The sequence below is a fragment of the Streptomyces sp. NPDC017529 genome (assembly GCF_044329785.1).
Classification (GTDB): domain Bacteria; phylum Actinomycetota; class Actinomycetes; order Streptomycetales; family Streptomycetaceae; genus Streptomyces.
In genome coordinates, this window is the sequence record NZ_JBIRJY010000020.1 from 56,742 (window position 1) to 103,074 (window position 46,333).

Annotated in this window: 55 protein-coding genes (1 of these 55 running past the window's edge); 46 read left to right on the forward strand and 9 right to left on the reverse strand. The window is 70.2% G+C overall.

The genetic code is table 11. The features are described from left to right. On the reverse strand, positions 1-18 hold the 5' end (the start) of the coding sequence (locus ACH4K4_RS32530) for a putative quinol monooxygenase (protein WP_398172325.1). 312 nt of this gene lie to the left of the window's left edge; 18 of the gene's 330 nt are visible here — the first part of the coding sequence; its start codon is at positions 16-18; its stop codon lies off the left edge, out of view. 633 nt (positions 19-651) lie between these two features. Here ACH4K4_RS32530 and ACH4K4_RS32535 point away from each other — a divergent pair. The 3 genes from ACH4K4_RS32535 (at position 652) to ACH4K4_RS32545 (ending at position 1,913) form a co-directional block, all read left to right on the forward strand. Next, positions 652-1,263, forward strand: coding sequence for a hypothetical protein (locus ACH4K4_RS32535; protein WP_398172327.1), 612 nt, complete (start codon positions 652-654; stop codon positions 1,261-1,263). Positions 1,264-1,435: 172 nt separating this feature from the next. Further along, entirely contained in the window at positions 1,436-1,636 is a 201-nt protein-coding gene (locus tag ACH4K4_RS32540) for a hypothetical protein (RefSeq protein WP_398172329.1), read from the forward strand. Positions 1,637-1,724: 88 nt separating this feature from the next. After that, positions 1,725-1,913, forward strand: a complete 189-nt coding sequence (locus ACH4K4_RS32545) for a hypothetical protein (protein ID WP_398172331.1) — start codon at positions 1,725-1,727, stop codon at positions 1,911-1,913. A gap of 122 nt (positions 1,914-2,035) precedes the next feature. Here the strand turns inward: ACH4K4_RS32545 and ACH4K4_RS32550 are convergent, their stop codons facing one another. Further along, entirely contained in the window at positions 2,036-3,322 is a 1,287-nt protein-coding gene (locus tag ACH4K4_RS32550) for an RNA-guided endonuclease InsQ/TnpB family protein (protein WP_398172333.1), read from the reverse strand. An 84-nt stretch (positions 3,323-3,406) separates the two neighbouring features. Here ACH4K4_RS32550 and ACH4K4_RS32555 point away from each other — a divergent pair, with 84 nt between their 5' ends. The 12 genes from ACH4K4_RS32555 (at position 3,407) to ACH4K4_RS32610 (ending at position 14,223) form a co-directional block, all read left to right on the forward strand. Next, positions 3,407-3,718 carry a WhiB family transcriptional regulator gene (locus ACH4K4_RS32555; protein WP_398172335.1) on the forward strand — a complete coding sequence of 104 codons (312 nt, stop codon included), beginning with the start codon at positions 3,407-3,409 and terminating at the stop codon, positions 3,716-3,718. A gap of 108 nt (positions 3,719-3,826) precedes the next feature. Further along, a complete protein-coding gene (locus ACH4K4_RS32560; protein ID WP_398172337.1) occupies positions 3,827-4,186 on the forward strand; it encodes a hypothetical protein in 360 nt (119 codons plus the stop codon). Positions 4,187-4,399: 213 nt separating this feature from the next. Continuing rightward, the gene (locus tag ACH4K4_RS32565) at positions 4,400-4,633 is read left to right on the forward strand and encodes a hypothetical protein (protein WP_398172339.1); all 234 of its coding nucleotides are present in this window, start codon (positions 4,400-4,402) and stop codon (positions 4,631-4,633) included. Between the two features lie 127 nt (positions 4,634-4,760). Then, positions 4,761-5,447, forward strand: coding sequence for a hypothetical protein (locus ACH4K4_RS32570; RefSeq protein ID WP_398172341.1), 687 nt, complete (start codon positions 4,761-4,763; stop codon positions 5,445-5,447). A gap of 239 nt (positions 5,448-5,686) precedes the next feature. Next, positions 5,687-7,366 (forward strand): DUF2637 domain-containing protein, encoded by a 1,680-nt coding sequence (locus ACH4K4_RS32575; RefSeq protein ID WP_398172343.1) that lies wholly within the window; start codon positions 5,687-5,689, stop codon positions 7,364-7,366. A 32-nt stretch (positions 7,367-7,398) separates the two neighbouring features. Beyond that, a complete protein-coding gene (locus tag ACH4K4_RS32580) occupies positions 7,399-7,560 on the forward strand; it encodes a hypothetical protein (protein WP_398172345.1) in 162 nt (53 codons plus the stop codon). A 316-nt stretch (positions 7,561-7,876) separates the two neighbouring features. After that, complete coding sequence (locus ACH4K4_RS32585) at positions 7,877-8,218, forward strand: hypothetical protein (RefSeq protein WP_398172347.1); 342 nt, start codon at positions 7,877-7,879, stop codon at positions 8,216-8,218. Between the two features lie 46 nt (positions 8,219-8,264). Then, a complete protein-coding gene (locus ACH4K4_RS32590; RefSeq protein WP_398172349.1) occupies positions 8,265-8,849 on the forward strand; it encodes a hypothetical protein in 585 nt (194 codons plus the stop codon). 296 nt (positions 8,850-9,145) lie between these two features. After that, entirely contained in the window at positions 9,146-10,867 is a 1,722-nt protein-coding gene (locus ACH4K4_RS32595) for a hypothetical protein (protein WP_398172351.1), read from the forward strand. Between the two features lie 21 nt (positions 10,868-10,888). Then, positions 10,889-11,269: a hypothetical protein gene (locus ACH4K4_RS32600; RefSeq protein WP_398172353.1), complete on the forward strand. Its 381-nt coding sequence runs from the start codon at positions 10,889-10,891 to the stop codon at positions 11,267-11,269. Between the two features lie 108 nt (positions 11,270-11,377). Beyond that, entirely contained in the window at positions 11,378-13,702 is a 2,325-nt protein-coding gene (locus tag ACH4K4_RS32605) for a hypothetical protein (RefSeq protein WP_398172355.1), read from the forward strand. 356 nt (positions 13,703-14,058) lie between these two features. Then, on the forward strand, positions 14,059-14,223 hold the full coding sequence (locus ACH4K4_RS32610) for a hypothetical protein (protein WP_398172357.1): 165 nt from the start codon (positions 14,059-14,061) through the stop codon (positions 14,221-14,223). 184 nt (positions 14,224-14,407) lie between these two features. Here ACH4K4_RS32610 and ACH4K4_RS32615 read toward each other — a convergent pair whose 3' ends face one another. After that, positions 14,408-15,058, reverse strand: a complete 651-nt coding sequence (locus ACH4K4_RS32615; protein ID WP_398172359.1) for a DCL family protein — start codon at positions 15,056-15,058, stop codon at positions 14,408-14,410. Positions 15,059-15,241: 183 nt separating this feature from the next. Between ACH4K4_RS32615 and ACH4K4_RS32620 the strand changes: the two genes are divergently transcribed. Genes ACH4K4_RS32620 through ACH4K4_RS32630 form a run of 3 tightly spaced genes read left to right on the forward strand, consistent with a single transcriptional unit; the run spans position 15,242 to position 16,736 of the window. Further along, entirely contained in the window at positions 15,242-15,715 is a 474-nt protein-coding gene (locus tag ACH4K4_RS32620; protein WP_398172361.1) for a hypothetical protein, read from the forward strand. A gap of 15 nt (positions 15,716-15,730) precedes the next feature. Continuing rightward, on the forward strand, positions 15,731-15,973 hold the full coding sequence (locus tag ACH4K4_RS32625; protein ID WP_398172363.1) for a hypothetical protein: 243 nt from the start codon (positions 15,731-15,733) through the stop codon (positions 15,971-15,973). After that, positions 15,942-16,736 carry an NUDIX domain-containing protein gene (locus ACH4K4_RS32630; RefSeq protein WP_398172365.1) on the forward strand — a complete coding sequence of 265 codons (795 nt, stop codon included), beginning with the start codon at positions 15,942-15,944 and terminating at the stop codon, positions 16,734-16,736. The genes ACH4K4_RS32625 and ACH4K4_RS32630 overlap by 32 nt, the downstream gene beginning before the upstream one ends. Before the next feature lie 129 nt (positions 16,737-16,865). On the opposite strand, the gene ACH4K4_RS32635 is transcribed toward ACH4K4_RS32630, so the two are convergent. Then, positions 16,866-17,435 carry a YrhB domain-containing protein gene (locus ACH4K4_RS32635; protein WP_398172367.1) on the reverse strand — a complete coding sequence of 190 codons (570 nt, stop codon included), beginning with the start codon at positions 17,433-17,435 and terminating at the stop codon, positions 16,866-16,868. Between the two features lie 348 nt (positions 17,436-17,783). Here ACH4K4_RS32635 and ACH4K4_RS32640 point away from each other — a divergent pair, with 348 nt between their 5' ends. The 5 genes from ACH4K4_RS32640 to ACH4K4_RS32660 all read left to right on the forward strand — a co-directional run bounded on the left by ACH4K4_RS32640 (position 17,784) and on the right by ACH4K4_RS32660 (position 21,427). Next, positions 17,784-18,725: a DUF4097 family beta strand repeat-containing protein gene (locus ACH4K4_RS32640; protein ID WP_398172369.1), complete on the forward strand. Its 942-nt coding sequence runs from the start codon at positions 17,784-17,786 to the stop codon at positions 18,723-18,725. A 157-nt stretch (positions 18,726-18,882) separates the two neighbouring features. Then, a complete protein-coding gene (locus ACH4K4_RS32645) occupies positions 18,883-19,353 on the forward strand; it encodes a hypothetical protein (RefSeq protein ID WP_398172371.1) in 471 nt (156 codons plus the stop codon). A gap of 123 nt (positions 19,354-19,476) precedes the next feature. Beyond that, positions 19,477-20,058: a DUF6919 domain-containing protein gene (locus ACH4K4_RS32650; RefSeq protein ID WP_398172373.1), complete on the forward strand. Its 582-nt coding sequence runs from the start codon at positions 19,477-19,479 to the stop codon at positions 20,056-20,058. 102 nt (positions 20,059-20,160) lie between these two features. Further along, positions 20,161-20,655, forward strand: coding sequence for a hypothetical protein (locus ACH4K4_RS32655; protein WP_398172375.1), 495 nt, complete (start codon positions 20,161-20,163; stop codon positions 20,653-20,655). Between the two features lie 295 nt (positions 20,656-20,950). Next, positions 20,951-21,427 carry a hypothetical protein gene (locus tag ACH4K4_RS32660; protein ID WP_398172377.1) on the forward strand — a complete coding sequence of 159 codons (477 nt, stop codon included), beginning with the start codon at positions 20,951-20,953 and terminating at the stop codon, positions 21,425-21,427. Here ACH4K4_RS32660 and ACH4K4_RS32665 read toward each other — a convergent pair. Further along, positions 21,414-23,720, reverse strand: coding sequence for a tyrosine-type recombinase/integrase (locus tag ACH4K4_RS32665; RefSeq protein WP_398172379.1), 2,307 nt, complete (start codon positions 23,718-23,720; stop codon positions 21,414-21,416). The two genes, ACH4K4_RS32660 and ACH4K4_RS32665, sit on opposite strands and share 14 nt — an antisense overlap. A gap of 157 nt (positions 23,721-23,877) precedes the next feature. Further along, a complete protein-coding gene (locus tag ACH4K4_RS32670; protein WP_398172381.1) occupies positions 23,878-25,098 on the reverse strand; it encodes a tyrosine-type recombinase/integrase in 1,221 nt (406 codons plus the stop codon). Between ACH4K4_RS32670 and ACH4K4_RS32675 the strand changes: the two genes are divergently transcribed. The 15 genes from ACH4K4_RS32675 (at position 25,084) to ACH4K4_RS32745 (ending at position 33,491) form a co-directional block, all read left to right on the forward strand. Next, entirely contained in the window at positions 25,084-25,233 is a 150-nt protein-coding gene (locus tag ACH4K4_RS32675) for a hypothetical protein (protein WP_398172383.1), read from the forward strand. The two genes, ACH4K4_RS32670 and ACH4K4_RS32675, sit on opposite strands and share 15 nt — an antisense overlap. Positions 25,234-25,283: 50 nt before the next feature. Next, positions 25,284-25,559, forward strand: a complete 276-nt coding sequence (locus ACH4K4_RS32680) for a hypothetical protein (protein WP_398172385.1) — start codon at positions 25,284-25,286, stop codon at positions 25,557-25,559. Next, on the forward strand, positions 25,556-25,756 hold the full coding sequence (locus ACH4K4_RS32685; RefSeq protein ID WP_398172387.1) for a hypothetical protein: 201 nt from the start codon (positions 25,556-25,558) through the stop codon (positions 25,754-25,756). Before ACH4K4_RS32680 ends, ACH4K4_RS32685 begins: the two co-directional genes overlap by 4 nt. Positions 25,757-26,032: 276 nt before the next feature. Beyond that, positions 26,033-26,749, forward strand: a complete 717-nt coding sequence (locus ACH4K4_RS32690; protein WP_398172389.1) for an NUDIX domain-containing protein — start codon at positions 26,033-26,035, stop codon at positions 26,747-26,749. A gap of 93 nt (positions 26,750-26,842) precedes the next feature. Next, positions 26,843-27,148 carry a hypothetical protein gene (locus tag ACH4K4_RS32695; RefSeq protein ID WP_398172391.1) on the forward strand — a complete coding sequence of 102 codons (306 nt, stop codon included), beginning with the start codon at positions 26,843-26,845 and terminating at the stop codon, positions 27,146-27,148. A 94-nt stretch (positions 27,149-27,242) separates the two neighbouring features. Further along, entirely contained in the window at positions 27,243-27,920 is a 678-nt protein-coding gene (locus ACH4K4_RS32700; protein WP_398172393.1) for a diguanylate cyclase domain-containing protein, read from the forward strand. Further along, complete coding sequence (locus ACH4K4_RS32705) at positions 27,917-28,357, forward strand: hypothetical protein (RefSeq protein WP_398172395.1); 441 nt, start codon at positions 27,917-27,919, stop codon at positions 28,355-28,357. Before ACH4K4_RS32700 ends, ACH4K4_RS32705 begins: the two co-directional genes overlap by 4 nt. A gap of 56 nt (positions 28,358-28,413) precedes the next feature. After that, positions 28,414-28,623, forward strand: coding sequence for a hypothetical protein (locus ACH4K4_RS32710; RefSeq protein WP_398172397.1), 210 nt, complete (start codon positions 28,414-28,416; stop codon positions 28,621-28,623). Beyond that, positions 28,620-29,105: a hypothetical protein gene (locus tag ACH4K4_RS32715; protein WP_398172399.1), complete on the forward strand. Its 486-nt coding sequence runs from the start codon at positions 28,620-28,622 to the stop codon at positions 29,103-29,105. Before ACH4K4_RS32710 ends, ACH4K4_RS32715 begins: the two co-directional genes overlap by 4 nt. Continuing rightward, positions 29,102-29,287 (forward strand): hypothetical protein, encoded by a 186-nt coding sequence (locus tag ACH4K4_RS32720; protein ID WP_398172401.1) that lies wholly within the window; start codon positions 29,102-29,104, stop codon positions 29,285-29,287. Before ACH4K4_RS32715 ends, ACH4K4_RS32720 begins: the two co-directional genes overlap by 4 nt. Positions 29,288-29,359: 72 nt before the next feature. Then, positions 29,360-29,593, forward strand: coding sequence for a hypothetical protein (locus tag ACH4K4_RS32725; protein ID WP_398172403.1), 234 nt, complete (start codon positions 29,360-29,362; stop codon positions 29,591-29,593). Between the two features lie 149 nt (positions 29,594-29,742). After that, a complete protein-coding gene (locus ACH4K4_RS32730; RefSeq protein WP_398172405.1) occupies positions 29,743-30,255 on the forward strand; it encodes a hypothetical protein in 513 nt (170 codons plus the stop codon). 759 nt (positions 30,256-31,014) lie between these two features. Then, complete coding sequence (locus ACH4K4_RS32735; protein WP_398172407.1) at positions 31,015-32,007, forward strand: 4-hydroxy-3-methylbut-2-enyl diphosphate reductase; 993 nt, start codon at positions 31,015-31,017, stop codon at positions 32,005-32,007. A 985-nt stretch (positions 32,008-32,992) separates the two neighbouring features. Continuing rightward, positions 32,993-33,115, forward strand: coding sequence for a hypothetical protein (locus tag ACH4K4_RS32740; protein ID WP_398172409.1), 123 nt, complete (start codon positions 32,993-32,995; stop codon positions 33,113-33,115). An 82-nt stretch (positions 33,116-33,197) separates the two neighbouring features. Continuing rightward, the gene (locus ACH4K4_RS32745; RefSeq protein ID WP_398172411.1) at positions 33,198-33,491 is read left to right on the forward strand and encodes a hypothetical protein; all 294 of its coding nucleotides are present in this window, start codon (positions 33,198-33,200) and stop codon (positions 33,489-33,491) included. A 214-nt stretch (positions 33,492-33,705) separates the two neighbouring features. Here ACH4K4_RS32745 and ACH4K4_RS32750 read toward each other — a convergent pair whose 3' ends face one another. The 3 genes from ACH4K4_RS32750 to ACH4K4_RS32760 form a co-directional block, all read right to left on the reverse strand. Then, the gene (locus ACH4K4_RS32750; RefSeq protein ID WP_398172413.1) at positions 33,706-33,876 is read right to left on the reverse strand and encodes a hypothetical protein; all 171 of its coding nucleotides are present in this window, start codon (positions 33,874-33,876) and stop codon (positions 33,706-33,708) included. Between the two features lie 450 nt (positions 33,877-34,326). Beyond that, a complete protein-coding gene (locus tag ACH4K4_RS32755; RefSeq protein WP_398172415.1) occupies positions 34,327-35,781 on the reverse strand; it encodes an ABC1 kinase family protein in 1,455 nt (484 codons plus the stop codon). Between the two features lie 34 nt (positions 35,782-35,815). After that, positions 35,816-36,061, reverse strand: coding sequence for a hypothetical protein (locus ACH4K4_RS32760; RefSeq protein ID WP_398172417.1), 246 nt, complete (start codon positions 36,059-36,061; stop codon positions 35,816-35,818). 928 nt (positions 36,062-36,989) lie between these two features. On the opposite strand from ACH4K4_RS32760, the gene ACH4K4_RS32765 reads away from it, so the two are divergent. The 8 genes from ACH4K4_RS32765 (at position 36,990) to ACH4K4_RS32800 (ending at position 46,259) form a co-directional block, all read left to right on the forward strand. Then, on the forward strand, positions 36,990-37,928 hold the full coding sequence (locus ACH4K4_RS32765) for a polyprenyl synthetase family protein (RefSeq protein ID WP_398172419.1): 939 nt from the start codon (positions 36,990-36,992) through the stop codon (positions 37,926-37,928). Positions 37,929-38,009: 81 nt separating this feature from the next. Further along, positions 38,010-39,839 (forward strand): 1-deoxy-D-xylulose-5-phosphate synthase, encoded by a 1,830-nt coding sequence (locus ACH4K4_RS32770; protein WP_398172421.1) that lies wholly within the window; start codon positions 38,010-38,012, stop codon positions 39,837-39,839. 5 nt (positions 39,840-39,844) lie between these two features. Continuing rightward, positions 39,845-40,945: a flavodoxin-dependent (E)-4-hydroxy-3-methylbut-2-enyl-diphosphate synthase gene (ispG, locus tag ACH4K4_RS32775; protein WP_398172423.1), complete on the forward strand. Its 1,101-nt coding sequence runs from the start codon at positions 39,845-39,847 to the stop codon at positions 40,943-40,945. A gap of 91 nt (positions 40,946-41,036) precedes the next feature. Continuing rightward, positions 41,037-42,137, forward strand: coding sequence for a hypothetical protein (locus ACH4K4_RS32780; RefSeq protein ID WP_398172425.1), 1,101 nt, complete (start codon positions 41,037-41,039; stop codon positions 42,135-42,137). A gap of 77 nt (positions 42,138-42,214) precedes the next feature. Beyond that, entirely contained in the window at positions 42,215-43,441 is a 1,227-nt protein-coding gene (locus ACH4K4_RS32785; protein ID WP_398172427.1) for a cytochrome P450, read from the forward strand. Positions 43,442-43,613: 172 nt separating this feature from the next. Further along, positions 43,614-44,849 (forward strand): cytochrome P450, encoded by a 1,236-nt coding sequence (locus tag ACH4K4_RS32790; protein ID WP_398172429.1) that lies wholly within the window; start codon positions 43,614-43,616, stop codon positions 44,847-44,849. Between the two features lie 299 nt (positions 44,850-45,148). Next, positions 45,149-45,568 carry a hypothetical protein gene (locus tag ACH4K4_RS32795; protein ID WP_398172431.1) on the forward strand — a complete coding sequence of 140 codons (420 nt, stop codon included), beginning with the start codon at positions 45,149-45,151 and terminating at the stop codon, positions 45,566-45,568. 547 nt (positions 45,569-46,115) lie between these two features. Continuing rightward, entirely contained in the window at positions 46,116-46,259 is a 144-nt protein-coding gene (locus ACH4K4_RS32800; protein ID WP_398172433.1) for a hypothetical protein, read from the forward strand. Positions 46,260-46,333 lie beyond the last annotated feature (74 nt).

Sequence of the window (46,333 nt, forward strand, 5' to 3'; positions counted from 1 at the left end):
TGCGTATCCGCTGGCCACGAAGCCTTCCTCTCCACATCGCGTAAGCATGCACACATTCTCACACCTAAAGCTAGAGTGCTAGGTAGCAGTTTTAGTGTTGACTCGCACTTCCAGTAGTGCTACTACTGTTCAAAGTGTTCCGCCCCGCAAGGAAGGGACCGCCAGAAGTCGCTTATTTGGCCTGCCCGAACGCCCCTGACCCGCCTCTGCGTGGGCTCCTAGCAGGGGGGCTCCACCCCATGACACCACCAGCCGCCGCGCCCCTCCCGATCGCGGCCTGACCCTCCCCAGCACCACCCGCCGGGTCTCTGGACCCGGCTCCCCCACCCGGAACCGCCCTGGGCGGCGCCGGATGAGGGAGCCGGAACGTCGGTCCCTTGCAAGAGCACCACCGCAGTAACCGCAGTAGTCGTCCGCCCTTCGGGGCGGCCGGGGTAGCCCTCAGCTCGCTGAGGGCACGTCATCAGGTGAGCTGAGGACGCGAGAGCACCATCGAACTCCCCCGGAGCCTGACGGCCGCGACGACTTGTGTGCACGTCGCAGCGCTGTGCGCTGTCTGTCCTGCGGGACGCCGGCCTCGCGCCGTGCGGCCCGGAGGGCAGAGAGAGCATCGCGACGCGCTCCCTGCCACTCCGCCTCCAAGGAGGTTCGATGTCTGCTTCGACCCTTGAGCGCACCGCCCGGCCCCGCCGGAGCCGGACCCGCTCCCGCACCGTCAACGCCCGCCCGGCGCTCGCCCTCACCACCCTCAAGCCCCACCAGTACGACCTGCGCCCCGCCTGCGCGTCGCTGATCTGCCCCGACTGCGAGACCTGGGTGCCGATCACCGGCCTCCAGACCAAGCGGCCCAAGGTCGTGCCGCACGACACGGGTTTGGCGGGCAAGGCCCCGGCCGTCCGCTGCCGCCTGGGCAGCAACCGCCTGGTCACCGTCGACGTCACGGTCCGGGAGTGGGAGGAGCGTTTGACAGACGGTACCTCGGAGACCGTGCACCGCCGCCGGACCACCGTGCGGCGCAAGCCCAAGGTCACGGTCGCCCCGGCCGTCAGCCAGATCGCCGCGCAGAAGCAGATGCCGGCGACGGACGACGACTCCGGCGACGGTCGGCCCCTGTGGCTGCTGCGCGAGATGAAATGGGCGTCGACCGCGGACGCGGTCCGCGACGCCGACACCCGCCGCGCGCAGCTGCCCGACGGTGAAGCACCGCTGGGCGCGCCGCCGGTGCCGCTCAAGACGCTGCACCCCGAGCGCCGCGCGAGCTGACCCGCTCCGGACGAACGACCAAGGCCCCGGCCGCCCCGCCGAGGGGTGGCCGGGGCCTTGGCTGCTCGTACAGCAGTCAGCTCCCCAATTGGGGAGTGATCGCGACAGCCCTTGGGATTGCGGCCCGACGGGCTGTCCAGGACCTGAATCGGAGGACCTGATGCAGCACAGCATGACACGCACCAGCCCCGCCCCGTCGAACGGCCTCTACGACGAGATGGAGGACGACGACAACCGGCGCGGCCCGGAGCGGGATGAAACCGACGCGTTCCACCGCCTGGTCCGCCACCTGGTGGCCGACGGCGACTGCCGCGCCGCGAAGGCCGGCCGTCGCGCCCGCCGCACCCTCACGGAGATGGGGGCGGTCCGGTGAACGCCGTCACCAGCCTGACCGACGCGGAGCGCGCCGAGCTCTCCCGGAAGAACGCGGAGCAGAACAGGCGATCGGAGAACCACCAGAAATGAGCAGTCAGCCGGTCGATGACCTGTATGCCCGCTACATGAAGGCGTACCGCGCGACCCTGGAGCACACGCAGGGCTGCGCGGCCTGCCAGGCCGGCGAGCGCTGTGCGGACGGGGAGCCGCTCCACCAGCGCTTCGCCCGGCTTCAGGACGCCTACCGCGCCCGCCAGGCGAAACAGCAGCGCTGATCCCCCGGCCCTGCCCGTCGTCCCCGCGCCTCCCGGCCGGGGCCGGCGGAGAGTGCCGGGAGCCCCCGTTCTGGCCCCCGGGTCGTCCCTCTGGGAGGCCCTGTTGACATCCTCCCCTCCCATTAGGGAAGGAACCCCGCCTGCCTGCCGGTTGTGTCTGGCTCAGGCTTCGGATGGGTTCCCCGTTCAACGGACCGTGCCTGGTGTGGGATCTCCACGCTGGGGCTTACCGGCCCTCCGGGGGCGTTTAGCCTCTCCGCCTGCCCGGCGGCGAGGATCACACGCGACGCATTGAGGTCGCGGTCGTGCACAGTCCCGCACCTACCGCATGTCCAGGTCCGGACGCCGAGGGGCTTCTTGCCGTCCACTACCCAGCACACCGAACACGTCTGGGAGGAGGGAAGCCACCGCGAGACAGCACCAACGTGTCGTCCATGCCTTGCAGCTTTCTCCTCCAGCACTCGGCGGAACATCCCCCAACCGGCGTCGTGAACGGACTTCGCGAGGCGGGTGCGCGCGAGGCCGGAAACCGCCAGGTCTTCGAGGTACACCGCTTGGTTCTCGTGGAGCAGCCTCGAAGCGGTCTGGTGGCACCAGTCCTTGCGTGCGTCGGCGACCCGGGCATGAGCCCTGGCCAGTCTGATACGCGCCTTTGCGCGGTTCGCTGAACCTTTCGCCTTCCGGCTGAGCTTCTGCTGTGCTTTGCGTAGCTTCCGCTCGGCACGGCGCAGGAAGCGGGGATTGTCGATCGTTTTACCGTCGGAGAGCACCGCGTAGGTGGACAGCCCAAGGTCGATGCCGACCTCGGTGTCCACTGGCTCCAGAGAAGTCGGTTCGGCCTGGACGACGAAGACGGCGAAGTATCGGCCCGACGCATCCAAGATCACCGTCACACTGGACGGGGCCGAAGGCAGGGGCCGAGACCACCGCACGCGCACATCGCCGACCTTTGCGAGGTTCAGCCGTCCGTTGTTTCGCAGGCGGAACCCATTCTTCGAGAAGCGGACTGCCTGCCGGTTATCGGACCTCTTCTTAAAGGTCGGCAGGCCCATCGGCCTGCCGCGCCGTTTTCCTGACAGTGAGTCGAAGAAGTTCTTATACGCAGCGTCCAGGTCCCTGAGCGAGGACTGGAGCGCGTCCACAGACACCTCCGCAAGCCACGCCCGCTGCGGTGTTCGCTTGCCCTCCGTGATCACTCGCCGGGCAAGCTCGCCTACGGCGATCTTGGACTGGTCCGCTTTCCACGCGGCCTTCCGCAAGGCCAGCGCGTCGTTGTAGACCACCCGGGCACAGCCGAAAGTGCGGGCCAGCGCGATGCGCTGCCCTGGCGTCGGCTCGATCCGGAACGAGTACCGCAGATACACGTGTTCAACGTACCGGTCGCCACTGACAGCGCCGTTCTGCCGCACGTGACCGGCTTTCCCGGTCCGGCTCCGCAGGGAGCGACCCTTTTTCTCCCCACTTGAAAGTGGGACATCCACGAAGGAGATCTGATGAACCGCTCCATCGTACGCACCGCCTACGCGCCCTCCGCCGACCTGCCGGTCAACGCGAACTGGCGCGAGCACGCGGTGTGCAAGGAAGAGGACCCCGACTTGTTCTTCCCCATCGGCAACACCGGTCCGGCCCTGCTGCAGATCGAGGAAGCCAAGGCGGTCTGCCGCCGCTGCCCGGTGATGGAGATCTGCGGCCTGTGGGCGCTGGAGAGCAGTGAGAAGCACGGCGTCTGGGGCGGGATGAGCGAGGACGACCGCCGCCGTATCAAGCGCCGCGCCGCCAGCCAGCGCTCCCGTAACGCTGCCTGACCCGTTCTGGCGGTTGCCTGATCCGCCCGCACCGGCCACCGAGTTCTGGTGGCCGGTGCGGGCGGTGATGGGAGCCGGACAGCCCGGCCGACAGTCGAGGGAGGCCCCATGGCCACGACGATGACCCCGCTCCAGCCTGGTACGGAAGCCGCCGCCCAGGCGTGCGCGTTCGCGATCTTCGGCAGCGACATCCCGCCGGCCGAGCCCGAGGACTACCACGGCAGCTGGCGCACCACCCTCCACGTCATCGCGGAGGAGTGGGTGGGCGAGGGCCGCTGCGCGCGGCACGCCGCCCGTACCGCGACCGTGATCAACGAGCTGGTCGCCACGCAGGAGCTGTTCGGTGTCGGCTCGCCCGAGGCGTGCGCGTGCGGCACCAGGCTCCAGCCGCTCATCGACCGGTGCCGTCACTTCGGCATCACCACCGACGACCTGCGGCGGCACGGCGCACGGCTCCCCACGAGCTGACGCTGTGGCTGCGGCCGCGGCTGCCTGCCGCGGCACCACTTCGCCGGGCTGACCAGCCCACTCCCCACGCTGCGCTGGATCTGCTGGATCTGCGGTCTGCGCGTGGACGACCACCTCACACACTGCTCCATCCAGCACCGACCCCTCCCGCTCGTACACGGCGCGGCCGCCGGCCGCGCCGCTTCGCATCACCGCTCCGAAAGGGCCCTTCCGATGTCGACGGTGACCAGCCTGGCCAGCAAGAAGTGGCACTACGTCCTGACGCTGCAGTTCCCCGCCCCCGGCGGCGGGATCGGCAACAACACGCGGCACGGCACGTTCAACCTGCCGCCGGAGTGGACGCGCGATGACGTGCTGCGGCGGCTCCTGGAGGAAGCCGCCCAGCAGGACCCGATGCTCCGCGGCGCCAACATCCTGTTCTTCGCGTTGGAGCCCAACGGCCTCTGACGGCTGCCTGCCGCGGCACCACATTCCACCGGGCTGACCAGCTGCTCCCCATTCTTCGGCGCGGCCGTCGGCCGCGCTGTTCCCGTACCGCCGATCTGCCCGGCCGTCCGGGCACAGGGGGTTTCTCATGATCTGTTTCATCAGCAAGCGCCGGCACACCGCTCGCCTGCAGGCAGCCCAGGGCCGCCTGGCCCGCATCAAGGGCCAGCGCGACGACGCCGACCGGACCGCCGACGCGCTGGCCGACGACGCCGTGCAGCGGACCGAGCGCATCGAGCAGCAGGCCAGCCGCATCGAGGAGCTGGAGCGCGCCCTGGCCGCCGCCCGGCGCGCGGCCCAGCAGTTCGACACCGACCTGGACCGCGCCACGGTCGAGGTCCGCGAACTGCGCCGCATCCGGTCCCTGCTGGAGGGCGCGCTCGGCCACTACATCGACGCCGACGACCAGCCCGTGCACATCCTGGTGCGCGACAGCCGGCTGCACAGCATCCACCGCTCGAAGGAGGCCGCCGGGCAGGCCGTACGCCAGGCCGACCCCAGCGTGCCGGAACTGATGACGTGGACCTTGCGAGCGGGAGCCGACCAGTCCACCGGCTGGTGGCACGCGGCACGCGCTCTGCCGCCGCTGCCGGACCCGCCGCAGGCCGCGGCGATCGACGCGTACTACCGGGCCCTGGAGGCCCGTCGGCCCGCCGCGCTGCCGTCGGAGTCGGCCGGCGGACACGGCAGCGACGATCCGGGCCAGCGCGTCGCGGCCCGTGACTTCGAGGCCGCGGATCCGGCGGTGCTCGCGCGGTCGCTCCCCACGGCCTGACTTCGCTCCCGCCCGGCGGGAGCGGCACGCAGTTTCGAGCCCGCCCCGCAGCACGCCGCAGACCGGCCGCCCGCCTCCCGGACGGCCGGTCTCTTCGCGCGCCCGCAGCGGGTAGAGCCGGTGCCTGATTCGCAGACAACCGCCCGCACCGGCCGCCGTTTCGGGAACGCCCCCTCGCGTTTCGGGAGCACCGGCCGCCGTTTCGCCCCCACCTGAACGTCCACCTCTCGGAGGCCCCCGTGACGATCACCGAACTGCCGCAGACCGCGGCCCCCGACACCCCCGTTTCGCGCCCGTCGGCCACCGTTTCGGATCCGCCGGAGGCGGCTTCGGAAGCATCCGGAACCGGTTCGCGCCCACAGAAGCGGAAGACGATCAAGCCGAGGCGTGACCGGCTGATGACGGTCCTGTCGCTCGCCGCCGCGATCGGCGGGACGGTGGTCGGCGTCATCGGCTTCGCGATGTCCTACAGCACCCTCGCCAAGGTGGCCTTGGCCTGGGGGTTCAGTGCGGAACTGGCCCCGTGGTTCCCGGTCGGCGTCGACGCGTCGATCATCGCGTTCCTGGCCCTGGACCTGTACCTGATCCGCCGGGACACCCCGTGGCCGCTGCTGCGCCTGGCCGCGCACGCCATGACCGGCGCCACGATCCTGTTCAACGCCTCGTCGCAGGGCCGCATCGGCGACGATCCGGTGAGGGCCGCCTCCCACGGCGTCATGCCGGTGCTGTTCGTCATCGGTGTGGAGGCCGCCCGCCGCCTGGTCATCAAGAAGGCGCAGCTCGAAGCGGGTACGCACGCCGACCGGGTGCCTCTGCACCGCTGGGTGCTCGCCCCGCTGGAGACCCCGCGGTTCTACCGCCGGATGCGGCTGTACGGGGTCACCAGCTACCCGGAGATGATCCGGCGCCAGCAGGACCTGATCGCCTACGAGCAGTGGCTCAAGCGCAAGTACGACGGCGACCTGTCCCGGGCGAGCGAGGACGAACGGCTGCCGATGAAGATGGCCCCCTACGGCTACACCGTCTCCCAAGCTCTTGCGATGCCTGAGCAGCAGGAACGTGCGGCGGAGAAGCGGGCGGAGGAAGCCGAGCGCCGCCGCCTGGACGCCGAGACGCGCCAGGAGCTCGCGCGCCGGCAGGCGGAAGCCGACCGGCTGGAGGCCGAAGGCCGGCTCGAAGCGGTCCGGGCCCGGGTGGCAGGCGAGACCGGCCAGGCCCGCGCACACGCCCGGGCCCAGGTCAGCGCCGCCGAACGGGCCGCTGAGCTGGAGGAGGCGGCGCTGGAGACCGCCGTCCTCGCCGAGGCCGCGGCCCGCACGGCCGAGGCGGAGCGCAAGAAGGCCGAGGAACGCGAGGCCAGGGCCGCCGCGGATGTTCGTGCGGCGGAGCTGGAGCGCCAGGCAGCCGAGAAACGGAAGGCCGCTGCGGAGGCCGACCGGGTCGCCGCGGCCGAGGCTCTGGCGATCGAGACGGCGGAGATCGCGGAGGCCCGGCAGCGTGCCGCCGAAGCCGACGAGCGTGCCGCCGAAACGGAGAGGGCCGCTGCCGAAAAGCGCCGAGCCGCTGCCGAAGCCGACCGGATCGCGGCGGAGGAAGCCGAGCGAGAGGCGATCGCCGACGCCAATGTCCAGGCGGCCCGCAAGCGTGAGGCCGACGCCGAGTACGCCGCTGCCGAAACGCGGCTGGCTGCCGCCGAAGTCGAGCGGCGCGCGGTCGAAGCCGAGGACGCCGCGAAGCTCACCCCGCGCGAACGCGCGGTCCGCAAGGTCGCCCGGATGCTCCTTGCCGCCGGATCGGCCCCGGCGAACGTGCCGCTGCTCGACATCCAGCGCGAGACGGCGGTCTCCCCCGGCACGGCCTCCGAGTACCGCCAGGAGGCGGCCGAGCTGCTCCGTGAGGGCTACCGCCCCGAGAACTGACCCGCCGTCCGCCGAGCTGAAAGGAACTCGTCATGAGCCTCTGGGAGTACGCCATGGGCTGGCTGCTGGTCCTGTGGCTGCTGGCCATGTTGCTGGTCACGCCGATGTTCCTGGCCCACCACCGCACATTGCGCGACCACGGCCCCGGCTGCTGGTGGTGCCACCCGCGCCTGCTGCCGCGCAAGCGGCGCTGACCTGCACGAACCGCTGTTTTGACGGTTCCACCGGCCCCCGAGCTGCTGATGACAACTCGGGGACGCGGTGAAGGCGCCGAAACGCCGACCCCAGCGTTCCACCGAACCGCACCTGTCCGCTAGCAGAAAGGAGCGCGGCATGAAACCCACGACGGCCGGGCCAGCGCCAGCCCCGTCTGGGAGCTTCCCCCGTACGACGACCCCGCCGGCGCCCGCGATGGCACCCCCCGCGGTGATCCCACCAGCCCTGGCGATCTGGGCGCCCGACCCCCCGACCTGGGGCCAGCGACTGATCCCCAAGGCGATCCGGTCCGCGATGGCTGACCTGGGGCTCTGGCAGGAGCCGCGCCCCTTGAAGCCCTCGTACCACCTGGTCCAAGTGATCGAAGTCCTGACCCGCTACGGCTGGTGCCAGTCCTTCGATTTCTCCCCCACCGGACGTATGTGCATCAGGGGTGCCCAGACCTTTCTGGAATCCACCGGGCATGTGACCACGATCGACCGGGGGAAAGCCGTGAATTACCTCCAGACCCAGCTGGCCCGCCAGGGTGTGAACATGCGGGTCTGGGAGTGGAACGACCTTTCCAGCAACACTTTTCGGGGCGTGGAGGCCACGATCTCTGCGGCCTCCGACATGGCGCGTAAGAACGGAGACTGAAATGACACCGGACGAAGAGAGGGCATTCGAAGGAATTCAGGCCGGAATGACCGCCGGAATGGCCTTCGGAAATGGTGCTCCGGACGCTTCGCCGTACGCCGATGAAGGGCCGTACGGCTCCCCGGTCGCAAAGCACAAGAAGGCCGGTCTGACCCGCCGGGGGAAGGTTGCCGTCGCGGTGGCCGGGGTGGCGATCGTCGGCGGCGGAACCATCTGGTTCCAGGTCCATTCGGCGGCCGTCGCGAAGGAGGAGAAGGAGGCCGCCGCTCTCCAGATCCAGATGAAGAAGCTGGAGCTGGAGGAAATGAAGATCCGGAACGAGAAGGCGAGCAGCGACAAGAAGGCCGCGGCAGCCTCCGCCGACAAGGTCCAGGCGGCCGTCGACAAGTGCGTGAAGGATTCTTCCGGCCTGATCGGCAAGGGGCTTGGGGCGCCCTCGAGGAGCGACGTCGTGGCGGACTGCAAGCGGCAGTACGAGGCGGCCACCGCCGGGCCCGGCATGGAGGCCGCCGGCAGCGCCCGGGACGCCGGTAACGGCGGGATCAGCTCCCCCGCCCTGCTGGGTCTCGTCGCTGGCGGCGGCCTGGCCGTCGCGGTGTTCGCACGCAAGGGCAAGAAGACCGACGCGTAGTAACGCGCCGTAGTCGAGGTGGTTACTCCTTACCTACTCCCGATCGCCTGAACGGCGAAAAGGCGCCCCTGGGGGCGCCCTGGCCGCTCTTCCGGCGTGGGAAGTAGGTAAGGAGTAACCACCCTAAGTAACGGTCGAGGGAGTCCATGAGGCACGACAGGACGCTGGTGGTACACGAGGAAGGGGAGTAAGAGATGGCGACCGATGCGGTGCCCCCGGTCCCCGGGGGACCACCCGATCCGCCCGCTTCGCCGGCCGCCAGCACCGCGCCCGCGCTGGCTGGAGACGCTGGCATCATGGCTGCCCTGATGGCCGCGGTGGAGCCGGCCCGACCGGTCGCCGCGACCGGGGCCGGGGCCAGGCCGGACGGTGACGATCCGGCCGCGAAGGCGGACCCCGACGGAGTGGTGGACCGCTCCTCCCCGGGCGTCACCAGCGAGTCGTTCAAGGCGCCGGAGGACCTGACCGGGGCGGGCTCCGACGCGGCCGGCACCCGGTACAAGGAGGGCGTACTCAAAACGCTGATCCGGGCGGGCGCGACCCGTTGGGCAAAGGGTGGCGGGACAGCGAACAAGCGGCTGGACCTGGAGAAAGCCAGGGCCAGCGCGCACCAGGTGAAAGAGACCCGGACCACGACGGTCATGAAATCGCCTGGGCTTCCCACCCGAAACGGCTCCGGAGGGGCCGGTGGAGGGGGTCGCAATTCCGGCGGAAATGGCGGCGGGAATTCAGGCCGAAATTCCACCGGGAACGGCTCCGCGGGCACCGGACGCGGAGGAAGCGGCGGGACTACTGGAGGCGGCGGGCGCGGCTCGTCCGGCTCGAATGGGAGCGGCGGATCCGGCGGCGGGCGCGGCACCAGCGGAAACGGTGGCGGAGGTTCGTCGAAGGACACCAGCCCCAAGAGCGCGAAGGACTCCGGGGGCAAGGGAAAGGACGGCTCCTCGGGGAACGCGGGGTCTGGCGGAAAGGCTGGCAAGGACGGAAAGCCCGGTGCCTCCGGAAGTGGCGGCGGATCGACGTCGGGCGGTTCGTCCGGCGGTAGTTCCGGCAGCTCGAAGGACAAGGCCGACAAGGGCAACGGCGCGAAGGCCGACCTGACGAAGGGCGGTGGCAGCGGCCGGGGCCCGGGCGGTTCCTCCGGAAGCGGCGGCGGGCCCGGGGCGAGCGGCGGCGCCGGCAAGAACGACAAGAACAGCAAGGTCGGCAAGCACGGTGGCGGCGGTCACGGGTCGAACGGGACCGATACCCGGACCCCGCTCCAGCGTTCGCGGGAGACGGGCCACGGCGACGGCTCCGCGGTCCGAAACGTGATCGACCACGTGCAGGCATACGCGAAGGGCGCCAAGGACGGATACCAGGACAAGAAGGAGGAGAACGCCAAGGAGCACACCCGGCTGGACAAGGCGCACACCGCCCGCAAGGCGAAGCAGCAGGACCCGAAGAAGGACAACCCGAAGGGGACGACGGTCACCGGGCCCAGCGGCCAGACGCTCGTCATCGCCCCGCCGGACGAAGGAGACGACGGAGTGAGCACGGACGTGAAGCCCCTCCTGGTCAAGGAGATCGACGCGAACACGCTGACCCTGGGAACGCAGGGGGCCCGCGGGTCGATCAGCCGGAAGGAACTCCGCAACTTCAAGCAGTACGAACGCAAGCTGGAGGCCAAGGAGGACCACCTGATCAAGGTGGCTGATGCGTGCAAGTCGCTGGAGGCCGCCGCGGAGGATGAGGCGAAGGACTGCCAGCAGCTTGCCGAGCAGGCGAAGGCCGTCGAAGGCGGGGAGAAGCTGGCCGCGAGGCTGACGCAGCTGGCCGACCATGCGAAGGCCCAGGCGGCGGAGGCCGCCGAACTCCACAAGCGTGCGCAGCGGGCGGCGGAGATGTGCAAGGTCGTCCTGACCAACATCGGGACCAGGTACGCGCCGCTGTACAAGGCTGTGGTGGACAGCGACGAGACGAAGCCGGCCGAGCTCCGCTTCTACAACGACAAGGGCTCTTACGCGCCCGCCGCGTAGGAGAAGACGGGAGACCTGATCATGGCGGAGCTGACGTACAAGGCCCTTGTCCGAAGGACCCAGAACAAGGAGAAGGCCCTGGCCCGCAACGCGGAGGGCGTCAAACAGGCCGCGGAGAACATCAAGGAACTGGCCGACGACACCGCCTGCGACGCGGACGCGCTGGGAGCCAAGAGCGTGGACCGCGACTCCCTGGCGGAGTGCCAGGAGCTGGCGAAAATCATCCGCGGGGTCTCGGAGGGCGCGATCACCTACGCGTCGAAGACGGCCGACACCGCGAAGGCCGCGAAGGCGGCCGGCGACCAGGCCCGCACCACCCACGCCGGGTTCCAGGAGGCTTTCGACCGCTCCGATGTGGCGGACCTGGAGAAGGTGTCGCGCGACTGGTTCGAGCAGGAATAGCACCACCACACCACCGGCGCGGCCGGCCCGGGGACCGCGTACTCCCGGGCTGGCCGCGCCTTTGCGGATCACCCCAGGATTCAGGATCCAGACAGGAGTTTTCCCCCGATGTCCACCAGCACCACGACCGTGCCGAACGCGGAGCCGGCGGAGCGCGCCGCCGCGGCGCTCCAGATCGCCCTCCCCGTCGGGGTGGGCATCCTGGCCCCTTACCTGGACCCGAACGCGGCGGCCTACGCCGGGGCCGGCTTCCTGGCCGGAGCGACGTTCGCCGGCGCCAACTACATGAACCGCCTGGGCCGCTGGGCGAACCAGCTCCCCGGGATCGACATCGCGCGGGCGCACCGCGACACCATGGGGATCTCCACGATCACCACCGGGATGGGCCTGGCCCTGGGCCGGCTGGGCGGAGCCGAGGCGTCCGATGTGCTGATGGCCGGCTTCCTCGAGCCGACCACCGTTGCCGGGATCCTGTCGCTGGGCTGGTGGGCCGCGGTCGGCTTCACCGGCTGGCGCCTGCGCCGCGTCTTCGGCCGACGGAAGATCGAGGTGGAGCAGGCGACACAGGCCGCCCCGGCCAACACCGGTGACCCCGGCCCGGTATCCCTGGCCGACAAGATGATTGCGGCCTGGGGGCGCGTGATCAGCGATCCGAAGAGCGGACGGCACAAGAACCAGGTCCTGTCCGACGTCGTGATCTACGCCGACCGCTGGGAGGGCCGGATCACCGCGGCACTCGGCGACTCCGTCAACGTGGCGAAGGAGACCGTCTCCTCCCTCTTCGGCCGCCCCACAGAGGACATCGACATGAAGGTGGGCGCGCACTCCGGAGAGGTCTTCATCACCGTCTGGTACACCCAGCGCGCGGAGCTGGACCCTTCCACCCTCCAGGGCGCCTGGAAGCGCGTGCGGGCGCGGGTCCTGCCGAAAACGCACCTGGAGGAGGTCGGCGAGGACGTGAACACCGGCGGCCAGGTGGCGCGCGTCGTGGCCGACGACGACCTGGACGCGCTCCCCCGCGTCGTCAACGTCGGGGAGCTGGCCGGGGCGCTGCGCCGTTCCATCGACCTCGTCTCCTACGAGCCGGGACGGCGCGACCCGCGGCGCGCGATCATCCGCGTCATGGACCACAACCCGCTGGAGGCCGGCCACGACTTCCAGGGCCTGGACTCCTTGGTGGCCACCCCGGGCGGGTGGGTCAACATCGGGAAGATCGTGAGTGGCTTCCCCGCGAAGATCCAGCTGTTCGACCGGAAGCTGGGCGCCCTCCACGTCGTGATCGCCGGTACCACCGGCTCCGGCAAGGGCGGCACAGGCCAGATGATCAGCCTGGCGTACCACGCCAACAAGATGGCCCAGATCTACGGTGACCCCAAGGGCGCCAGCAACCCCGCGATCCCGAAGATGGCCGCCTACAGCGGCCTGACGCAGTACGGCGCCCTGGGCGCCATGCGGATCTCGTGGTGGGTCCTGCAGCACCGGATCGACGAGGCCGCCCGCCTGGACCTGAAGAACTTCGAGCCGTCCGCGATGCGGCCGTACTGCGCCACGCTCCTGGACGAGGCCGCTCAGATGCTGGCCCCGGGCGCACCGAACCGCAAGGAGGCCGTAAAGATCGTCAAGGACGGCGCCTCCCTGACCCGTTCCATGGGTATGCCGTGGGTCCTGATCAACCAGACCGTGAACCTGGACCAGCTGGGTTCAGAGCAGGCGATCCGCGCCAACCTCCTGGCCGGCGGCACCTGGATCATCCTGCGCACCGACAGCGACCAGGTGAACCTGGGCGATCTGCCCCCCGGATTCGAGGGGATCGACCCCTCCCTGATCCCGCCGGTGTGGGTGGAAGAGGACGACGCGCTGGTGTACGACCCGACCATGGCGGAGTCGGACCCGCGCCGCACCTTCGGCCTGGGCTACGTCGCGGCACCGGGCGGGCGCGCGGGCATGATGCGCATCGACACTCTGGAGGACGCCACCCCCCACATCCGGCCAGAGAACATCCTGGCGCCGGTCGACGTGCCCTGGTGGGGCGACCAGGCGCGCATGGAGGAGCTGGCCATGACGCCTATCCCCGGTTTCGAGGAGAAGGACGGCGAAGGCGGAACCGGCGAGGCGGGGACCTCCTTCGCCGGCATCGACCTCCCGAAGGCGAAGGACCGGACGTCGGAGGAGAAGGTCCTGGCCGCCCTCCGTGACGAGTCCGACCCCATGTACGTGGACATGGTCGACGAGGGCGACGAGATCGACCCCGACGACATCGACTACGTGGAACGGGGCCAGCTGCAGGCCGCCTGCCAGGTCGCGGAGTCGACCTTCGCGAACGTGCTGAACAAGCTGGAAAAGGCAGGAAAGATCCACCGGATCAAGGAAGGGAAAACCTCAAAGGTGGCCCTGGGCGCCCGGCCGGAGAACATCGGCGAAGAGGCCGCCTGACCGCTGCCACACCACGGCGCGCTTCCCACACGGGAGGCGCGCCGTTCCAGTCCGGCGCCCCGCTCGTCCAGCACCACCACCGAGCACGACGTGTTCTCCACCGCCTGGCAGCACACCCACCCCGCCTCCGGGGCGGGCGAGGACCGGACAGGCCGCCCGGCCGCACGCCTCACCCTTTGCGCCCCGTCGACGGTCCTTCCGCTGGCGGGGCGCAGCGCTGCCCGCCATCAACCCTGTTGGAGGACGCCCCGTGCTCATCCCCCGCCCGCGCCGCCGCATCGGCCATCCCCGCCCCACCATCCCCGGCCCCGCTACCCGCTGCCCCAGCGCCGACTCCCCGGCACCTGGAGCAGGTGATGGCCGACCAGAACCAGGACCCGGTCGACGTCGACCCGTACGACCCCGGCGACGGCTCCCTACCGGTCTTCCGGTGGAAGCAGGCCGGGCGCATGAACCTCGCGACCCGCCGCCAGCTAAGTGGAGTCCGTGCGGGTTCGTGGAGGGACCGCGAGGGCAGCTGATTCGCAGTTCAGCAGGTCAACGAGGTGTTCCCCTCCTGAAGCTGCCTGCGGGGGAATCTGCCAGTCACTCCTGGAGGGCGGCTGTCAGCCTCCCTCGAATCCGCCCGATGCGGCAGCCGTCACGCCGCGCGCTACTTCTGTTCGCCGGCGAACGTACGCCCCGAGGGCGTGACCGCGGTAGAGCTCAGGACTTCGGGCGGTGACGGTTCTCCGCCTTCGTCAGCAGCCCCAGGACCTTCCGTTCTTCCCAGTGAGCGCGCCAGCGTGCGGCCTGGTCCCGATCGGCTAGCCTCCCGATGCCGTGCTCGGCCGTCCTGGTCAGCGGGATGCTGTCCCATCCGCCTTCGTTTGCGGCGAACTCCTCGGCGATCTCCTGGAACGACGGACCGCGGAAGTAGCTCACGTCCGTATCGGCGCGTTGCAGCGACACCCCGGACTCATCGGAGGTGAAACTCCCCTCGTCGATGCGCGACTCGAAGTAGGCGGTCACGAGATCGGCGACCTCGTCTCGCAAGATGTTGCAGACCTGCTGATCAAGGGACGTGGGAGTCAGGCACTCCGGGTAGGAGAATGCCTCTGTACTGCCGTCCGTCCGGATCAGCTCGAACCGTCGCCCGGTGCCCCTCATCGGCGCGGCGACGCGGAAGCCAGCCACACCTACTCCAATCTTCATCGCCGCGTTGGGGTGCATATCGAGAAGATCCCGGAGGAGCGCGACGTCATCGGGATCGGTCACCTCGCTTCCCGTGGCGTACCTGTCCCGCACCCCCTCCACGGCGGTGCGGGCCGCCGCCTTCGACGGGTACCAACGGTGATCAATCCAAAACTCAGCCATGTGATCCTCCGGTCAACGGGCAGCCGACGCCGCTCGTCGGCCTGTCGCCAAGCACGCGGTCGGCACTAGCCGCCGCAGGCGCGCCCTCCCAAATATGAACCCCTGATTCGGCCGTCCGCGAGCGCATGCGCCTGGTGTCTCGGACAGCAACCCGCTTGTCATAAGCCGCTTTCGCAGACATCGATGGGCGAGTTCAGCAAAGCCTTCGTCCGAGATTCCGCGAACCCGCCTGCTTTGCGGGAGGTGGGCCAGGAGCCCGTCGCACGCATCGAATGCCGCGGCGGCCGGCGCCTCGCATGGCTGTACCGGATCGACCTGGCGAAGCCGAAGTTCCCGATGACGCTCGCGAAGGAAGCCGCGCTCGACAAGGCGACGGCTGCGCGCCAGACATGCCCTGGCCCGTGCGGACGGCGCTATTTCCACCGCCAATACGCTCAAACCCTTGGGGACCTGCTTGGAGTGCTACAACGGCACGCTCGCCGACCCCACCACCTACATCACTCCCCCGGCGTCCTGTACGCCATCGGCGGCGCCCGGCACCCGCTCCCGGTGGATCTGTGCGTCCTCGGTGCCATCGGCTCCGTGACCTACGTCTACGTACGCCAACTCGTCCTCCGGCCCGCCGCCCACGCAGAGGACACCCACAACCATCACTGACCAGGAAGAAGCGGCATGAAATACCACTACGTCCTGACCATCGAGATCACCGAGCTGGGTTCCTGCACCGCCGACGACGTCATCGAGGTTCACCCGGACTTCACCCGAAGCGAGATCTACAAGCATGTTGTCCAGCGGACCACACAGCGGATGTTGGACGCGGCACAGTACCGGCCCGACCGAGTCGCCCCGATCACCCGGTTTTGGAGCCTAGAGCCAGAAATGGTTGGGGTTCAGCCTGCCCAACCCCACCTCTAAGCCCACTTATCACCCCGTCCAACACCTATCCCAGGAGAAACCATGTCCGAGTCCCACGAGATCATCCGCTACACCGCCGACATCTTGTGTTATCCGCGGCCGTCATTTCCTGGCCATTGACCGAGACTGGGACCCCTACGAGGGCTACCTCGCCCTCCCCGGCGGCCACGTAGACCGGGGCGAAACCGCGCCGATGGCAGCCGTGCGAGAACTGGCGGAAGAGACCGGCGTGCACGTCGCCAAGGACGACCTGACCCTGATTGACATCTACGAAGACCCCGACCGCGACCCCCGCGGCCGCTACGTCAGCGCCGCATTCGTCGTCACCGTGCCCAAGGACACCACCCCCCCGAGCCGGAGACGACGCCCGCGCCGTGCACTGGATGCCGCTGGACCTGGACGACACCACCACCCTCGCCTTCGACCACAACCGCATTCTGGCCGACGGCCGGCGCCACCTGGCAGCCGCCGGATACGCCCGCCAGTCGCCGCCGAGACGGACACCGGCCGATGCCCTGCCGCTCACCCCAGCGACCCCAGTCGCTGTGACGGCCCCCTCGCCGTCACCGTCACAGACAGCTCCACCGCAGGCGCCGGGGTAGATGGCTGCGAGCGGCACGCCGCCCGAATGCTCGCCAGCCTGGCCGCCGGCCACGTCTACACCCTTCCCGACGCCCCCCCGCGGCGCCGCCGACCGCGTACGCACCACAGCCGCCACCCTGCCGCCGTACGCCTGGCGCCAGCCGCTCAACCGCTGACATGACCAGCCGCATCGTCGTATCGTTCACTACGCCACCGCATGCCTGGGCTGCACCTACCGCGCGGACCGCACCGCCTCCCGCAACTCGTGCTCTTCGCGCCCGCGCCGCCGGACCGGCCGGACCCGCCGCGATCAGGCGGCCCGGCCGGGTGCACCGGAGCGGATGGTCTTCACAGCGAGCACCGGGTTGAGAGGCTCCACCAGCTGCGTGGTGGCCATGGCCACCAGACGCTCTGGGACGTCACCTTCCAGCAAAGCGTGCACGTACTCGATGGCCTCCGCAGGCGACAGCACGGGCAGCTTCTGGCGCAGGGCCCGCACCGCGGGCATGCGGCCGTGGGCCGCGGCGGCTTCGCGTAGCGCATCGTGCAAATCGTCTACTGCGGTGCGTACCGGCAGCCCGCGTATCCGGGCGCGGTAGTCGGCCTCCCACTCCCCGCCCAATGCGGCGGGGACGCTGATCTGGTGCAGGCTTCCGTCGGCACGGTCGACCAGGTACGGCCCGTGGCCGACCAGCATGGACCTCGGGTTCTGCGTGCGTACGAACTCTTCGGACTGCCAGGAGACGATCCACACCAGTTCGTGCTGCTCGACACGGGTCACGGCTGTGCGCACCGTGTCCACGCCCAGCGTCCGCCACTGCTGGTAGTCGCGCTCGAGCTCTGCTTCGACCGTCTGAACTGCGGTTTCTCGCTCAATCACGCGTGCAGCATCCCGTACGGGCCCCGGCCTTGACCATCGAATTCGCCTCGGGGATGCCCACCGACGCCCGGGCCTGTAACCCGACCCGCCGGGCCCGCCGTCGCCGAGGAGATCGCTGACCGGCTGCGCGCCGCCGGCATCCAAGGTGGTCCATCGCCACCTCAACCGGTCCGGCCCGTCCACGCGTCGCTGACCCGCTCCATTGCCGCCCTGCCCGGTCCGCCCGGGCAGGGCGGCGCCGTATCCGGTCCGCCACCTTGTGACGGAACCGGACCGGCCGCCCGGCCGGCCCCTTCCGGGCCCCTTTCCCATCTCACCGCGCCATGTGATTCGCAGAGGAGATCTGCCGTGTCTGTTCGTATCCTGACCGCTCAGCAGCCCGGCCCCGTCCTGGTCGACGTCCAACTCCTGGGCGCGGGCGGCACCGTCACCGTCCGCACCGACGCCAGCCGCAAGGGCGCCGAGATCATTATCCGTACGGCCGACGAGTCCGGCGCCTCGGCCGATGCGGTCCGTGACGCCGAACTGCGCTGGGATGCCCGCGGCGCGCTCGTCGCCCACGTCCAGGGCACCGGAGGCATCAGCGGCGGCACCACGGTCGTCAGCAGCGCAGGCGGCACTTTCATCGCCGGACACAACTTCGGCGTCGTCCAGCACGTACAGGACAACGTCGGCTCGATCGTCATGGTGTCCGGCGGCGACCTGAACCTTGGCGGCGGCCGGTACCAGTTTCACGGCGCCGGCACCGTCCACATGGTCCAGGGAGCGTCCCCCATCGAGATCAGCGCTGTGGTGCCCGAGGGCTGCTCGGTCACCGCCCGCACCCAGTCGGCCAACGTCATCACCGAGGGGACGTTCACGGCCGTGTCCGCCGCCACTCAGTCCGGCGACGTCCGGCTCCCCGGCCAGAGCGAGCGGTTCACCGCGAACACGCAGTCCGGTGACATCGACGTGCAGACATCGCCGAACATCATCGCCAAGACCCAGTCCGGAGACATCCGGCTCGGCCGCACTGACGTCACCGAGGCCAGCACCATGTCCGGCGACATCCACCTCCGCGACTTCGGCGGCACCGCCCAGCTGAACAGCATGTCCGGCGACATCCGCGTCCACGCCAGCGCCGGCGGCGACCTCACCGCCAAGACGATGTCCGGCGACGTCACCGTCACCGCGACCGACAGCGCCGTCGACGACGACCTGGACGTGCGCGCTCACAGCATGACCGGTGACGTGCGCATCCCCCGCCGCCGCCAGCCTCACGCCGACGGCCCGCGGCGCCGCCGCAGCTGACCCGCCCGCTTCTGCCGCCCCCAGCGGGCCCGTGCCCCTGTCCTCAACCGCCAGCCGACCGGGGGAGACCTGATGCTGCCGGACGCCCCGGCTGGCACGTGTGCGTGCAGGACCAGCCCCCTTGCGTGTCTCGGCTCTCGGGTGAACTCCGGCTCCGGTGGCTGCGTACCGGCTGCCGTGGCCGGGGCTGGTGCGGCTGCCGCTGCCCGAGGCCAGGAAGGAGTCCGGGATGTCACATCCGCTCAGCACTGTGGTGATCACCTCCTACGGCACCGACCATCGCGATGTTCCGCAGGACGTACGGCCGCTGCTGGTCGACGCCTCGATGCTGCCGCTGCCGGATGCCGCCTCGCGGGCGGGCCGGCAGCCCGGCGGCCGCGACCTGGCCGTGCGTGCCTTCCTCGTGCGCAGCCCCGCCGGCCGGCTCGTCGTGGGCCAGGCGCTGGAGCGGGTCCGTCAGCGCATCGGCTCCAGCGGACACATCGCCGTCCATGTCGCCAGCCCGCACGGACAGTACCGGTCGCCCGCTGTCGCCGAAGAGATTGCTGAGCGGCTGCGCGCCGCCGGCATCCCGGTGCAGGTGACCCACCGCCACCTCAAACGGCCCGGCCCACCCACCCTCCGCTGAAGCCTCCTTGTCGCCCTGCCCAGCCAGCCCGGGCAGGGCGACGTCCTGAGCGGCCAGCTCGTACCTCTGACCTCGACACCGATCCGACTGTGGGAGCCCCTGATGCAACTTCGCTTGCCGTGGATGAGCGGCACCGACCGCGCCCGCTGGCGCTCCGCCCGTACCCTGGCTGACCTCGGTCAGCTCAGCGCCGACTGGTGGGAGGGCTCCGTACGCAGCCTTCCCGGCTACCGGGCGGGCCACCGCCCCCACCCCAGCCTCGCCGCGCATGTGCCGGTGCTCGCCGCCGCCAACCGCGCCGGGTTCCTCGTCACGTCTGCCCAGGTCGGCCTCGCCACCGCCCGGCGGCGGCAGAAGTCGGCCGTGCAGGGCTTCGTCACGGACCCGGCTCTCGTGCGGCGCCTGGTCGGCGCAGCGGAGACCGCCGGCCTCGGTCTGGTTCTGCACGACTGGTACGACGCCTTCTACGCCGAGCACACCGGCGGTATCACCGTCACCCGCACCCTGCACAGCACCGGTGTCTTCGGCCAGGCCCTCGCGGTGGAGGACATCAAGGCCTCGTGGCCGCGGCTGCCCCACGCCGTGGACGCCGTCGTGCCCGCCTTGCAGATCACCCTGGCCGACCCGGACTTCGGGCCCGGCGACCTGGTGTGGAACACGCTCGCGGATGCGGTCCGCAGTCACGAGGCGCGGCTTCATGGCTGACGGTCCTCTGTGCCGTCCCGGCCCCTGCCCCGGGGCCGGGACGGTGCGGAGGGCCGGACAGCCCGGCCCCGCACACCACCGTCAGACAAGGAGCCGTCGCATATGCCGCACGCGTACCGCAACGCTGCCGTCTTCGCCGCCCTGCTCGGCCTGACCCGCACCGCCAGCAAGATCGGCGATTTCTGGGTGCAGGACGACTTCAGCGCCCGCATCAAGGGCGCCAGCGACGACTACCCCGTCACCTACGTGGACCCGCACACCCGGGAGAAGACCGTCCACGGCACGGCCGACGGCCGCAAGGCATGCCTGCACCACTGCCTGACCTACACCGCCACCCAGGCCATCCTCGCCGGCCTCGGGGCCCGCGCGCTGGGCATCCGCCTCCACCCGGGCGCCGCCGCGGCCGCACTCGCCGTGTCCTTCAGCACCCACTACCTCGCGGACCGCCGGGTGCCCGGCAAGGGCGTCCTGGAGAAGCTCGCCGCCAAGACCGGCAACACCATGCTCTACGAGTTGGCCGATGCCGGTATGAACGGCGCCTTCCACCTCGACATTCTCTGCACCAACCGCGGCGGTCGGACGGTGAGCTTCGTATGACTGACGCCTTGGTTGAACCGCCTATCCGTATGCGAGACGGCGTCGACATGTCGTTCGAGGACGTGCCGTATCCGGTGGTCCCCGCCTTCACCCGTCGTCCGATCGTTCACCTCGCCATCGAATGCGAGGGCGTGGAGTGGAACCGCGGAGCCAGCATCCGCGTACTCGTTCGGACTCGGTGCGCGAAGAGCGAACTTGCCGCGGATCGACGCTGTATGTCCTGGGTCGCCGAATGCAGGCGTTGCTTTCCGTCCTCCGGAAGTGACGACATCAACGCGAGCTCCGGAGGTGCCCGATGACTTCCATCGAACAGGTCGCCACCTTGGCGACGTTCGGCGCGGTGTGGGCCGTGCTCTCCATCGGCCACAACCTCGCGGACCACGTGATCGGGCAGACCGACCACCAGGCCGGGAACAAGGCGGCGCCGTCGGCGACGGAGGTCGCCGACGGCGTGAGCCCGCGGCAGGGCTGGGGTGCGTGCCTGGGACACGTCGCCCAGTACCACCTGGTGATGGCCGTGATGCTGGCCCTGGTCTGGGCCGTCCTCCCGCTCCAGATGTCCTGGACCGGCCTGGTGGCCGGGCTCGTCGTCTCGGCGGTGACGCACGCGTTCTTCGATCGCCGGTGGCCGGTCCGCTGGCTCCTGGAGCACATCGGTTCGAAGGGCTTCGCGGAGCTGAAGGCCGCGGGGATGAACGGCATGTATTTGACCGATCAAGCCCTGCATCAGACCGCGCTTCTCGCCTCCGCTCTCCTGATCACTCTTCTGTGAGCTGGGGATTCTGATGAGGGACCGCGGGAAGCCCGAGCGAGACAGGTCCGGTTCGCTCGAAGCGGCGGGCCTGTTCTCGCTTGCTCCGCAGGAAGGTGAGGGTGAGGTCGAGGCCGTCGATCTCTCCTCGCCAGTCCTCGGCGACCGCCCGCTCGCGGCGGGCGAGGAGATCCTCCTCCAGCTCGTCCAGGCGGGGCAGCATCTTCGGATTGATGCTCAGCATCGGACAGCGGATGCAGGCGTGTTCGTGCTGGCAGGGGGTCCCGTAGGGGCGTCCGCAGGAGCCGAGTTCGACCCGGCGCTTGTCGAAGTGCTCGTTGAACTCCGACCATTCCGTCTCGGTCGGCTTGCGGTACTCGCTTTCGGGCCGCTGAGCCCGTCGGCGGTCGAGGAACTGCTGGTAGTGGCGGACCACGTCCTCGTCGAAGACCGCGACGTAGCCACGAGTGGTCTGGATGTTCAGGTGGCCGAGCAGAGCGGCGCCGATGTGAATGGGCAAGCCGCTGTTGACCAGCTCGGTCGCGAAGAGCCGGCGGAAGTCGTGCGGAGCGAACTTCACGTCGGCGAACCGCGGATCGGTCTCGATCAGTCCCTCGGCGGCGCGGCGGATCATCCGCCACATCGTCGTGGTGGACATCGCCCGCATTCCACCGCCGTGCTTGTTCTGGAACAGATAGGGCAGCGGCTCGCTCCAGACCTTTTCGTGCAGGTCGTAGCGGATGCAGATCGGAACAGTGCCGTGCGCGCTGATGTGACGGCGGATGATCTGGGCGATGACGTGGAACAGCTCCGCGGACATCGGGATGACCCGTTCCCGGTCGCTCTTGGACGGCGTGATCACGAGCAGGGCGACGACTTCCCCGCTGGGACGCTGGTAGTTGCGCACGCTCAGGTGGGTCAGCTCGGTCAGTTCCTCGGCGCGAAGGCCGGCCAGCCGGAGCGTCTCGACGATCGCCCACTGCCAGAACGCCTGGTTCTCGGTGTGGGTGAGCTGTACCAACTTCCCGGTCGCCCGGTTCACCGCCCGGATCGGCGCGGTTGTCGGGTCCGGTCGCTCGGCGTCGATCTTCGCGGAGACGCGCTGCCACTCGGTGCCGTCGACGGTGAAGTGCTCGCCGAGCTCGACCGCGCGGGCGCTCTCCAGCAGCGTGCGTTGCCGCTGCCACTGATCGGTGACGTGCTGGGACAGGATTGGCAGCAGGGGCTGGCGTTCCCGCGTGCGGTTGGCCATCCGTTCCTGGACGCGGCGCCGGCGGACATGGAACCAGCGCAGATCCTCATCGCGGATCGGACACGGTGCCACCCACTGGGCCCAGCGTTCCGGCTCTGCGACCGCCCAGGTGTGCAGGTCCAGGTAGAGGGCGCGGACCGCCAGGAACGGGCCCTCGACGTGCAGCCGCGGCTTGCCGTCAGGCCGGACGAGCAGGCTCTCCTTCCAGTGGGTGACCGCCTCGGGGGACAGCCGCAGGTCGGCCTGGTCCGGGTTGAAGTCCTCGATCACCTTCCAGAACAGCTTGACGAGGTTGAGGACCAAGGACTGGAGAGTGGAGTAGTCGACCTCGACCGAGCGCCGACTGATGTAGTGGACCAGCAGGTCACGAACGCCCTGGTTGCGGATCTTGTGCTTGTCGACGAGCTCGGCGACGGGACGCTGGCCCTTGACCACGGCGGCCCGGAGCGTGCGTGGGGTCGAGGCCGGGAAGTGCCCCATGTCGGAGAGGATCGGCCAGGCCTGGGTGGCGGCGAAGCAGCCGTCCCCGCCCGCCTCGCCTGGCGTGACGCCGTACTTCCTGGACTCCACCGCGAAGTGGAGCAGGGCCTCCGGGGTCAGGTCGGCGATGTCGATCCCGAAGACGGTCAACGCGGCCATCACGTCGAACTGGGCCCGCCGGATCGACTGGCGGCTCACCTTCAGCGACAGCGTCCGCTCGCAGAACTCCTCCAACACGGGGTCCTTGGCGATGGTGCGGAACCAGCGCAGGTAGTGGGAGAAGCGGTAGGAGCGGAACGCCAGCAGCGACGGCTGGATCAGGCGCATCGCGAAAGCGTGGCCCGCGGAGGTGTTCATGGTGCTCTTGATCGCCTTGGCGCGGCCCTTGTAGATGTGCTCGGCCCGTCGTCCCCGTTCGTTGAGGCCGGCGGCCTCCCACCGCTCCTGCCACGTGGCGCCGGGGAACTCCTCCAGATGCTCCAGCAGCCGCTGCATCTCCGTCGTCCACTTCGCGACACCAGACCCGGTCCCCAGGACCGCCCCGGCCAGTTCGGCGATGTCCTTGATGGGAGCGGTCGACAACTCGCCCAGCGGGCGGGGCGAATGGACAGGCCGCGGCGGAGGCGCGGGCTCCACTGCGGTCGGCTTGAAACTGAAGTCCCGTTCGTAGATCTCGACGGAATGGCGGCGGACCCGTCCGGTGGTCGGGCCCTTCACTCGGGCGCTGTTGCCCGCCTGACTACCGGGCACCGAACACCACCGCCACGTCCTGCGGGTCGTACTGCTGAGACCACGCGGCTGGCTGAGCCGGACGGCCGTAGTGCTCGGCGAGCTTGTCGACCAGGTCCTCCAGGCCGACCACGGTGTAGAGGGCGGTGGTGGTGACATGCGCGTGCCGCAGGATCGTCTGCACCTCCGCCAAGGTCATCGCCGGGTCCCGGGCGAACCGGGTCGCTGCCGTGTGTCTCGCGTCGTGGAGCGTCCAGTTCATGCCCAGCTGCTCGGTCGCCCGCTGGAGAATCCGCCGGGCCGCCCAGTAGGTCAGCGGACGCGGCTCACCACGGCGAGTGCGCCAGACCGGTCCCCCGTCGTCAGGAAGGCCGACGTCATCGAGGTAGGCCGCCAGGTAGGCCAGCGCCTCGGGCGAAACCGGCACGGGCTGACGGTCCCGAGTCCCCTTGGAAACGACCCACAACCGGCCCTTCTGCCAGTCGACATCGGCGAGCCCGACGCCCAACAGCTCGGTCGCCCGAGCCCCGGAGGAGACGTAGCAGGCCAGAAGGGCCCGGTCCCGGGCGCACCGCATCTGTGCGAACAGGTCCTCCCACTGGGCATCGGGAATCGCCCGCGGCTGACGGACCGGGACCTTCGGCCGCAGACGGCCCCGGCGGTGCCGGCCGGGAACCTCCAATGGCGACCGGTGGGCGAGCGTCGCGCGACGGGCCCGGTTCTCCGGCACCGGATTGAGCACCGGCCCGCGCCCGAAGTGCAGGTGGAAGGCGTAGAAGCCGTGCACCGCCGACAGGCTGTGCGCGATCGTCGCCGGGGCGTACCCCGCCGCCAGGACCCGCTTCCCGGTCGTCGGGTTCACCGACCCGGGCGGGAACCCGCCCTCACGGCGCCTGTGCCGCTGCGGATTGCGGGCCGACCGGAGCCAGCCCACCATCGCAGCCGCCTCCGCCTCCGTGGCCTGCTCCCAGCCGACGTCCACGGTCCACAACACCCGGAACCAGCGCAGCAGGTCGTACGCGTAACTCCGGCACGTCAGCGGACTCACGTCCCCCAGCAGACGGTCCCGGAGATAGCTGCTGACCGGCTCGACCTCACGGCCCGCACCGTCCACCACCAGCCACGGCAACGACGCCGACGTACCGGCAGCAACCGCCCCGATCCTCGACAGCCGTACGCGGCCGTCCATCAGATCTCGATGTACACGGGAGAACTCATGCGACAACGACATGCCCAGATGTTCCTGACGCCCCACGACCAAGTCGAGCTGTGGCCTGAGTTAGTGCAGTCAACTGACCGCAGCTGGCACCACGGCTGGGAGACCCTCGCCGCGCTCATCGCCACCACCAAGGCCACCAGCCGGTGACCCGCACCGCCCTCGACCGCGTCCGGGCCTCCGCTGGAGGCGGCCGACGCGTGAGCACCACCTCCGACACCACCGCGAGTGGCTGGGACCGCGCCGGTTTCCGGTGCGGCCGGTGCGGTGCCGAGCACACCGCCACCACCGAGAACGAGTACCTCAAGGCCGTCGGCGTGCACGGCGATGCCCATGCCGTGTGGGACGGGCTCAACGCCATCGAGCGCGACGGTCTCACCTCGATCCTGCGCACCATCTTGTCTGCGCCGGGCCTCGCCCTGGAACTGCTGGTCCTGGCCGACCGGCAGCATCTGGCAGGAGGTGACCGCCAGTGAGCCGCGCCGCTGACGGGCCGCACCCGCATCCGCTCACCCCGGCCGAACTTCCCGACGGCGACGACTGGTGCCACGGCTGCCCGGACTGCCACCTGCCCATCCAAGGCGGGGGCGCCGGCCTCATCGCTCACCGCCGCACCGTCCACACCAGTGCCGGTGACCCCCGTCAGCGGATCACCATCGATCTGCCGTTCTGACGGGCCACACCGGCGTGAGCAGGCCGGCCCGAGCCGATCGTGCGCTCGGCAGATCACCCTCGCCCTGTCATCGCCGCCAGTGGCTCACCAGCGCCCGGGGCGGACGCCGGCCCTCACACCCGGCCCGCGCCGTCAGACGCCTGGCGCTGACAAACGCCCGGGGCGGCCGCCGGCCTTCACGCCCGGCCGCCCCGGAGCACTTCTTTCCTCGGCAGCTCCCTGGGACGACATATTCCGTCCCTTCCATCTCACCTCTTCGAAACCAGGAGGCACCACATGAACACCGACACCGTCGCTGAGACGATCTTCTACACCGTCGATGTGACCTGCATCCGCGGCCGTCACTTCCTGGCGATCACGCGGGACTGGCCGCCGTACGAAGGCGACTTCGCGCTGCCGGGTGGCTACGTCGACCGGGGCGAGACCGCGCTCGAAGCTGCCGTGCGCGAGCTGCGGGAGGAGACCGGCGTCCGCATCACCGAGGGCGACCTGACGCTGGTCGGCGTCTATGACGACCCCGGCCGCGACCCGCGCGGCCGGTGCATCAGCGTGGCGTTCGTGGTCCTCGTGCCCGACAGCACCACGGCCCAGGCCGGGGACGACGCCCGAGCCGTGCAATGGGTGCCGCTGGATGGGCACAGCCCCCTGGCATTCGACCATGACCGGATCGTGGCCGACGCCCGACGCAAGGTCGCCGCGACCAAGACCGACACCTTCACCGTGCTCAGCAGCTGCTTCAGCGCCGACCTCGCCGCGCTCATCTCGGAGGAAGCACCGCAGCACATCACCCCGAGTGCCTTCATCGACCTGGTCGAACGCGCCCGCGACGCCCTGGCCACCGCAAGCGTCGGCTACCTCCAGGAGGCCTGCGAGGACCTGGATGCCGCCGTCTCCCACCTCACCAACGCGCTGACCAGCACCGAAGACGAACAGCGCGCGCTCCTGGCGCGAGCACGCACCCACCTGCGCGACGCCCTCGAGGCGACCCGCTGACCCGTGCGTTGAGCGCACTCCGTACCGCCCCGCCCCGACCGCCGGGACGGGGCGGTCGCGGTGGCCCCTCAACCAAGCAAGCCGCGAAGGGAGATGAACGTGCCCCTGCCCTACTACGAGGTCGATGTCCCGATACGGAACACCGCGGGTCTCAGCGGTGTGCACGTCTTCACCGGCCGCGCCGACAGCCGCAGCGCTGCCGCACGGATCGCGCACGCGGTCTATGACGCGGCGCGCGCCGCGCAGCAGGCCGGAGGCGAGATTCCCCGCAGACGACCGGACGGCTGGGGAGCTCGCGGCTACCGGCCCGGCTGGGAGCCCGACTGGCAGGCGGCGACCGTCGGCCGTTGGAACCTGCCGCCGTACACATGGGGCCGCGTCAGCCACCTCGATCTATAACTCTGCCCCGGGACAGACGCTCAAGGCGTCCAAACCAGTTCGCCTGTCCCGGGCCTACCCACCCCGTACGAGACGAGAGAGGGAGACCTCAAGTATGGACCCCGTCACCCGCATTGCGTCCCCGATCGGGCAGTGCGCCCTCATCATCACCACTCTTGCGGTCCCGCTTACCGGCTGGGCCGTTCACGTGCTCACCCTTCACCGGCGCCTCGCCGTCGACCCCCTCACCGGAGCCCAGCGACGCGCCGCGTTCGAGCGCCGCGCCCAGCGTCTGCTCGCCCGTCACCACAAGGACTCCCTGGTCTGCCTGGTCGACCTCGACGACTTCAAGGGCCTGAACGACAGCCGCGGCCACGCCGCCGGCGACCAGGTCCTCGCCGTGACCGGCGCGCGCCTTGCCCGTTGGGCCGGACCTCGCGGAGTCGTCGGCCGTCTGGGCGGCGATGAGTTCGCGGTCGCGGCCCGTGTCGACGCCCGGGCCGGAGGCGAGGCGATGGAGCAGCGCCTGACGGAGCTGATGGGCGTGCTGCACGAGCCCGTTCCCACCGAGACCGGGCCCCTCGCCGTCGCCGCGTCGGTCGGCACTGCCGTCCCCGACTACCTCGGCATCCACGCCCTGCCCGTCCTGCTGCGCGGCGCGGACGTCTCGATGTACCGGGCCAAGCACTCCGGCCGGTATGGCTGGGCGGAGATCGAGGACCTGCAGACGCCCACCGTCAACGGCCGCCGCGCCGGCCGTCCCGGCACCGCGCTGCTGGAGCGTGCCGCATGACCGGCGAACTCGAAGGCGGCGACTGGGTCCGCGGCGTCACGATCCGCCAGCCCTGGGCCACCTGCATCCTCGCCGGGAAGACCCCGGAGAACAGGCCCGCGAACTGGCCGTGGCGCGGCTGGGTCCTCCTCCACGCCGGGAAGGCGAAGCCGGATCCCGCCCTGCTGCGCGACCCGCTGGTGACCACCGCGATCCGCGGCCGCGAGCTCTACCGCGGCGCGGTCATCGGCGTTGCCCGGCTCACCAACTGCCACCCGGACCAGGGCCCCGAGCGGTGCACCAGCCCCTGGGCACAGAGGGACGTTCACCACCTGGTCCTCGACGACGTCCACGAGCTGCCGCTGCCCGTGCCCGCCACGGGCGCGCTTCCGGCCTGGAAGCCGACGCAGGACCTCGTGGACCAGGTCCTCCAGCAGCTGCCCCACCTGCGGCCGTGACCCGCAGAAGCCGCCGCTGCAACCACGCCTTGCCCCCTCCACCCGGAGGCACCCATATGAGCAGCACACCCCAGCACGGCACCGACCACACCCTGGCCTACCCCGAGCCGCCGGCCTCGCCGCTCTGGCACCGGCGCGGCACGAAGTCCAGGCCGCTCACCCCCGAGCAGCAGCGACGCAACCGCGAACTCCTGGTTCTCGCTCAGCACACCCCCCGACCCCGCTCCCCGCGCACCACCAAGACCCGGGCGGAGGCCCGCTCATGACCTCTCGGACGCACCTCGCCATAGACGGCTACGTCGACGCCATCCCGGCCCCCGGCACCCGTTGGGGCACCGCGACGTTCGACCTGATCCACTCCCCCGCCGACGCGGACCGGATCGCGCCCGACACCCCGGACACGGTGTACGCCTGCGCCACCAGCGACCCGCGCATCACCGACGTCCTGCTGAGCGAGATCCAGCCCGGCGACCTGCTCCGTGTCACCGGCACCGCCGTCCAGGCCGACGGACCGGCCGCCCCGGCCCGACTGACCGTCGACGCCCTGGAGGTCCTGGAAGCCGCCCCCGCCCCGGTCCTGTACGACCTGGTGCTCGAGAGGTGGGGTGGCTACGCGGCCGTCTTCGACGCGGACCGGGACACCGTTCCGGTGTTCACCGTGACCGGCACATGGGTCGGCGAGGCCGACAGCCCCGACGCCATCCTCGACCTGATCGACGCCTACGAGAACGGCGGTGGCCAGCGATGACCACCGCCCCATCGGCGCAGCGCACCGTGCTCAAAGGATTCCCCGCCGCTCACCCGCGCGGCTCGTGGCCAGCCGACGAGTACGCCGCCGACCAGCGCGCCCAGGGCCGGCCCGCCCGGGTCGTCATGAACCGGGACACCGACGAATTCCTGGTGATCGCCGACAATCCCGCTCCGCACTGACCCGCCCACTCTCCAGTGCCGTGCCCGCCGCCGTACGGGCACGGCACCCCTGCTCAGGAAAGGTCTCCAACCATGACTGTCCCGGCCCGCGCCATGCCCGTGCTGGTCACCCTGGCACTCCTTGCCCCCGCGGCGGCTGCCTGTACCGACCGCCGCGCCCGGCACTGCGACGACAGGGCGCCCACGCCGGCCGCCGCGCTGTCGGCAGTGCAGCGCCCCGGCCCTGGCGGCCACGGCAGCGTCGGCAAACCGATCCCGCACTCCAACTCCCAGCAGCATCACGGATCGAGCAGCCGCTGCCACTGAGCAGCAGCATCCACCCGACCCCCTCCTCCGGGCCCGGCCGACGCTGCGTCGGCCGGTTCCGGTCGCATCCGCGCCGCCGTCGGCCAAGCCCTGTCCGCTCCGGCGCTGTTCCCTTCCACTGCAGCCCCGAATTCGGAGGCACGCACACCGTGACGTACGACGTGTTCATCGACTCTTTCGGCGCCCGCTGGCAGGACCCGCCCCCGCCGCGCTACCGCGCCGCTGTCCTGTCCATCAACCTCACCGACGTCCTGCTCAACCCGCCCGACGACCCGAACATCTCCGACACCGTCGCCCGCCAGACCGGCCTGGACCCCGAAAAAAGCACGCGGGTTTGCAGATTCTCGACGCCTTGTGGCGCGGAACCCGTGCGTGATTCCGCGGCTTGCGCGGTTGTGTGTACGGGTTCTGAGAGCCGATACGCGCTCCTTGTGACCTTTGACCGGATCCATCTGATGTTGTGCGGGCGAAGTGGTGTTTGCGAGCCGGTGCGGCGCTGGGCCTATCGGGGCGGCTCGTTCAGTAGCGGTCGAGCTGCGCGGATCACGTCCAGCGCTCGTGGGCGGGCGGCCTGCGCACGTGGCTCTTCCCTGCAGGAGGTGGCCAATGCCGGGTACGTCTTGCCGAGCTCGCTGGCGTCGGCGCAGCCTTGGAAGCACTAGGATCTCCGTGGCCTGCACCGGTATGGAGCGTGCGGGACAGGCCCCGGTCCCCATGATGGGACGAGTACGGCCGGGGCCGCACCCACACCCGCAGCCGCGGCCGGTGCCGTTTCTCCCCGCAGGTCCGCTCCTTCATGCGTTCGGCGTGCACCAGCGCCGCTGCTCCGTCGCCGGACAGCACAACTACGAGCTCACCGCCTGGGCGGGTGGCGGCCATTGAGCCCATGAGTGGCCGGACATCCATCACCGCACCGGCCTGTCGTGACGGCGCACGGGGGCGCACGCGGGTACAGCCGGAGGCTCAGAGCGCCGGAGCATGCCCGGGAGTGCGCCCCGAAGCCCACCGGAGCAACCGCGCATAACAGAATATATGTTTACTTCCGCTCGGAGAATTGTGACCGTAAAGCCCCCTTCGCCAAGGGTCGCCCGCGCCTCTCCCGCCCCGGAGCTGTGCGCGAGGCTCCGTCAGGTACCGCGGAAGGGGCGCGCCGCACGACAAGCAGCGGAGACCGGCCACACGGCGGATAGCCATCTGGGCGGCGCCCCGTGCTCCCGTACGCCCTGTGCGGACGGGCCTGGCGCACATACGTTCCTCATCGGCGGCCTCTCCGCCGCCCGGGAAGGCTGCCGCCGTGCCGCACAGGCCGTCGAACAGCTCATCGTCGAACGCGCCCGACAGGCCGAACGCGTCCTGGCCCGAGCCGTCGGAGGCAAGCATTCCCTGTCCGGACTCGCCACGTCCGCAACTGTGAGGATGACATGACAGCCCCCACTTCCCAGCGCGGCAAAAGGGTTTTGCTGGCGGCCCCCCGGGGCGTCTGCGCCGGCGTCGACCGCGCCATCCAGACCGTGGAACTGGCCCTTGAACGTTATGGCTCCCCTCTGTACGTGCGCCACGAAATCGTCCACAACCAGCATGTCATCAAGGCCCTGGAGAAGAAGGGCGCCATCTTCGTCAACGAGACCGACGAGGTACCCGACGGCCACACCGTCATCTTCTCCGCCCACGGCGTCGCCCCGGTCGTCCACGCCGAAGCAGCCCGCCGCAACCTCACCGTCATCGACGCGACCTGCCCGCTGGTCACCAAGGTCCACAAGGAGGCCGTCCGCTACGCCAAGGAGGACTTCGACATCCTCCTGATCGGCCACGAGGGCCACGAAGAGGTCATCGGCACCAGCGGCGAGGCCCCCGACCACATCACCCTGGTCGACGGCCCCGACGACGTGAAGAACGTCGAGGTCCGCGACCCGGACAAGGTCGTCTGGCTCTCCCAGACCACCCTGTCGGTCGACGAGACCATGGAGACGGTCGGCGCCCTCAAGGGCCGCTTCCCCAACCTCCTCTCCCCGCCCAGCGACGACATCTGCTACGCCTCCCAGAACCGCCAGGTGGCCGTCAAGCAGATGGGCGCCGATGCCGACCTCGTCATCGTCGTCGGCTCGAAGAACTCCTCGAACTCGGTTCGCCTCGTCGAGGTCGCCCTGGGCGCCGGCGCCGGCGCCGCCCACCTGGTGGACGGCGCCGAGGAGATCGACGAGAGCTGGCTTCAGGGCGTGAGCACCGTAGGCCTCACCTCCGGCGCGTCCGTCCCCAAGGTGCTGGTCCACGGGGTACTGGACTGGCTCGCCCAGCGCGGCTACGAAGACGTGGAGACGGTCAAGGCCGCCGAGGAGTCCATCACCTTCTCGCTGCCCAAGGAACTCCGCCGCGACCTGCGCGCCGAACCCGCGGCCCCAAAGTCCCTGCCGTAACCGGGCGTCCGGGTCGCAGAGCCGAGCCAGTGTGTCCGGACTCGTGCGGGCGCAGTTCCCGTTTTCCAAGGACTGCCGGTCGGCCCCTGCCTCCATCGCCGTCGGCCCAGACGTTGCCTTCGGCAAGATCACTGGGTTCCGGGAGGCGGATGCGGCGGTCGGTGCCGTCGCTACCGTCGCCTCCTTCGGAACCGCTCGGGCCTGTCGGCCCTCCGTTCCCGCCGGACGCCCGAGCGATGGCAGCTACCGTGCGAGACCCTGTTATTGCCGTGCTGAGCGGGGGAACCGGAACCGGTGCGCATCGCTATCCGAGCCTGGGCCCGGTGGTCGGCCGATGCAAGGGGGCCCGGTTCTGGTCCTGGGGCAAGGGCTGCAGGCTGTCGGCGGAGCCGGCGTGCCGCTGCTTCCTCGGTGCGGGGATGCGAGCTGTTGTGCCGAGCGGCTCAGCCGACGACGAATTCCGGTCAGCCGACTGGTCGGCTGGGCCTGCGCCATTGGCGCCGCGCCACATGCGGGTCTGTTCGACGGTGAAGATGAAGCACAAGTTGCCGCACATATCAGTACTGCCACTGCGGCCGGGCGGCCTCTGAGGCTGTGGTGAAGTGTGGCCAAGGGCCGCCGTGAAATTGCCGCCGCACGGTCTGCGCCCGATGGCTCAGCCCATTTTCGGGTATGACTTCAGTGTGGGCAGCGTCGAACAGTACGCAGCCGGTTCGACCGCGGGCTTGACGTTGTGTGAGACGTGCCCGGTCGGCACCGTCCACGCCGTCTTGTAGGTGCGGGTAGTAACCAGGCCCTGACGGGTGTTGTTCTGCGCCACCCGTTACCCGTGACAGTCAACCTGATGCCGCAGAGGCGCAACAGGCCCCGGAGCGGCCCGCCTCGTCCAGCTTACGTCGCCGTCTGTAGGCGCTCGTCAAGAGGGAGGGACGCCGACGTGATTTCCCGGCCCCGGAGTCTTTTGTTCTGGCTCATCCTGGTCATCTTGTTGTTCCTCATAGTCAAGGCTCCGGTCGGGACAGCGCATGTAATACTCGTGGTGTATTACGCCGTGATCAGGTTCTTCGTCGCTCTGGGCGTGTTCTTCACCGTGCTGGTCACCGGCTGACACCTGTGGCTGTTCGCCGTATGTCCAGTGATGCGTTCAGCTCTTTGGCTCCGGCGTCGGCTGCCCGTCGTCAGCGCTTGGCGTGAGGCATTCGGACGAGGTGGGCTCGGGCTCGGCGGGGGGCGCGGCAGGACACGCCTCGAAGCGTGACGGCGAGACGGACGGCGAGGGGCTGGCGGAAGGCTGCGCGGGTGCGGGGCAGGACGGGGCGCTGGTGGAGTGGGGGGACGACTCCTGTGGCTGGGGCGGTGCCGGCTGTGCAGCAGACGCGGACGGTGGTGTCGCTGGGCCGGTGACGGGCGGCGGCGCGGTCACCGGCGGGGCGGTGGCGGTGTGCGCCGAAGGCTGCGGTGTGGGCGTCGTGGTGACCGTTTGAGGCGAGGAGGTCACGGTCTCTCTCTGTGGCGAGGCGGGTGAGACCAGCGGAACATTTACATAGCTGGTGGGGTAGGACGCACAGCCAGTGCCGATGAGCAGGGCGAGGAGAAGACCTGCGAGGGTGCCACGTTGCACGACGCTATCCTTCCGAGCTGGCGCCCGCGGGTGGTGCGGCGGCGAGGCGCAACCATTGCTGGACTTCGAAACAGAGTTCACTTGCCGCCCAGGCTGCCCGCGAACCGGCCCAGTGAATCGAAGAATGTAGCGATGGCGTGATACACCGTGGTAATCACGTGGGCCACCTGTTCAGGTTCCTTGGCTATCAGGAACAACAAGATGATCAGGATGAGCCAGAACAGGAGGCTCCGAGGGCGGGAGATCACGGAATAGTCCTCCGTTTCCGAGACGGAAAGCCGTGATGCGACTCGGGTTTGGGCTGTCGCGCAGCAATTGGCCTGACGCGTTCCACCTGCTGCACCAGCCACCCTTCATTTCCACGCCTGCCGGTAACAGATCAACTGCTCCGGCCTTCCGTCCAGGCTGCGCTTCGCCGTCGAGAATGCGTCGTCCTGACCGCTGCCCCCGCAGGGTGTCGGCAGATGCTCACCGTAGGGAAGGGGTCGCCTGTCGTGACGGAGATATTCGGACGTTCTCCTTACTTGAAGACGCACGGATTTTCAGCAGTCAATCTGGTTCACCGGGGCATCTGTGGCGGATGTGGAAGCAGAACCCTTTTGAGCGGCTGAGAGCGGCTTGACGCAAGCGCTGGGGGCTCCAGGGTCTCGCTCGTCGAGGGCCGGCGGCAGGCTACGCCCGGCTGCCGGGTGCAGGGGTCATCCGCGGTGTTTGCGGCCGGGGCCGATCGGGTCGCCGAGGTTGGCGCGTGCGTGCACGGTGAACTGCTGGGCGGCGAGTTGGTTGAGGAACGCGTGGGTCTGGGCGGCGGTCTTGTCGGTGAGGGTAAGGAAGTTGACCAGGTGGGCGGCGAGCTGCTCGGGGTCGAGTTCGCTGTTCAGCTGGTCGCGCATGATGTCCTCCAGGGTGCCGCGCAGCACGTTGCGGAGTTTGGCTTTCCCATAGAGGCAGCGTACGGAGCCTTCCATGTTGGCGACCGACTTGCCGACGATGGAGACGATGGGGGCCACGTGGATGCCGCGGTGGGTGGAGTACTTCAGGACGGACATCAGGGCCACGCCGTAGTTGAGTTCGGCGAGGGTGGCGTTGGACCAGCGGGGGATCTTGCGGGAGAGGTCCTGGATGAAGCCGGGCACGTCGCTCCAGGGTGTCAGGGAGCCCATGCGGATCCACTGGCGTGCGAAGGTCTCGCCGTCGTTGCGGGCCAGGCCCAAAAAGACGCCGAGCAGGGCGAGCCGGGCGCTGCGGTCGAGCCGGCCGACCATGCCCCAGTCGATGATGTGTGCGGTGCCGTTGGAGCCGATCAGGACGTTGCCGGGGTGCGGGTCCGCGTGGAAGCGGCCGGTGGTGAAGTAGGTGCGGAACATGAAGTCGATGAGCTGGGTGGCGGTCTTCTTGCGCTGTTTGGGGGTGAGTTCGTCGTCCTTGATGCGGTTGATGGACACACCGTCGGCGAAGCTCTGGATGAGTACCTTGGGGGTGGCGTGCAGGACTTTGGGGACGCTGATGTGCTTGTAGTGGCGGGCGAGTTTGCGGGCGGCCTTCATGTTGGAGGCTTCCCGGGTGAAGTCCAGTTCGTCCTGCATGGCGTCGAACAGCACTTCCAGCATTCCGCCCATGTCGATGACTTCGCTGAAGTGCGGGGCGATGCGTGCGATGAGGCGTGCCACCTTGTTCAGCACGCTCATGTCGCCGAGGACGGCCCGGTCGGCGCCGGGACGCTGCACCTTGATGACGCAGTCGGTGCCGTCGGCGAGGGTGGCGCGGTAGACCTGTGCCAGGGATGCCGATCCCAGGGGCTCTTCGGTGCGTACCGAGGCGAACCGCTCACGCCAGTCGGCCCCCAGGCCCTCTTCGAGCAGCGGGGCGAAGTCGGTGAACGGCTGCACGACCGCCTGGTCGTTGAGCTGGGCCAGTTCCTCGCGCACATGGTCGGGTACGAAGTCCGGCCGGGTGGCGAGGATCTGGCCGATCTTGATGTAGAAGGGGCCGAGCTCTTCCAGGGTGCGGCGGAAACGCCGTGCTCCCGCCGCCCGGTCAGGGCCGAGGTGCTGTGGGGCGCGCCGGGCGGTCCGGGACAGGGCCCGTGCGGCCTCCTGGGAGGCCGCGCGGGCTGCGATGCGGACCGCCCGCCGGCCGCGTCCGTCAGCCACCGCGGCCGGACGGGTGGCTCAGGGCTGGCGTCACCTAGCGGTCGCCGTCCGCTCGCGACGCGGTTTTTCCGCCGACGTGGGTGGTGAGTGAGGTCACCGCACTGGTCAGCTGGGAGACCTGGTCGCTGAGAGCTGCGATCTGGCGCTCGTTGCGCCGCTGGCGCTTCTTGGTCTTGCTGCGTTTCTTCCTCTTGCTGCGCAGCCCCTTGCGCATCCCTTTGTCGAAGCCGCCGATCATGTCGGCGAGTCGGTCACCCGGTGTGTCGCGGCGTCTGGCCATGGCGTCGCCCCTTTCGGGTCGCTGGTTCGCTGGCACGCCTCAAAAAGGGCGCGAGACGGTCGTGGGCCGACGCGTATCCGGCCCCGGGCTTTGCGTACCGGGGGCGGCGCGTGCGGGAGGCTGCAGGCGCACGGGCCCGATGGCACCGGCCTGCTCTGCCATGGCAGCGCCCAACCGGTGGCGCGTCAACCCCCGCCCTCTCGGCCACGGCGGCCGGAAACCTTCGGTGCGGGACGCATGCCGCCCAGAGGTTCACGCGGTGGCGGTGGCGTCGTCGCGGCACAGGCAGGCGGTTGGCCACCGAATCGCTGCCGTGAGCGGAGCGAGGCATTCCAGGAGCCTTGTGAGCTGGAAAGACGGGCGCTCCGTGACTGACACGTGGTGTCCGTGACGGAACGTGGCGACTTTCTGCGGGGCCCTCTTGCGCACAGCACCGAGTGCGGCATCCTGGAAGCGTCGAACGTATGATCGGCAGCTTCGGATGTGTGCGGACACACTGCGGAGCCCGCACAGGGAACTCGGTTCACCGCTCACCCTTCCGCGCGCCGAGGCGCCCTCCGGGCGTTACGCGGACAGGGACTCACCACCTCGTTCGACGGCTCGCCCGGGCCCCGGCCCGGTGAACGACGACGCGATTCCGGCCTCCCTCGGGCCCACGAGGACGCCTGCGCGCAGCGAGATGCGACGGCCCCGCCATGACGTTGGCGCGGCCGGGCGGCACAGCGAAGGCCAGTGCAGCTGCGCCGCCTGTGCAACCACATCAGCGCATAGGGCACTCACTTGTGGACCATGACTTTCGGTCGGAGGTAGCACGGTGGAAACCGCGGATACCGAGGGCACCGGCCCTCGCCTGCGAAGGCCGGGCGCACGACTACTCTCCCGAGCCCGCGACAGCGTCGATGAGGCATTACGGGAGCTGACCCAGGGCTTGCCGCCCGGTGCCCGGCTGTGGAGCGGGTTTCACTTCGGCTGGTGTGACGAGCAGGGCAGGCCCCAGGCCGCCCGCCCGGGCAAGGCCCTGCGCCCGGCCCTGGCGGTGGGCTGCGGCGAGTCGGTCGGGGGCACGGCATCGCACCTCGTGCCGGTGGGCGCCGCCGTGGAACTGGTGCACAACTTCTCACTGATCCACGACGATGTGATCGACGGCGACCGGATGCGGCGCGGCCGTCCCGCTCTGTGGTCGGCCTTCGGCGTCCCCGCGGCCCTGCTGGGCGGGGATGCGCTGCTGGCCCATGCCTGCTCGGTCCTCGCCCGCATCCCCCCGCAGCGCGGGACACCGCTGGCACAGCGGCTGTGCGCGACGGTGCAGGAGCTGATCGAGGGCCAGGCCCTGGACATCGCCTTCGAGACGCGCACCGAGGTGACGCTCAAGGAGTACACGGCGATGGCCCTCGGCAAGACCGGCTCACTGATGGGGGCCGCCTGCACCCTGGGCGCGCTGGCCGCCGGCTGCGAACCCGAGCGGGCCGTCCACTTCGACCGCTTCGGACGCGCCCTGGGCCTGGCCTTCCAGATCACCGACGACCTGCTGGGGCTGTTCGGTGACGCGCAGGCCACCGGCAAGCCGGTCGGCAGCGACCTGGCCCGGCGCAAGAAGACCTATCCCGTGCTCGCCGCGTGCGCCGAGGACGCCCGCGCGGCAGCGGAGCTGGGCCGGCTCTACGGCCAGCGGCACCCGCTGACGGCCCAGCAGGTCGAGCGCGGCCTGCTGGCGGTACGGCGTGCCGGCGGCGCGAAACGGGCCCGCGAAGCGGCCTGCCGCGCCCTCAACGAGGCGTACACCCACCTGGACGCGGCCGCCCCGCTGCCCGGCCCCCGCCGGGCCCTGGCCGACCTGGCCCGGCTGATGACCGACCGGTCGCGCTAAGGGGGCGTCCAGCGTGCCCTGCCCATCTGCTGGGATCCCCCGTACCCCCGCCGCGCCCATCACCGCTGCCGTGAGGTCTTTATGAGCAGTCCCGTCCAGACCGCCGATCGCCACCGAGAGCTGCTCGATACCCTCGATGCGCTGGACGCCGCCGGGCTTGACCGGCTCGACGGCGCCGGGCTGGGACGGCTCGCCGGCCTCATCCGCGCCTTCTTGATCGACAAGGTCCAAGCCGTGGGCGGACACCTGGGCCCCAACCTGGGCATCGTGGAAGTCACCCTGGCCCTGCACCGGGTGTTCGCCAGCCCCCGGGACACCGTGCTGTTCGACACCGGCCACCAGGCGTACGTCCACAAGATCCTGACCGGCCGGGCCCGGGACTTCGACCGGCTGCGCCAGCCCGGCGGCCTGTCCGGTTACCCCAGCCGCGCCGAGTCCGTCCACGACGTCATCGAGAACTCGCACGCCTCCACCTCCCTGTCCTACGCCGACGGACTGGCCAAGGCCCGCGCCCTGACCGGCCGCAGCGACCGGGCCGTCGTGGCGGTCATCGGGGACGGGGCCCTGACCGGCGGGATGGCGCTGGAGGCGCTGAACAACATCGGCGCGGCGCCCGAGCGCCCGGTCGTCATCGTGCTCAACGACAACGGCCGCTCCTACGCCCCGACCACCGGGGCGCTGGCCGCCCACCTGAGCCGCCTGCGCCGCAAGGCCCCCTGGCGGGCCGGTACGTCCACGGCCCCGGACAACCTGTTCGAACTGCTGGGGCTGGCCTACGTCGGCCCCGTCGACGGGCACGACACCTTCGCCGTCGAGGACGCGCTGCGGGCCGCCCGGGCCGCCCGCCGGGCGGTGCTGGTGCACGTGGTCACCGTCAAGGGCCGGGGCTACCCGCCGGCCGAAGGGGACCGGGCCGAGTGCATGCACGCCATCGGCGCGCTTTCCGGCTCCACGGCGCGGCCGGCCGCCGCGCCGCAGCCGTCGTGGACGAGGGAGTTCTCCGACGCCCTGTGCGCGCTCGGCGCCCGGCGCGAGAACCTCGTCGCCCTGACGGCGGCGATGCCCGGCCCCACCGGCCTGGCCCCGTTCGCCGAACGCTTCCCGGGGCGCTGCTTCGATGTGGGCATCGCCGAACAGCACGCCGTGGGCTGCGCCGCCGGCCTGGCCCTGGCCGGGCTCCACCCCGTCGTCGCCGTCTACGCCACCTTCCTCAGCCGGGCCTTCGACCAGGTCCTGATGGATGTGGCCCTGCGCCGCCTGCCCGTCACCTTCGTGCTGGACCGGGCCGGGGTCACCGGGCCGGACGGCCCGTCCCACCACGGCATGTGGGACATCAGCCTGCTGGGCACGGTTCCCGGGCTGCGGCTGGCCGCCCCCCGGGACGCCGGGCAGCTGCGCCGGCTGCTGGCCGAGGCCACCGCCGACGACAGCGGGCCCACCGCGGTGCGGTTTCCCAAAGGCCAGCCCGGCGACCCGATGCCCTGCCGCCAGCGCCACGGGACGGTGGACCTCCTCTACACCACCCCCGCCGCACAGGTGCTGGTGGTCCCCGCCGGCCCGCTGGCCCGCCCCGCCCTCGCCGCCGCCCGCACGGTGGCCGCGCAGGGCATCGGGGTCACGGTGGCCGACCCGCGCTGGCTGCTGCCGGTCCCGGACGACCTGCTCGACCTGGCCGACGGCCACCGGCTGGTCGTCACCGTCGAGGACCACACCCGCAGCGGCGGATTCGGCGCCGCGCTCACCCAGCGGCTCGCCGACACCGGCCACCGCACCCGCGTCCACGCCCTCGCGCTGCCCGGCCGCTTCCTGAACCACGGCACCCGGGCCCAGATCCTGGCCGACGCCGGCCTCGATGCCGACGGCATCAGCCGCGCCATCACCGGCCACCCCGCACTCCGCTCCCCGAGGTGAACACCATGGCTGTTACCGGCTTACCCGCGCCGGCGCCGCCGGCCCGCTCCCTCCGGCGCCGCTGCCGTCAGATCCACGTCGGCACCGTACCCGTCGGCGGGGATGCTCCCGTCTCCGTCCAGACCATGACCACCACCCCGACCACCGACACCGACGCGACCCTGCGCCAGATCGCCGAAGCCACCGCGGCGGGCTGCGACATCATCCGGGTCGCCGTGCCCACCCAGGACGACGCCGACGCCCTGCCGGCCCTGACCGCCAAATCCCCCCTCCCCGTCGTCGCCGACATCCACTTCCAGCCCCGCTACGTCTTCGCCGCCATCGACGCCGGCTGTGCCGCCGTCCGCGTCAACCCCGGCAACATCAAGCGGTTCGACGACAAGGTCAAGGAGATCGCCCGGGCCGCCCAGGCCGCGGATGTTCCCATCCGCATCGGCGTCAACGCCGGCTCCCTCGATCCCCGGCTGCTGGCCAAGTACGGCTCCGCCACCGCCGAAGCCCTGGTGGAGTCCGCGCTGTGGGAGTGCTCCCTGTTCGAGGAGCACGGCTTCACCGCCTTGAAGATCGCCGTGAAGCACCACGACCCCCGCATTGTGGTGGCCGCCTACCGGCTGCTCGCCGCCCGCTGCGACTACCCCCTGCACCTGGGCGTCACCGAGGCCGGAACCCCGTTGCCGGGCTCGATCAAGTCCGCTGTCGCCTTCGGCATCCTGCTGGCCGAGGGCATCGGCGACACCCTGCGGGTCTCCTTTTCCGGGCCGCCCGCCGACCAGGTCAAGGCCGGCTGCCACATCCTGCAGTCCCTCGGCCTGCGCCCCAGGAAACTGGAGATCGTCTCCTGCCCCGGCTGCGGCCGGCTCCAAGTCGACCTCCACCGCCTCGCCGCCCGCGTCGAAGCTGCCTTCGACGGCTTCCCCCACCCGCTGCGCATCGCGGTGATGGGCTGCGTCGTCAACGGCCCCGGCGAATCCCGCGACGCCGACCTCGGCGTCTCCTGCGGCAACGGCAAAGGACAGATCTTCCGCCGCGGCGAAGTCGTCCGCACCGTCCCCGAAAGCCGCATCGTCGAAACCCTGCTGGAAGAAGCCCTCACCTTGTCCGAGTAACGCCCCGGCAGCGCCGACAGGCCCAAAGTGCGGCGTTCCGCTCACCGTGCAGCCGCCGCGGACGGCCCGGCACGAACCCCAGGAGACAGACGTGAAAACCGACGACACCATCGTCATCCCGCCCCTGTGGTGCCCGCTGGAGCTGCGGGTGCGAGACGGCGAGCAGCGCTTCCAGGAACGCTCGCGCAGCTGGCTGGAGCACCACGGCCTGGACGAGCGCTCCCTGCGGCGGGCCGCCGCCACCGACACCGGTTTTTTGGCCTGCGCCTGGGCGCCGGACGGCTGCGAAGAAGGCGTCCAGCTGCTGGCCGACTGGCTGGTGTGGGCGCTGCTGTTCGACGACTACTACTGCGACGCCGGCCCGCACTCCACCCGGCCGGGCGCCTTCAACCCGCTGGCCGCCCGCATGATGGCCCGCGCCCTGTACCCGGCGACCGCCCCGACCGGCGATGCGGCCTTCGACGCGTTCGCCTCCGCGCTGGCCGACATGACCCGCAGAATCCACGCGCAGGCCGACCCCCAACTGGCCCAGCTGTGCGCGCTGGCCCACTACCAGTGGGCCGTCGGCGCCATGTGCGGGGTCAGCGACCGGGCCGCGAACTCGCTGCGGACCGTGGAGGAACACCTGCTCATCCGCCCCGGCGACGGCGCGGACCTCCTGGCCGTCCACATGATCGAGGTGGCCGAGGGAACGATGCTGCCGGCCCGCGAGCGCACCCGGCCCCAGACCCGCGCGCTGACCCAGGCCGCCGGCATCCTGCTGACCGTCCCCACCGACCTCGCCTCCTACGCCCACGAGCACCACCAGGGCTGCCTGGAATCCAACCTGGTCCACCTCATCGCCGCCCGGCGCGGCTGCCCGGCCCAGGACGCCGTCGACCAGGCATGCGCCCTGCTGGAAAACGTCATGACCTTCTTCGTCGCTATGCGCGAGCGCCTGCGCCGGCACGGCTCCGACAGCATGCTCCGCTACACCGACCACCTGGCCAACCTCGTGCGCGGCACCTACGAGTGGCAGCGCTTCCTGCCCCGCTACACCACCGTCCTCGACATCCCCCACAGCGGCGGAACGGACAGCCTGCGCCGCCCGGCCCAGGCCCTCCACGAGGTCACACCGGCCCGCAGCCACCCCCGCGCCGACACCGCCGCCCCCCTCACCTGGTGGTGGGACCTGCTCGATGAGCCCGCCTGACCCAGACGTCCCCCCCCCCGGCCGGCCCGGCCGGCCGGTGCACAGTCCATCCACTGCCCCACCCGAAGGAGCCCGCCGTGACCGCCTCCGACATCTTCGTCCTGGACCCCAACGCGACCGACCCGGACGCCGAACACGAACAACTGCGCGCCATCGGCCCCGCGGTCAAGGCCGACATGCTCGGCGTCACCGTCTGGTCGGTCAACCACCCGCAACTGCTCAAGGAGTTACTGGCCAGCCCCGACGTATCCCGGGACGCCCGGCTGCACTGGTCCGAGTACGAGCGGGCCCTGAAGTTCTGGCCGCTGATCCTGTGGGTCGCGGTGGAGAACATGTTCACCACCTACGGCGACACCCGCGCCCGGCTGCGCCGCCTGGTCGCCCCCGCCTTCACCCCCCGCCGCATCCAGGCCCTCAAGCCCACCGTCGACCGCTTCGCCGCCGACCTGATTGCCAAGCTCGCCACCCACCCGCCCGGCGAAGTCGTCGATGTGCGCCCCGAACTGGCCCACCCGCTGCCGGTTGCCGTCATCAGCCACCTCATGGGCGTCCCGCCCGACCAGGGCAGCGCCTTCGGCCAGGCCATCTACCGCGCCTTCGGCAGCACCGACACCCTCGAACAGGTCATGGCCGACGGCGCCAGCCTCATCGCGATGCTCGAAGACCTCATCGCCCTCAAACGCATCACCCCGGGCGACGACCTCACCTCCCAGCTCATCGCCGCCCGCGACACCGAAGGCGACGGCGGCCAGCTCACCGAGACCGAACTGCGCGACACCCTGATGCTGGTGATCGCCGCCGGCACGGAGACCACCGTCAACCTCATCGAGCGGACCATCGCCCTGTGCCTGACCCATCCCGACCAGCTCGCCCACCTGCGCTCCGGCCGCGCCACCATCACCGACCTGGTCGAGGAAGCCCTGCGCTACGAGCCCGCCTTCCGGCACATGCCGCTGCGCTACGCCGTACGCGACCTGCCCCTGCCCGACGGGCAGACCATCCAGCGCGGCGAGGCCATCCTCGCCTCCTACGCCGCCGCCAACCGCCACCCCGACTGGCACGACAACCCCGACACCTTCGACATCACCCGCCCCTTCAAGGAGCACGTGGCCTTCGGCTACGGAGTCCACTTCTGCCTCGGCGCCGCCCTCGGACGCCTGCAAACGGCCTGCACGCTCGCCCAGTTCTTCGACGCCTTCCCCCACGCCCGGCTCGCGGCTCCCGTCGAAGAACTGCCCCTGCTGCCATCACTGATCTTCAACGGCCACCAGACGCTCCCCCTGATCCTGCGCCCGGCTCAGTGACCGCACACCGCGGTGGGCTCAGCCGGCCCGACGCCCACCGCGGCACCAGCAGCCACACGGCCAGTCCGCGTCAACGCTGTCACGACCCGCATCGCCGAGCCGAACCCGAACAGACCACCTTGAACAGGCCCTGCGGGCACCGGCCACGACACTTCCCCAGGAGCACCGACCCGTGATCACGATTGGACACCACGGCTACCCCGTCCTGACCGGGACGCCGGAAAACATCCGAGACCAGCTCGATTTTCTGAGAACCCAACGGCCACTCGTCAAAGCTGAAGCGGACGGCATCCTCACCTGGCTGGTCCTCTCCTACGACATGGTCCAAGTCCTCGCAATCGACCCGCGAGTCTCACGCGACCTGCGCCAACACGGCCCCGAAGACCTGCGCACCACCACCAGCCCCACGGCCGCACTCGCCCAGATCAACGACGTCAGCAACACCTACGGCGAGGCTCACCGGATCGAACGGGCCCGGCTGTCGCCCCCCTTCACCCACCGGCGCGTCCACGCCATGGAAGACGCCGTGCAAAAGATCGCCGACCGGCTCACCGCCCAACTGGCCACCGCCGCACCGGGAGAAACCGTCGACCTGCGCCAGAAGATCGCACGTCCGCTGCCCGCGGAGGTGATCTGCGACCTGCTGGGCGTGCCCGGCCACCTTCGCCGGCCGTTGCTCGACGCCATTGACACCCTGGTCAATGCGACCGAGCGCACCTCCGACGAGGTAGCCTGCGACCTCGCCCGGCTCCATGCCCACGTGGACGAACTGCGTGCCCACAAGCTGGCCCACCCTGCCGACGACCTGTCCACTGCCGTGGTCCGCCCTCCGGACGGACAGCCGGCCCTGCCGGCCGAGGCCCAGCGCGACACCCTCTTCGGAGTGATCGGTGCGGGCTTCGAGACCACCGTCAACCTGATCACGGCCGCCTTCTTCCACCTCCTGCGCACCCCCGCCTGCCGCAGCGCCCTGCGCGCCGGCCGTCTCTCCTACGACGATGTCGTCGAAGAAACCCTGCGCATCCAGGCCCCGCTGGCCCAGCTCCCATTCCGGTACGCGGTGGAAGACATCCGTCTCGGCGCCACGACCGTCATCAAAAAGGGGGACGTCATCAGCTTCATGTATGCCGCAGCCAGCCGCGACCCCGCCCTTCATGCCGACCCCGATGAATTCAGGCCGCACCGTGCGAACAAAAGCCATATGGCATTCGGGCACGGCGTCCACCACTGCCCCGGAGCCTCGCTCGCCCGTCTCGAAACGCGTACAGCACTGCGAATCGTTCTCACCGCACTGCCCGATATCACCCTGGCCCACCCAGGGCAGACGCCAAAGCTGATCCCCTCTACCGTGATAAACGGATTCCAGACACTTCCCGTCATTCCCCGCCCGACCTCGCCACAGCACTAACCCTCTGACGCTGACCAGGAACTTCACCCGCCAGATGATGACCGAAGCGTGAATCCAGCAAAACGTTAGGCGGCTGACTGGGGCACGCATGCGGCAGGCCCGGTGACGCAATTGCGTATGCGTGTATTCACCTGGCCCAGCACGCCCGAATAGGTAAATCACGCGCCGTGTTCCATGCTCCGTCTGGCGAAAAGATGCATTGACGGTCGAATGAGATGAGGCCACCATTCAGGGACAGAAGAACCCGGGGTCGGCCACTCCCGCCCCGGAACCGGCGCATCTCATGCCCGGGAGGGCGTATGTCCGAAGAAACCGTCAAGACGGTACTGGATCTGCTGGGGAACATCACCGCAACCCGCGTCATGGAATCGCGCGAGGGGCGCAGCGTCATCGAGATATCCTTCTCGGCGAACGGCACGTTCGGCGAGCACGACGTCGCGGGCTTCTTCACCTACGAGGCGGAAGCCATCTCCTCCGACTCCTTCATCGGCTCGGGGAAGGCCGTCCTGCAGGCGACCGACGGCGACGGAGCGGCCACCATCAAGGCCACCGGAGCCGTCCAGCGCGCAGCCGGAGCGACCCAGCTGGTGTGGCGCGCCCACGGCGCCGTACAGAGCAGCGCACGCAAGTTCGCCGACTGGCACGGCCGCCTTCTGGACATCACCGTCCACGTCGGCGACGACCAGAAGGTCTCGCTGCAGGCAGCGAGGTGGACGTAACAACGCCATACCGAACAGCCCGCGCCGGCTGAGCGCCTGCTCCGTGATGGCGGCATCCCGGACCACTGCATCCGCCTCAGCTCCCCGGTCGGAGGCACACGGCTCCGGACCACACCGAAGCCGAGAGCCCCTGCCGCCGGGCCGTTCGGCCAGGTACCGCTTGCCACAAGGTGGCCGCCACTCGTCCGCAGACGGATGGCGGCCGCCGACGAAGTACGAAGGGCAACTGCCCACCGCCCTCCCGCGCCAGCGTCCCCGCACGGCTCCCAGAGAGTGCAGGCAAGCCGGCGCACGCGAAGACCAGGTCCCTGGCCCCGCCGCGGACTCGGCGCGCGCAGAGCTGTTCGCGCTATTGCCGTGCGCTGGAGCGCTGCTAGAAGATCGGTGATCTGCCGGGCGGCGGGCGGGAGCCCACCGGCCTACATAGCGCCGCCCGGCAGGCTGCGCCGACTGCCGGGGCGCATTCGACACGCCAGGCGGCTCGCACCGCATGAGGCGATGCAGGCCGCGGTGCACCCATGGAAACAGCAGAGCGGGCATCTGCCTGGTGGGGGACGGTAACCGCAAGACCCTCCTCATCGCCTCGATCCGCGACGACGGTATCGCCTACGGCGCGGTCCAGGACAAGCCGACGGCCAGCAAGAGCGTCACAGTCGTGCAGCCCGATCTCAGAAGCTGTTCCCGGTCCTGACATGACAAGTTGCGGGGCTTCGGGGCAGGTCAGCGGTGGGGTGGGCGGGGGTCTGGTGCCCTGCGTACGGTGGT

What these genes read in the sequence shown, in the direction of transcription:
- ACH4K4_RS32535 (WP_398172327.1), top strand. Translation starts at nt 652, where the DNA reads ATGTCTGCTTCGACCCTTGAGCGCACCGCCCGGCCCCGCCGGAGCCGG.
- ACH4K4_RS32540 (WP_398172329.1), top strand. Translation starts at nt 1,436, where the DNA reads ATGACACGCACCAGCCCCGCCCCGTCGAACGGCCTCTACGACGAGATG.
- ACH4K4_RS32545 (WP_398172331.1), top strand. Translation starts at nt 1,725, where the DNA reads ATGAGCAGTCAGCCGGTCGATGACCTGTATGCCCGCTACATGAAGGCG.
- ACH4K4_RS32555 (WP_398172335.1), top strand. Translation starts at nt 3,407, where the DNA reads ATGAACCGCTCCATCGTACGCACCGCCTACGCGCCCTCCGCCGACCTG.
- ACH4K4_RS32560 (WP_398172337.1), top strand. Translation starts at nt 3,827, where the DNA reads ATGGCCACGACGATGACCCCGCTCCAGCCTGGTACGGAAGCCGCCGCC.
- ACH4K4_RS32565 (WP_398172339.1), top strand. Translation starts at nt 4,400, where the DNA reads ATGTCGACGGTGACCAGCCTGGCCAGCAAGAAGTGGCACTACGTCCTG.
- ACH4K4_RS32570 (WP_398172341.1), top strand. Translation starts at nt 4,761, where the DNA reads ATGATCTGTTTCATCAGCAAGCGCCGGCACACCGCTCGCCTGCAGGCA.
- ACH4K4_RS32580 (WP_398172345.1), top strand. Translation starts at nt 7,399, where the DNA reads ATGAGCCTCTGGGAGTACGCCATGGGCTGGCTGCTGGTCCTGTGGCTG.
- ACH4K4_RS32585 (WP_398172347.1), top strand. Translation starts at nt 7,877, where the DNA reads ATGGCTGACCTGGGGCTCTGGCAGGAGCCGCGCCCCTTGAAGCCCTCG.
- ACH4K4_RS32590 (WP_398172349.1), top strand. Translation starts at nt 8,265, where the DNA reads ATGACCGCCGGAATGGCCTTCGGAAATGGTGCTCCGGACGCTTCGCCG.
- ACH4K4_RS32595 (WP_398172351.1), top strand. Translation starts at nt 9,146, where the DNA reads ATGGCTGCCCTGATGGCCGCGGTGGAGCCGGCCCGACCGGTCGCCGCG.
- ACH4K4_RS32600 (WP_398172353.1), top strand. Translation starts at nt 10,889, where the DNA reads ATGGCGGAGCTGACGTACAAGGCCCTTGTCCGAAGGACCCAGAACAAG.
- ACH4K4_RS32605 (WP_398172355.1), top strand. Translation starts at nt 11,378, where the DNA reads ATGTCCACCAGCACCACGACCGTGCCGAACGCGGAGCCGGCGGAGCGC.
- ACH4K4_RS32610 (WP_398172357.1), top strand. Translation starts at nt 14,059, where the DNA reads ATGGCCGACCAGAACCAGGACCCGGTCGACGTCGACCCGTACGACCCC.
- ACH4K4_RS32615 (WP_398172359.1), bottom strand. Translation starts at nt 15,058, where the DNA reads ATGGCTGAGTTTTGGATTGATCACCGTTGGTACCCGTCGAAGGCGGCG.
- ACH4K4_RS32620 (WP_398172361.1), top strand. Translation starts at nt 15,242, where the DNA reads ATGGGCGAGTTCAGCAAAGCCTTCGTCCGAGATTCCGCGAACCCGCCT.
- ACH4K4_RS32625 (WP_398172363.1), top strand. Translation starts at nt 15,731, where the DNA reads ATGAAATACCACTACGTCCTGACCATCGAGATCACCGAGCTGGGTTCC.
- ACH4K4_RS32650 (WP_398172373.1), top strand. Translation starts at nt 19,477, where the DNA reads ATGAGCGGCACCGACCGCGCCCGCTGGCGCTCCGCCCGTACCCTGGCT.
- ACH4K4_RS32655 (WP_398172375.1), top strand. Translation starts at nt 20,161, where the DNA reads ATGCCGCACGCGTACCGCAACGCTGCCGTCTTCGCCGCCCTGCTCGGC.
- ACH4K4_RS32660 (WP_398172377.1), top strand. Translation starts at nt 20,951, where the DNA reads ATGACTTCCATCGAACAGGTCGCCACCTTGGCGACGTTCGGCGCGGTG.
- ACH4K4_RS32675 (WP_398172383.1), top strand. Translation starts at nt 25,084, where the DNA reads ATGCGACAACGACATGCCCAGATGTTCCTGACGCCCCACGACCAAGTC.
- ACH4K4_RS32670 (WP_398172381.1), bottom strand. Translation starts at nt 25,098, where the DNA reads ATGTCGTTGTCGCATGAGTTCTCCCGTGTACATCGAGATCTGATGGAC.
- ACH4K4_RS32690 (WP_398172389.1), top strand. Translation starts at nt 26,033, where the DNA reads ATGAACACCGACACCGTCGCTGAGACGATCTTCTACACCGTCGATGTG.
- ACH4K4_RS32695 (WP_398172391.1), top strand. Translation starts at nt 26,843, where the DNA reads ATGAACGTGCCCCTGCCCTACTACGAGGTCGATGTCCCGATACGGAAC.
- ACH4K4_RS32700 (WP_398172393.1), top strand. Translation starts at nt 27,243, where the DNA reads ATGGACCCCGTCACCCGCATTGCGTCCCCGATCGGGCAGTGCGCCCTC.
- ACH4K4_RS32705 (WP_398172395.1), top strand. Translation starts at nt 27,917, where the DNA reads ATGACCGGCGAACTCGAAGGCGGCGACTGGGTCCGCGGCGTCACGATC.
- ACH4K4_RS32710 (WP_398172397.1), top strand. Translation starts at nt 28,414, where the DNA reads ATGAGCAGCACACCCCAGCACGGCACCGACCACACCCTGGCCTACCCC.
- ACH4K4_RS32715 (WP_398172399.1), top strand. Translation starts at nt 28,620, where the DNA reads ATGACCTCTCGGACGCACCTCGCCATAGACGGCTACGTCGACGCCATC.
- ACH4K4_RS32720 (WP_398172401.1), top strand. Translation starts at nt 29,102, where the DNA reads ATGACCACCGCCCCATCGGCGCAGCGCACCGTGCTCAAAGGATTCCCC.
- ACH4K4_RS32725 (WP_398172403.1), top strand. Translation starts at nt 29,360, where the DNA reads ATGACTGTCCCGGCCCGCGCCATGCCCGTGCTGGTCACCCTGGCACTC.
- ACH4K4_RS32735 (WP_398172407.1), top strand. Translation starts at nt 31,015, where the DNA reads ATGACAGCCCCCACTTCCCAGCGCGGCAAAAGGGTTTTGCTGGCGGCC.
- ACH4K4_RS32760 (WP_398172417.1), bottom strand. Translation starts at nt 36,061, where the DNA reads ATGGCCAGACGCCGCGACACACCGGGTGACCGACTCGCCGACATGATC.
- ACH4K4_RS32770 (WP_398172421.1), top strand. Translation starts at nt 38,010, where the DNA reads ATGAGCAGTCCCGTCCAGACCGCCGATCGCCACCGAGAGCTGCTCGAT.
- ispG (WP_398172423.1), top strand. Translation starts at nt 39,845, where the DNA reads ATGGCTGTTACCGGCTTACCCGCGCCGGCGCCGCCGGCCCGCTCCCTC.
- ACH4K4_RS32795 (WP_398172431.1), top strand. Translation starts at nt 45,149, where the DNA reads ATGTCCGAAGAAACCGTCAAGACGGTACTGGATCTGCTGGGGAACATC.